General features: G+C 60.6%; 56 protein-coding genes (2 of these 56 running past the window's edge). 34 read left to right on the top strand and 22 right to left on the bottom strand.

The window, feature by feature from the left end:
* On the bottom strand, positions 1 to 349 hold the start of the coding sequence (locus tag CLU84_RS01355; RefSeq protein WP_199173665.1) for a class I SAM-dependent methyltransferase. The gene continues 767 nt to the left of window position 1, outside the view; the window shows 349 of its 1116 coding nt (coding positions 1-349); it begins with the start codon at positions 347 to 349; its stop codon lies beyond the left edge, outside the window.
* A 9-nt stretch (positions 350 to 358) separates the two neighbouring features.
* On the opposite strand from CLU84_RS01355, the gene CLU84_RS01350 reads away from it, so the two are divergent.
* The 5 genes from CLU84_RS01350 (at position 359) to CLU84_RS01330 (ending at position 3942) form a co-directional block, all read left to right on the top strand.
* Positions 359 to 1144: an SDR family oxidoreductase gene (locus CLU84_RS01350; protein ID WP_099735587.1), complete on the top strand. Its 786-nt coding sequence runs from the start codon at positions 359 to 361 to the stop codon at positions 1142 to 1144.
* A 30-nt stretch (positions 1145 to 1174) separates the two neighbouring features.
* Positions 1175 to 1546 (top strand): dihydroneopterin aldolase, encoded by a 372-nt coding sequence (locus CLU84_RS01345; RefSeq protein ID WP_099735586.1) that lies wholly within the window; start codon positions 1175 to 1177, stop codon positions 1544 to 1546.
* On the top strand, positions 1540 to 2532 hold the full coding sequence (gene ttcA / locus CLU84_RS01340) for a tRNA 2-thiocytidine(32) synthetase TtcA (protein ID WP_099735585.1): 993 nt from the start codon (positions 1540 to 1542) through the stop codon (positions 2530 to 2532). Before CLU84_RS01345 ends, ttcA begins: the two co-directional genes overlap by 7 nt.
* Before the next feature lie 86 nt (positions 2533 to 2618).
* On the top strand, positions 2619 to 3341 hold the full coding sequence (locus tag CLU84_RS01335; RefSeq protein WP_099735584.1) for a DUF4136 domain-containing protein: 723 nt from the start codon (positions 2619 to 2621) through the stop codon (positions 3339 to 3341).
* A 103-nt stretch (positions 3342 to 3444) separates the two neighbouring features.
* A complete protein-coding gene (locus tag CLU84_RS01330; protein WP_099735583.1) occupies positions 3445 to 3942 on the top strand; it encodes a DUF2501 domain-containing protein in 498 nt (165 codons plus the stop codon).
* 117 nt (positions 3943 to 4059) lie between these two features.
* Here the strand turns inward: CLU84_RS01330 and CLU84_RS01325 are convergent, their stop codons facing one another.
* Positions 4060 to 4851, bottom strand: a complete 792-nt coding sequence (locus CLU84_RS01325; RefSeq protein ID WP_099735582.1) for an anti-sigma factor domain-containing protein — start codon at positions 4849 to 4851, stop codon at positions 4060 to 4062.
* An 18-nt stretch (positions 4852 to 4869) separates the two neighbouring features.
* Positions 4870 to 5445: an RNA polymerase sigma factor gene (locus tag CLU84_RS01320; protein ID WP_099735581.1), complete on the bottom strand. Its 576-nt coding sequence runs from the start codon at positions 5443 to 5445 to the stop codon at positions 4870 to 4872.
* A 238-nt stretch (positions 5446 to 5683) separates the two neighbouring features.
* Between CLU84_RS01320 and CLU84_RS01315 the strand changes: the two genes are divergently transcribed.
* The 4 genes from CLU84_RS01315 (at position 5684) to CLU84_RS01300 (ending at position 8912) form a co-directional block, all read left to right on the top strand.
* Positions 5684 to 6277, top strand: a complete 594-nt coding sequence (locus tag CLU84_RS01315) for a ferritin-like domain-containing protein (RefSeq protein ID WP_099735580.1) — start codon at positions 5684 to 5686, stop codon at positions 6275 to 6277.
* A gap of 73 nt (positions 6278 to 6350) precedes the next feature.
* Complete coding sequence (locus CLU84_RS01310) at positions 6351 to 6908, top strand: DUF3455 domain-containing protein (RefSeq protein WP_099735579.1); 558 nt, start codon at positions 6351 to 6353, stop codon at positions 6906 to 6908.
* A 194-nt stretch (positions 6909 to 7102) separates the two neighbouring features.
* On the top strand, positions 7103 to 7744 hold the full coding sequence (locus tag CLU84_RS01305; protein ID WP_099735578.1) for a histidine phosphatase family protein: 642 nt from the start codon (positions 7103 to 7105) through the stop codon (positions 7742 to 7744).
* The gene (locus tag CLU84_RS01300) at positions 7728 to 8912 is read left to right on the top strand and encodes a DSD1 family PLP-dependent enzyme (RefSeq protein WP_099735577.1); all 1185 of its coding nucleotides are present in this window, start codon (positions 7728 to 7730) and stop codon (positions 8910 to 8912) included. Before CLU84_RS01305 ends, CLU84_RS01300 begins: the two co-directional genes overlap by 17 nt.
* 113 nt (positions 8913 to 9025) lie before the next feature.
* Here the strand turns inward: CLU84_RS01300 and CLU84_RS01295 are convergent, their stop codons facing one another.
* From CLU84_RS01295 to CLU84_RS01285, 3 genes are read right to left on the bottom strand one after another with little or no spacing between them, the layout of a single operon-like run.
* Positions 9026 to 9769, bottom strand: a complete 744-nt coding sequence (locus CLU84_RS01295; RefSeq protein ID WP_099735576.1) for a phosphoribosyltransferase — start codon at positions 9767 to 9769, stop codon at positions 9026 to 9028.
* A 7-nt stretch (positions 9770 to 9776) separates the two neighbouring features.
* The gene (locus CLU84_RS01290) at positions 9777 to 11006 is read right to left on the bottom strand and encodes a M20 aminoacylase family protein (protein WP_099735575.1); all 1230 of its coding nucleotides are present in this window, start codon (positions 11004 to 11006) and stop codon (positions 9777 to 9779) included.
* A gap of 3 nt (positions 11007 to 11009) precedes the next feature.
* Complete coding sequence (locus CLU84_RS01285) at positions 11010 to 11996, bottom strand: tripartite tricarboxylate transporter substrate binding protein (RefSeq protein ID WP_199173664.1); 987 nt, start codon at positions 11994 to 11996, stop codon at positions 11010 to 11012.
* Positions 11997 to 12250: 254 nt separating this feature from the next.
* Here CLU84_RS01285 and CLU84_RS01280 point away from each other — a divergent pair, with 254 nt between their 5' ends.
* The 4 genes from CLU84_RS01280 (at position 12251) to CLU84_RS01265 (ending at position 16187) form a co-directional block, all read left to right on the top strand.
* Positions 12251 to 14068, top strand: coding sequence for a lysoplasmalogenase family protein (locus tag CLU84_RS01280; protein ID WP_099737796.1), 1818 nt, complete (start codon positions 12251 to 12253; stop codon positions 14066 to 14068).
* 437 nt (positions 14069 to 14505) lie between these two features.
* Positions 14506 to 14691, top strand: coding sequence for a hypothetical protein (locus CLU84_RS01275; RefSeq protein ID WP_099735574.1), 186 nt, complete (start codon positions 14506 to 14508; stop codon positions 14689 to 14691).
* Positions 14692 to 14950: 259 nt separating this feature from the next.
* The gene (locus tag CLU84_RS01270) at positions 14951 to 15289 is read left to right on the top strand and encodes a hypothetical protein (RefSeq protein ID WP_099735573.1); all 339 of its coding nucleotides are present in this window, start codon (positions 14951 to 14953) and stop codon (positions 15287 to 15289) included.
* A 181-nt stretch (positions 15290 to 15470) separates the two neighbouring features.
* Positions 15471 to 16187, top strand: coding sequence for an MgtC/SapB family protein (locus tag CLU84_RS01265; RefSeq protein ID WP_099735572.1), 717 nt, complete (start codon positions 15471 to 15473; stop codon positions 16185 to 16187).
* A gap of 11 nt (positions 16188 to 16198) precedes the next feature.
* On the opposite strand, the gene ruvB is transcribed toward CLU84_RS01265, so the two are convergent.
* Positions 16199 to 17296, bottom strand: a complete 1098-nt coding sequence (ruvB, locus tag CLU84_RS01260; RefSeq protein WP_099735571.1) for a Holliday junction branch migration DNA helicase RuvB — start codon at positions 17294 to 17296, stop codon at positions 16199 to 16201.
* Positions 17297 to 17484: 188 nt separating this feature from the next.
* On the opposite strand from ruvB, the gene CLU84_RS01255 reads away from it, so the two are divergent.
* Positions 17485 to 19710, top strand: coding sequence for a ParB/Srx family N-terminal domain-containing protein (locus CLU84_RS01255; protein ID WP_158235156.1), 2226 nt, complete (start codon positions 17485 to 17487; stop codon positions 19708 to 19710).
* Between the two features lie 122 nt (positions 19711 to 19832).
* Complete coding sequence (locus CLU84_RS01250; RefSeq protein ID WP_099735569.1) at positions 19833 to 20369, top strand: peroxiredoxin; 537 nt, start codon at positions 19833 to 19835, stop codon at positions 20367 to 20369.
* 25 nt (positions 20370 to 20394) lie between these two features.
* Here the strand turns inward: CLU84_RS01250 and CLU84_RS01245 are convergent, their stop codons facing one another.
* Together CLU84_RS01245 and ruvA are read right to left on the bottom strand one after the other, a co-directional pair.
* A complete protein-coding gene (locus CLU84_RS01245) occupies positions 20395 to 21963 on the bottom strand; it encodes a serine protease (protein ID WP_099735568.1) in 1569 nt (522 codons plus the stop codon).
* A gap of 48 nt (positions 21964 to 22011) precedes the next feature.
* On the bottom strand, positions 22012 to 22587 hold the full coding sequence (gene ruvA / locus CLU84_RS01240) for a Holliday junction branch migration protein RuvA (RefSeq protein ID WP_099735567.1): 576 nt from the start codon (positions 22585 to 22587) through the stop codon (positions 22012 to 22014).
* A 48-nt stretch (positions 22588 to 22635) separates the two neighbouring features.
* Between ruvA and CLU84_RS01235 the strand changes: the two genes are divergently transcribed.
* The gene (locus CLU84_RS01235) at positions 22636 to 23649 is read left to right on the top strand and encodes a PhoH family protein (protein ID WP_099735566.1); all 1014 of its coding nucleotides are present in this window, start codon (positions 22636 to 22638) and stop codon (positions 23647 to 23649) included.
* A gap of 49 nt (positions 23650 to 23698) precedes the next feature.
* Positions 23699 to 24157: an rRNA maturation RNase YbeY gene (ybeY, locus tag CLU84_RS01230; protein ID WP_099735565.1), complete on the top strand. Its 459-nt coding sequence runs from the start codon at positions 23699 to 23701 to the stop codon at positions 24155 to 24157.
* A 93-nt stretch (positions 24158 to 24250) separates the two neighbouring features.
* On the opposite strand, the gene CLU84_RS01225 is transcribed toward ybeY, so the two are convergent.
* Positions 24251 to 25234 carry a tripartite tricarboxylate transporter substrate binding protein gene (locus CLU84_RS01225; protein ID WP_099735564.1) on the bottom strand — a complete coding sequence of 328 codons (984 nt, stop codon included), beginning with the start codon at positions 25232 to 25234 and terminating at the stop codon, positions 24251 to 24253.
* Positions 25235 to 25385: 151 nt separating this feature from the next.
* Here CLU84_RS01225 and CLU84_RS01220 point away from each other — a divergent pair, with 151 nt between their 5' ends.
* Positions 25386 to 26150, top strand: coding sequence for a sulfite exporter TauE/SafE family protein (locus CLU84_RS01220; RefSeq protein WP_099735563.1), 765 nt, complete (start codon positions 25386 to 25388; stop codon positions 26148 to 26150).
* A gap of 109 nt (positions 26151 to 26259) precedes the next feature.
* Here CLU84_RS01220 and dbpA read toward each other — a convergent pair whose 3' ends face one another.
* The 3 genes from dbpA to CLU84_RS01205 form a co-directional block, all read right to left on the bottom strand.
* The gene (gene dbpA, locus CLU84_RS01215; protein WP_099735562.1) at positions 26260 to 27669 is read right to left on the bottom strand and encodes an ATP-dependent RNA helicase DbpA; all 1410 of its coding nucleotides are present in this window, start codon (positions 27667 to 27669) and stop codon (positions 26260 to 26262) included.
* A 94-nt stretch (positions 27670 to 27763) separates the two neighbouring features.
* Positions 27764 to 28225 carry a D-aminoacyl-tRNA deacylase gene (gene dtd, locus CLU84_RS01210; protein WP_099735561.1) on the bottom strand — a complete coding sequence of 154 codons (462 nt, stop codon included), beginning with the start codon at positions 28223 to 28225 and terminating at the stop codon, positions 27764 to 27766.
* Positions 28222 to 29208, bottom strand: coding sequence for a cation diffusion facilitator family transporter (locus CLU84_RS01205; protein WP_099735560.1), 987 nt, complete (start codon positions 29206 to 29208; stop codon positions 28222 to 28224). The genes dtd and CLU84_RS01205 overlap by 4 nt, the downstream gene beginning before the upstream one ends.
* Before the next feature lie 150 nt (positions 29209 to 29358).
* Between CLU84_RS01205 and CLU84_RS01200 the strand changes: the two genes are divergently transcribed.
* From CLU84_RS01200 to CLU84_RS01190, 3 genes are read left to right on the top strand one after another with little or no spacing between them, the layout of a single operon-like run.
* A complete protein-coding gene (locus CLU84_RS01200) occupies positions 29359 to 31437 on the top strand; it encodes a bifunctional diguanylate cyclase/phosphodiesterase (RefSeq protein WP_099735559.1) in 2079 nt (692 codons plus the stop codon).
* Between the two features lie 47 nt (positions 31438 to 31484).
* Entirely contained in the window at positions 31485 to 32936 is a 1452-nt protein-coding gene (locus CLU84_RS01195; RefSeq protein WP_099735558.1) for an AMP nucleosidase, read from the top strand.
* An 8-nt stretch (positions 32937 to 32944) separates the two neighbouring features.
* Positions 32945 to 34198, top strand: coding sequence for a GGDEF domain-containing protein (locus tag CLU84_RS01190; RefSeq protein ID WP_099735557.1), 1254 nt, complete (start codon positions 32945 to 32947; stop codon positions 34196 to 34198).
* On the opposite strand, the gene CLU84_RS01185 is transcribed toward CLU84_RS01190, so the two are convergent.
* On the bottom strand, positions 34182 to 35771 hold the full coding sequence (locus CLU84_RS01185) for a GMC family oxidoreductase (RefSeq protein WP_099735556.1): 1590 nt from the start codon (positions 35769 to 35771) through the stop codon (positions 34182 to 34184). The two genes, CLU84_RS01190 and CLU84_RS01185, sit on opposite strands and share 17 nt — an antisense overlap.
* A 196-nt stretch (positions 35772 to 35967) precedes the next feature.
* On the opposite strand from CLU84_RS01185, the gene CLU84_RS01180 reads away from it, so the two are divergent.
* Positions 35968 to 36816, top strand: a complete 849-nt coding sequence (locus CLU84_RS01180; RefSeq protein ID WP_099735555.1) for a 3-hydroxybutyryl-CoA dehydrogenase — start codon at positions 35968 to 35970, stop codon at positions 36814 to 36816.
* A 54-nt stretch (positions 36817 to 36870) separates the two neighbouring features.
* Here the strand turns inward: CLU84_RS01180 and CLU84_RS01175 are convergent, their stop codons facing one another.
* Positions 36871 to 38991, bottom strand: coding sequence for a radical SAM protein (locus CLU84_RS01175; RefSeq protein WP_099735554.1), 2121 nt, complete (start codon positions 38989 to 38991; stop codon positions 36871 to 36873).
* Positions 38992 to 39138: 147 nt separating this feature from the next.
* On the opposite strand from CLU84_RS01175, the gene CLU84_RS01170 reads away from it, so the two are divergent.
* The 4 genes from CLU84_RS01170 (at position 39139) to CLU84_RS01155 (ending at position 42283) form a co-directional block, all read left to right on the top strand.
* Positions 39139 to 39954 carry a crotonase/enoyl-CoA hydratase family protein gene (locus CLU84_RS01170; protein ID WP_099735553.1) on the top strand — a complete coding sequence of 272 codons (816 nt, stop codon included), beginning with the start codon at positions 39139 to 39141 and terminating at the stop codon, positions 39952 to 39954.
* 20 nt (positions 39955 to 39974) lie between these two features.
* Entirely contained in the window at positions 39975 to 41300 is a 1326-nt protein-coding gene (locus CLU84_RS01165) for a serine hydrolase (protein ID WP_099735552.1), read from the top strand.
* A gap of 4 nt (positions 41301 to 41304) precedes the next feature.
* Positions 41305 to 41700 carry a hypothetical protein gene (locus CLU84_RS01160; protein ID WP_099735551.1) on the top strand — a complete coding sequence of 132 codons (396 nt, stop codon included), beginning with the start codon at positions 41305 to 41307 and terminating at the stop codon, positions 41698 to 41700.
* 166 nt (positions 41701 to 41866) lie between these two features.
* Entirely contained in the window at positions 41867 to 42283 is a 417-nt protein-coding gene (locus CLU84_RS01155) for an organic hydroperoxide resistance protein (RefSeq protein WP_099735550.1), read from the top strand.
* A gap of 6 nt (positions 42284 to 42289) precedes the next feature.
* Here CLU84_RS01155 and CLU84_RS01150 read toward each other — a convergent pair whose 3' ends face one another.
* Complete coding sequence (locus CLU84_RS01150) at positions 42290 to 42955, bottom strand: 2'-5' RNA ligase family protein (protein WP_099735549.1); 666 nt, start codon at positions 42953 to 42955, stop codon at positions 42290 to 42292.
* Positions 42956 to 43114: 159 nt separating this feature from the next.
* Between CLU84_RS01150 and CLU84_RS01145 the strand changes: the two genes are divergently transcribed.
* Positions 43115 to 44149, top strand: coding sequence for a serine/threonine protein kinase (locus CLU84_RS01145; RefSeq protein ID WP_099735548.1), 1035 nt, complete (start codon positions 43115 to 43117; stop codon positions 44147 to 44149).
* Positions 44150 to 44262: 113 nt separating this feature from the next.
* Positions 44263 to 44472 carry a hypothetical protein gene (locus CLU84_RS01140; protein WP_099735547.1) on the top strand — a complete coding sequence of 70 codons (210 nt, stop codon included), beginning with the start codon at positions 44263 to 44265 and terminating at the stop codon, positions 44470 to 44472.
* A gap of 75 nt (positions 44473 to 44547) precedes the next feature.
* Here CLU84_RS01140 and CLU84_RS01135 read toward each other — a convergent pair whose 3' ends face one another.
* Both CLU84_RS01135 and CLU84_RS01130 read right to left on the bottom strand, forming a co-directional pair.
* On the bottom strand, positions 44548 to 45012 hold the full coding sequence (locus CLU84_RS01135; RefSeq protein ID WP_099735546.1) for a hypothetical protein: 465 nt from the start codon (positions 45010 to 45012) through the stop codon (positions 44548 to 44550).
* Positions 45013 to 45022: 10 nt separating this feature from the next.
* Positions 45023 to 45757 carry a TetR/AcrR family transcriptional regulator gene (locus tag CLU84_RS01130; RefSeq protein WP_233209898.1) on the bottom strand — a complete coding sequence of 245 codons (735 nt, stop codon included), beginning with the start codon at positions 45755 to 45757 and terminating at the stop codon, positions 45023 to 45025.
* Between the two features lie 95 nt (positions 45758 to 45852).
* Between CLU84_RS01130 and CLU84_RS01125 the strand changes: the two genes are divergently transcribed.
* A complete protein-coding gene (locus CLU84_RS01125) occupies positions 45853 to 47064 on the top strand; it encodes an MFS transporter (protein ID WP_099735544.1) in 1212 nt (403 codons plus the stop codon).
* Positions 47065 to 47082: 18 nt separating this feature from the next.
* Here the strand turns inward: CLU84_RS01125 and soxR are convergent, their stop codons facing one another.
* A complete protein-coding gene (soxR, locus tag CLU84_RS01120) occupies positions 47083 to 47586 on the bottom strand; it encodes a redox-sensitive transcriptional activator SoxR (RefSeq protein WP_099735543.1) in 504 nt (167 codons plus the stop codon).
* Positions 47587 to 47753: 167 nt separating this feature from the next.
* Here soxR and CLU84_RS01115 point away from each other — a divergent pair, with 167 nt between their 5' ends.
* Entirely contained in the window at positions 47754 to 48281 is a 528-nt protein-coding gene (locus CLU84_RS01115) for a RidA family protein (RefSeq protein ID WP_233209897.1), read from the top strand.
* 25 nt (positions 48282 to 48306) lie between these two features.
* A complete protein-coding gene (locus tag CLU84_RS01110) occupies positions 48307 to 49527 on the top strand; it encodes an MFS transporter (protein ID WP_099735542.1) in 1221 nt (406 codons plus the stop codon).
* 207 nt (positions 49528 to 49734) lie between these two features.
* Here CLU84_RS01110 and CLU84_RS01105 read toward each other — a convergent pair whose 3' ends face one another.
* Positions 49735 to 50226, bottom strand: coding sequence for a hypothetical protein (locus tag CLU84_RS01105; RefSeq protein WP_099735541.1), 492 nt, complete (start codon positions 50224 to 50226; stop codon positions 49735 to 49737).
* Between the two features lie 207 nt (positions 50227 to 50433).
* A complete protein-coding gene (locus tag CLU84_RS01100; protein WP_099735540.1) occupies positions 50434 to 51324 on the bottom strand; it encodes a LysR family transcriptional regulator in 891 nt (296 codons plus the stop codon).
* Positions 51325 to 51446: 122 nt separating this feature from the next.
* On the opposite strand from CLU84_RS01100, the gene CLU84_RS01095 reads away from it, so the two are divergent.
* The 3 genes from CLU84_RS01095 (at position 51447) to CLU84_RS01085 (ending at position 54099) form a co-directional block, all read left to right on the top strand.
* A complete protein-coding gene (locus tag CLU84_RS01095) occupies positions 51447 to 52418 on the top strand; it encodes a tripartite tricarboxylate transporter substrate binding protein (RefSeq protein ID WP_099735539.1) in 972 nt (323 codons plus the stop codon).
* Positions 52419 to 52483: 65 nt separating this feature from the next.
* On the top strand, positions 52484 to 53182 hold the full coding sequence (locus CLU84_RS01090) for an RraA family protein (RefSeq protein ID WP_099735538.1): 699 nt from the start codon (positions 52484 to 52486) through the stop codon (positions 53180 to 53182).
* The gene (locus CLU84_RS01085; protein ID WP_255409102.1) at positions 53179 to 54099 is read left to right on the top strand and encodes an NAD(P)-dependent oxidoreductase; all 921 of its coding nucleotides are present in this window, start codon (positions 53179 to 53181) and stop codon (positions 54097 to 54099) included. The genes CLU84_RS01090 and CLU84_RS01085 overlap by 4 nt, the downstream gene beginning before the upstream one ends.
* A 164-nt stretch (positions 54100 to 54263) precedes the next feature.
* Here CLU84_RS01085 and htpG read toward each other — a convergent pair whose 3' ends face one another.
* Positions 54264 to 55778, bottom strand: the 3' portion of a protein-coding gene (htpG, locus tag CLU84_RS01080; protein ID WP_099735536.1) for a molecular chaperone HtpG. It continues 426 nt past the right edge of the window; only the last 1515 of its 1941 coding nucleotides appear in the window; the start codon falls outside the window, past its right edge; its stop codon occupies positions 54264 to 54266.

Genomic DNA, 55778 nt, shown 5'->3' with positions numbered 1-55778 from the left:
CCAGCAAAGCCATTTCATCGAGAATCTGCAAAGCCAGCGCGCCGGTGCCGGCACCGAACTCCCAGATCTCGTTGGTATTCGTTTTTTGTAGCGCCTCCCGCAATTGGGACGCCACTAACTGGCCAAAAATAGGGGAAATTTCAGGGGCGGTCACAAAGTCGCTTCCCGACTCTGGCATGGCCCCGAATTTCGCCGTCTCATTGGCGTAATAGCCCAGTCCCGGCGCATAGAGCGCAAGCTCCATGAATCGGTCAAAAGGCAGCCAGCCGCCCACGGCGGCAATTTCCTTGGCAATGCGAGATTGCAAGGCGCTCGTTAAACTGGTGGATTCTGTCGTCACAACACGCATTTTCCACGAATGTCCTCAACCGCCCGAACACGCACAGTATTGGTGACCGGTTCTGCCCGTCGCCTTGGTCGCGACATGGCCCTGGCTTTGGCCCGCGCGGGCTGGCAAGTGGCTGTGCATTACCGCGATTCACACGAAAACGCTATGCAAACCGTAGCAGCTTGCGCAGAACTGTCGGGCAAAAGCGCGGCTTTTGATGCAGATTTCTTTGACGAGGAATCTGTGCGCTCGCTGGTGCCTCGTGTGGTGGAGCGCTTTGGCCGCCTTGATGCGGTGGTCAATAACGCCTCGCTGTTCGAGCATGACGATGCCCAGAGCTTCAGCTATGTGGCGCTCGAAGCACATCTGCGCAGCAACACGGCCGCACCGATTCTGCTGTCTCAGGCCTTGCATGCCCATATCCAGCAGCGTATCGCTGCCGGGGACGAGGCGGCCCATGGCGCCGTGGTCAATGTGCTGGACCAGAAGCTCTGGAACCAGAACCCCGACTTCTTGAGCTACACGCTCTCCAAGGCGGCTCTGGAAGCAGCCAACACCATTCTGGCACTGGCGCTTGCGCCCCAGGTGCGGGTGGTAGGCGTGGCACCCGGTCTGACCCTGACCAGCCATATGCTGAGCCAGGAAAAGTTCGAAGCCCTGCACTCCATGAGCCCGCTGGGCCGCTCTTCCTCGCCCGAGGACATTGCGGCTGCCGTGTGCTTTGCGCTGGAAAACCGTTCGATGACGGGCACGACCATGCTGGTCGATGGCGGCCAGCATTTACAGCGCTTTGAGCGCGATTTTTCGATGATGTGAGGCCTTCCGGCCGCACTCCTCCCTCTTTCCATGACTTCCTCTTCCGGACAACAGATTCTCACGCTCTCCGGGCTGCGCTTTGACGCCAGCCTCGGCATTCTTGCGCATGAGAAAAAAGAGCCTCAGCCGATTCAGGTCGATGCCGAACTCAACCTCGGCCCCCAGCCCCTGACGCCGCGTGACGACGATATTCTTCACGTGCTGGACTACCGCAAGGTGCGCCAGATCATCATCGACGAGTGCACCTCCGAGCATGTGAACCTGCTCGAAAGCCTGATCGGCAAGCTGGCCCAGCGCCTGCTGCAGTTGCCCGGCGTACGCGGCGTACGTGTAAAAATTGCGAAGCTGGAAATTTTTGACGACTGCGAAGTAGCCATTCGCATCGAAACCGGACAATGGTGAACCCCATGAATGCAGTAAACGACAACCCCTGGATTGCCGAAGAGGCCGAAGCCGCTGACGCAGCCGCCACGCAAAATGCTGGCGAAGAAGCTGGCAAGCCCGGCAAGATCAAGATCGAGCGCGAACAGATCAAACTGGAAAAGCGCCTGTGCCGCGAAGTAGGCAAGGCCATCGTCGACTTCAACATGATTGAAGAAGGCGACAAGATCATGGTCTGCATGTCCGGCGGCAAGGACAGCTACACCATGCTCGACATCCTGCGCAAGCTGCAAAAGCGTGCGCCCGTGAAGTTCGATCTGGTCGCAGTGAACCTGGACCAGAAGCAGCCCGGCTTCCCCGACCACATCCTGCCCGAGTACTTCAAGAGCCTGGGCGTGGACTACCACATCGAAACACAGGACACGTACAGCGTCGTCAAGCGCGTCGTCCCCGAAGGCAAGACCACCTGCGGCCTGTGCTCGCGCCTGCGCCGTGCCATTTTGTACAAGGTGGCTGACGAGCTGGGTTGCACCAAGGTTGCACTGGGCCACCACCGCGATGACATCGTGCAGACCATGATGCTCAACATGTTCTACGGTGGCCGCATGAAGGGCATGCCGCCAAAGCTGGTGTCCGACAACGGCAAGCATGTGGTGATCCGTCCTCTGGCCTATGTGCCCGAGAAGGACACCGCACGCTGGGCGCAGTACCAGAACTTTCCCATCATCCCTTGCAACCTCTGCGGCAGCCAGGACGGCCTGCAGCGCGTGGTCATCGGCGAGATGCTGCGCGAATGGGAAAAGAAGTTCCCCGGTCGTATCGAGAGCATGTTCCGCGCCATGGGCAACATCGTGACCACACACATGATGGACCCCCTGCTGCACGACTTCAAGGGTGCAAAGGCCACCGGCATTGCCGACCCGAACGGCGACATGGCGTTTGACCATGAAGAGCTGCCAACTATGGCTGCCCTGCCCGGCGGCTTGCAGGTGGTACAACTGTCCTGATTGGACTTTTGAACTAAAACGGGACGCACAAGTCCAAACAAAGGCCCATTCGATGGGCCTTTGTCGTATCAGAGAGAGATATCACCATGAACCTGCGCAACACTTCATACCGCTGGCTTGGCATCGCCGCCCTGACGGCAACCGCTCTGCTGACAGGCTGCAGCACCGTGCGTGAAGTCAACAGCACGGTACAGAGTTTTTCCTCGCTGCCCGGCATTCCCGTGCCGCCCACCTACCGTCTGGAAACCCTGCCCTCGCAGCAGGGCCAAGTGCACTTTCCCGCCGTCGAGGCCCAGGCCCAGCATGCGCTGGCCCGCGTGGGCATGATCCGCGATGACTCGCGCCCCAGCCTTGTGGTTCAGATCAGCGCCGTGGCACGTTATGCGCGCGACTACGCCAGCTGGCCCTATTACGACCCTTACTGGGGCCCACGCTGGGGCTGGGGCATGAGCTACGGTCGCGGCTGGGGTATGGGCTTTGGCGGCAGCATGATGATGATGGATGGCCCGCCGCTGGAGTACTACCGCGCCGTGAGCATCGTCATGCGCGACATCAAGACCCAGCAGATCGTCTATGAAACATCGGCCCAGCGCCAGGATGTGTGGACGGATGACCCCGCCATCTTCGGCATTCTGTTCGATGCCGCACTGACGGGCTTCCCCAAGCCGCCAGAAGGACCGCGCAATGTGCGCACCGTGATTCAGCCACAGCCCTCTGCGGGCGCTCCACAGGCACCGGCGAATACCCCTGCAGCAGCCCCCATGCCAGCCGCACCGCAAGCGCCCGCTGCGGCCAGCCCTGTACGTTGAACAGTTTGCAATCTTCAACACTTTGCCCCCTGTCACACGTGCTAACGTGCAGCTCGGTTTGAACCGGGGCCTTACCGGCCCCGCCTTGAAAAGGATGACAGTCATGAAGAAATTTGCCCTCTCGACTCTGGTCTGCGCTGCGCTGGCAACTGGTGCGTTCAGCGCCCATGCAAGCGGCCTTGGTGACGCCCTTCGCGGCCAGCTGAGTGGCGCGACTGAAAGCAGCTCATCGTCTTCTTCGGGCCTGGGCAGCATGCTCGGCGGCGGCAGCAGCGCGGGTGCAGGTGGCTCTGCGCTGTCGGCTCTGGGACTGGGTGGTTTGACCGGCTCTGGCACGGCCAGCAACGCGGCAGGCGTCATCACCTACTGCATGAAGAACAACTACCTGAATGCCGACAAGGCTGCGCAGGTCAAGGATCAGCTGCTGGGCAAGCTGGGACTAGGTCAGAAAGAAGAGCCCAAGGACACCGGTTACCAGAACGGCCTGATGGGCATGGTCACCGGCTCGGACGGCAAGAGCTTCAATCTGGACAAGGTCAAGAGCAGCGTGAAGGAAAAGGCATGCGACTTTGTTCTGAACAATGCTAAATCGCTGATCTGATCGCTATCACATCAATAGCTTCTAGCGCCTTACGAATAAGCGCTACAACCATAAAAGGCTTGCATTTCCGCAAGCCTTTTTGCTGGGGTGAGAAAGCCGCTCAAGAGCCGCACTGATTCATAAATCACGCCGAATCAAGGCACCCTTGAACAGCACCGGACCTGTAGGCCCTGTTTCACTGGGCACGCCGCCCTTGGGCTCCAGACTGATGGCCAGGGCAGGCACGGCTTTGACATCACTCTCATGTGCTTCAAACTGATCCAGCTTGCCATGCCCCATCACCCCCAAAGAGCGCGGTGTGCCTTGCGGAGGCAAGGCCCAGAGCTGCAGGGACTGGTTGGAGGGTTCCTTGAAGCCACCGACACGCTGCAGCACCAGCTGATTGTTTCGAGGATCGAACGTTACCAGCATGGAGGCATCGGCCTTGCCATCGGCCAGTACCGCCACGTATTGAATCTGAGGCGCGGCCTGCAACGCAGCTTGCGTGGTCTGTAGCTGGGTTTGCAGCGAAGACATTTGCTGCTGCGCCGTGTCTGTGAGCCAAAGCCCCACTGAGACAGCCGCCACCGTCGACAGGCTACCTGCCAGGGCCAGCCCACGCCACCATGCCAGCGCCCGGTTGGACGGTTTCGTTGTCGCAAGCTCTCGCTGCTGGGCCAGCTTTGCATTGGTTTTTTCAGCCTGCAGCAGGTTGTCAATACGCGTCCATACCGCTGCATCGGGTTGCACCGGCTCCTGCACTTCTGAAAAAGCCGACCAGCGGCCTTGCCACAGCAGGGCAACGGCGCGCACCTGCGCATATTCGCGCGCCAGCTGCTCAAAGCGCCGCCTCGCGCCGCCTCGCAAAGTGCCCAGCGCGTAGGCAGCAGCCAGGCGATCGAGCAGCTCTGGTTTTTGGGTCAGGTTCATGATGACTGCTCCTGCCACTCAAACATGACGGGCCATGCACTTGCGCAACTGCTCCAGACTGCGGCGCATCCATGTCTTGACGGTGCCCAGCGGCAGCTTCAGGGAGCTGGCCAGCTCACTCTGGCTCAGGTCCTTGAGGTAGGCCAGACTCACCACCTGCCGCTGAGCCTGCTCAAGGCGCTGCAGGCATTGGTGCAATGCAGCGGCCTGCTCGCTGGCCTGCGCCCATTGCAGGGGGCTTTTCCCATCGTTGTCTGGCAGCAGCTCCTCCATGTCCTCAATCGGCACATTGAGGTGTAGGCGCTCTGCGCGGCGGCGGCGCAAAAAATCCAGCGCCCGGCTTCTCACCACCATGCCCATCCATGCCATCGGCGGGCTGAGGGAGTCGCGGTAAGTACCTGCATTGCGCCAGATTCCCAGAAAGCTCTCTTGCAGCACATCCTCGGCCCACTCTTTGTTGCTGACGATGCGCAGCGCCAGACCATAGAGCCGCGAGGCGCTCTGGTCGTACAACTGTTTGAGAGCAGCCTCATCCCGGGCTGCTACGCGGTCTAGTAAGTCCATCAGGTCGTTATCCGGTGTATTGGCGCTCATGCTCCCATTGTGATCAGGCGCACCTGCTTGCGGCGGTGCTGTTGCATTGCTGCCAAGGTATATTGCGTGCCCCCTTGCTTCTGTATACGCAGCAGAGAGGTTGATGGATTCACCCTATGCGGGAAATTACTTGAAAAATAATTTGAAAAACTTGAATCCAGTGACTCTGGGGCTGCGTATTCCAAATGTCCGACAGCGCAATTTGTCGACACAGCCCCACAGCTAATCAGGAGTCATCATGAGCATCAATCTGTTTGAAGGCCGTTCCTCCACCATGGCCTCGCGTCGCGGGTTTCTGGGCACTACGGGCACCTTGTCAGCTGTGGCGGTCGCCATGCTGGCCGGCAAGGAGTCACTGGCTCAGGGTATGGGCAATGACCCTGCCAAAGACGTTTCCATCCTGAATATTGCGCTGGGGCTTGAGCATGAAGCCATCAACGCCTACCAGCTCGGTGCCGGTAGCGGACTGCTGCAAAAGCCGCTGCTCGATGTGGCCCTGCTGTTCCAGAGCCATCACAAGGGCCACCGTGATGCCTTGATTGCGACCATCCAGAAAATGGGCGGCAAACCTGTCGCTGAAGCCTCTATGCAGGCCTATGCCGAATCACTGAAGGCTGGCAGCCTTAAAAACCAGAACGATGTGCTGGCACTCGCAGCCCGGCTGGAGCTGGGCGCGACCAATGCCTATCTGGGTGTCATCCCGGCCTTTGAGAGCCGCGACCTTGCCAAGGTTGCCGGGCGCCTTGCCGCTGACGAAACCATGCACTACACCGCGCTGACCTCGGCTCTGGGCCGTTCTCTGCCAACCAATGCCCTGTCTTTTGGTGCCTGACACACCGTAGTTCCCTCGTACCGAGCAGATGGGCTCGGTGCATTCCTTCACCACCTTGTTCGAGGAAATACTCATGAAGCATCTACGTATCGCCCCACTGGCCGCTGTTTGCCTGTCCGTGCTGGGCCTGAGCGCCTGTTCATCCATGGGCATGCACCCCATGATGTATTCGCAAGCGGAGCTCCCGGCCGCCGTGCAGGTGCCCGCAGGTCACAAAGTCGCCATGGAAACGGTGGGCGTTGGCCAGATCACCTACGAGTGCAAGGCCAAGAAGGACATGGCCGCCGAACATGAATGGGTCTTCATCGGCCCCGATGCCAAGCTGCAGACACGCAGCGGTGCGGTCATTGGCAAATACTGGGGTCCACCCGCCACCTGGGAGAACAATGATGGCTCCAAGGTCACCGCAACTCAGGTAGCAGTTGCACCGGCCGGTGCAGGCAACATCCCTCTGCAACTGGTCAAGGCCAACCCGGCCAACGGCATGGGTGCCATGCAAGGTGTGAGCTATATCCAGCGCGTAGCCACCAAGGGCGGCGTTGCGCCAGCCATGGCGTGCGGGGCCGCCAATATGGGCAGCAAGCAAGTTGTTCAGTACCAGGCTGACTACATTTTCTGGAAAGCGTCCTGAGCGCGGCCCCGGCACATCACCAGGGACCTGCCCCAATCCCAAAGGCTTGCCTGCTTCAAGGCAGGCCTTTTTTCATGCTTGCGCTGAGCCCCTCAATGCAAGGCTTGGCATCGATCTCCCACGCTCTCTCTGGCACATCTTGTTTGCAAGACAATGACAGTCTAAAAACCACTCACGCAGTACGAGCTTTCGCCATGCACGCCACGCGCATCATTGCCATCCGCCACGGAGAGACAACCTGGAACGTCGACGGACGCATTCAGGGGCATCTGGACATTCCCCTCAACGACACCGGCCTCTGGCAGGCCGAGCAAGCCGGTCGCGCGCTGGAGGGCGAGAGCATTGCCGCCATCTACAGCAGCGACCTGCAGCGTGCCCATGTCACGGCGCAGGCCGTAGCCAAGGTATCCGGCGCACCCCTGTACACCCATCAAGGTCTGCGCGAGCGCTGCTTTGGCGACTTTCAGGGCCGCACCTTCAAGGATGTGGAGGCCAGCCAGCCCGAAGACGCCCAGCTCTGGCGCACGCGCAACCCCGCCTATGCGCCCCCGGGCGGCGGCGACTCGCTGATTGCACTGCGCGACCGCATTGCCAGCACCGTCGATGAAATCGCCCGCCAGCATGAGGGCGAGCAGATTGTGCTGGTCGCCCACGGCGGCGTGCTGGATGTTTTGTACCGGCTGGCTACGCGCCAGGACTTTCAGGCACCGCGCACCTGGGAGCTGGCCAACGCCGCCATCAACCGCCTGCTGTGGACGCCCGAGGGCCTTTCTTTGGTAGGCTGGGCCGATACCGCACACCTTCAGCAAGGCAGTCAAGATGAAGCACATTCCTGAACATTTGCAGGCCCTGGTCGGCCAGGCCATCAAACGCATAGACACTCCGGCGCTGGTCATTGACCTGGATGCCATGGACCGCAATATCGAGCGCATGGCCCGCTTTGCCCAGCAGCACGGCGTGCTGTGGCGCCCTCACGCCAAGCTGCACAAAAGCGCGCTCATTGCGCACCTGCTGGAGCATGCCGGGGCCAGCGGCCACTGCGTGCAGAAAATCAGCGAAGCCGAGGCTTTGGCCGAAGGCGGCATTCGCAACATCTTCATCAGCAACGAAGTCGTCGCCCCCACCAAGCTCGAACGCGTGGCCAAACTGGCCAAGGCCTTGAATACCGAGGGCGGACGCCTGGCCATTGCCGTGGACTGCGAAGCGGGCGTTAGCCGCCTGGCGCAAGCCCTGCAACTGGCTCAGGCGGGCGATAAGGCCATGGATGTACTGGTGGAAATCAATGTGGGCCAGAACCGCTGCGGGGTCGAGCCCGGCGAAGCTGCCGTGGCCCTGGCGCAGGCCATTCAAGCCCATCCCAGCCTACGCTTTGGGGGTCTGCAGGCCTATCACGGCGGTGCCCAGCATCTGCGCACCGCAGCCGAACGCAAGGCGGCCATTGAGCAGGTGCTCAAGCATGTCAACCGCACCCGCCATGAATTTGACCGCGCCCGCATCGCCATTCCGCTGATTACCGGTGCAGGCACCGGCACCATGGTCAATGAAGCGGCCAGCGGCGTGTATGGCGAGATTCAGCCCGGCTCGTTTCTGTTCATGGACGCCGACTACGCCGCCAACCAGCGCGATGCGGCCCAGCCCATGTTCGAGCATGCGCTCTATATCAAAACCCAGGTCATGTCGCTGAGCGCCGATCACGCCGTCTGCGACGCGGGCCACAAGGCCCACGCCATTGATTCAGGTCTGCCGCGCCTGCATGCCCTGCCCGCTGAAAACGCGCTGCGTTTTGCCAATGGCGGCGACGAACACGGCGTGCTGCACCCCGATGCCGAAGCCGGTAACACCAGCGGCTGGCTGCCCGCCTTGGGCGAGACGCTGTGGCTGATTCCCGGGCATTGCGACCCTACGGTCAACCTTCATGACTACCTGATCGGCGTGCGCGGCGGACGACTCAAAGGCGTGGTTGAGCGCATCTTTACCGTCGATGGGCGTGGTGCGCTGACCTGAAGACCGCTATCAAAAGAAAAGCTGCTAGCGCTTTTTACATATAGATTTCAAGCAGTTAATGCATTGAAACCCATATTAATCAAGCGCGAGCAGCTATCAATTGATGCAGTAGATCAGACGCTCTCCGGCCACCAGCCGTCGGCACGGCGCTCCATGCGCGGGCAATCGTAAGCGCCGACCACAGGAATGGGCGAACCATCAGCGCGCACCAGCTTCTCCTGCCACTGCGTGCCCTGGCGCATGGCCACGGCAATGGCGGCCACCTCTGCACCGCAACGCGCCAGCAGATTCAGGCCCGACACCATGGTGGTACCTGAACTCACCGCATCGTCCACCACCAGCACGCGCTTACCCGCAATCAAGCTCAGCTGGTTGGGGTCCACATAAAGCAGCTTGCCCTTGCCCGGGGTGGTGATGGAGCTGACAGGTTCGCTCAGCTCGTCGCGATACCAGTATTTTCGCGAGTAGCCCAGCGGCACATAGCGGCTGTGGCCCAGATGCCTGGCGACCAGCGGCGCAAACGCCAGGCCCAGAGTGGGCAGGCCAATCACCACATCAAAGTCATGCACCTTGGCGGCGTTGGCCATGTGCAGCGCCAGTTGCTCCGTCACATCCATCGATGCCTGATTGGCAATCAGCGAAGCCACGCAACGGTCAGGGGCCGATCCATCGGTGGTCGGCATGCCACGCAGCGGCAGCAGCAGATAGCGGCCGTCAGGCAACTTGGCCGGATAGCTGCTGGCATAGGGCGGCAGGGGCGACTGGGCCAGCTCGGCCTCGGTCACCGTGGTTTGCCAGTAGTCAGTCGTGGCATCAAAGCCAGGCAGGTTCTGGCCGGTCAAATCAATAGGGTTCATATCAAAATCAGTCGCGGCGCAAATAGGCCTCTGCAAGCTTGACCCAGTAGCTGGCCGTCACCGGCAGCAGGTTGTCGTTGAAGTCATAGGCCGCGTTGTGCACCATGCAGCCGCCCTCACCCATGCCGTTGCCGACGATGAAGTAGTTACCGGGCACGGCATTGAGCATGATGGCGAAGTCATCGCTGGCCTGCAGGGGCTGCAGGTTCGGGATCAGCCATTCGTCACCCAGAAAATCGCGCGCCACGCCCACTGCAAAATCCGTAGCAGCCACGTCATTCATGACGGGCGGATAACGCCATTTGTACTCAACCTCGGCGATAGCGCGGTACACCGCCGCTTGCGCATGGGCCATGGCCGTAATGCGCTCGCGCAGCAGTTGGCGCACACCGGGGTCGCGGGCGCGAATGGTGATGCGCAACTCGCAGGTTTCGGGAATCACATTGGGCGCATCGCCCGCATGGATGGCACCAATGCTGACCACGGCCATGTCGTTGGGGTCGATCTCGCGCGAGCGTATGGTCTGCAGCGCCAGCACCAGATGCGAGGCCACCACGATGGGGTCCACCGCCACATGGGGCATGGCACCATGGCCGCCCTTGCCGTGGATGGTGATGATGGCCGTGTCCGAGCTGGAATACATCACGCCCGAACGAAAGCCGAACTGGCCTGCCGGGTAGCCGGGCTCGTTGTGAAAGGCGTAGAGCGCATCGCAGGGGAAGAGGTCAAACAGACCTTGATCAACCATCTTCTGCGCGCCGCCATGGCCTTCTTCGGCGGGCTGAAAAATCAGGTTGATGGTGCCATTCAGCTGGTCTTTGCGCTCAGCGATCACCTTGGCCGCAGCCAGCAGGGTTGCCGTGTGGCCGTCATGGCCGCAGGCGTGCATCTTGCCCTCATGCCGGCTGGCGTAAGACAGGCCCGTGGTCTCACGGATAGGCAGCGCATCCATATCGGCGCGCAGACCCAGGCGTTTGCCACCGGCCTCCCCTTTCTCATGATCGCCACAGCGCAAAGTACCGACCACGCCGGTATCGCCCAGACCGCGGTGCACCTCGTAGCCCCATTCGGCTAATTTGGCCGCCACGATGTCACCCGTGCGGTGCTCTTCGTAGGCCAGCTCGGGGTGGGCGTGCAGGTCATGGCGCAGGGCCAGCATGTCGGATTCAATAGCGGCCACTTCGGGCAGCACGGGCGGGTGAATTTCAGCGTGTATCTTATTCAGCGGCGCAACCATGGCTTATTCCGCCTGAATGTTGGCGGATTTCACGATCTGTGCATAACCCACTTTTTCCTTTTTCAGGAACTGGGTAAAGCTGGCGGGCGTGCCCGTGCCGGGTGTCGCGCCACCGTCTTCAAGGCGCTTGCGCACATCGGGCATCTTGAGCACGGCGTCCAGCTCGGTAGCCAGGCGGGTGACCACGGCTTGCGGGGTCTTGGCAGGCACAAACAGACCGGTCCAGGTATTGAGGTCAAAGCCCTTGAGCTCAGGCGTTTCGCCAAAGGTCGGAACTCCGGCAATGGCGTCGATGCGCTTGGCCGATGTCACGCCCAGACCTTCGAGCTTTTTCTGCTGAATCATGGGCGTGGCGCTGGTCGTCGTCAGCATGCCGATATCGACCTGGCCGCCCATCACATCGCTGGTGATCTGGGCACCGCCACGATAGGGCACGTGCACCAGCTTGATCTTGGCACGCTCTTGCAGCACTTCCATGGCCAGGTGCAGCATGGTTCCCACGCCCGATGTGGCATAGGTGAGCGATCCGGGCTTGGAGCGGACCAGTGCTATCAGCTCGTTCAGGTTATGCGCTGGCAGGCCGGGGCGGGCCACGGCCACCACAGGCGCAATCGTGACCAGACCCACGGGGGTCAGATCTTTTTCAGCGTCGTACTTGACGGCAGAGTTGACCAGCTGGGCGATGCTGATGGGGCCATCAAAGCCCATGAGCAGGGTGTAACCGTCAGCGGGCGCTTTGACGGCCTTGCTCACGCCCAGCACTCCACCCGCACCGGGCACGTTGTCGATGACGACAGGCTGCTTGAGGCGCTCGCCCAGCTTCTGGCCGATCAGGCGGGCCGTGGTGTCCACATTGCCACCGGCGCTAAAGGGCACGATCAAGGTGATGGGCTTGACCGTGGGCCAGTCACCAGAAGCCAAGGCAGGAACAGACAGACCAGCCGCCATCAAGGCAGCGGCCGCAACAAGAGAGCGACGGAGTGTGGACATGGGCAGGCAAGCAGTTGGACGGCGATGCAGTCCCAGAGCAATCTGTGGCGCAGCATGACCGCAAAACCGGAGGCGACGACTGAGCGCCCCCTTCGGCAGATGGACTAGGCTGTCGATTATCCCAGAGCTCAAAAATTGCTGCCACAACAGGATTTTCTTAGCAATACTGGTTCACCCTAGACACCTTGGCATACCCTGCTTTTCAGGGTTCACGCCAGCCCGCAATCACAGGCCAGCGCCCCAGAATTGCCGCCATGCTCACCCCCAGCCAAGTCATTGTTCTGGCCACCCCGGTCTTTTTCGCACTGATTGCCGTGGAATGGGTCATCAGCCTCAAACGCGGGCGCAACGCCTACGCGCTGGCCGATGCCCTCAGCTCGCTGAACCTGGGCGTGCTGAGCCAGACCAGCGCGGTCTTTACCAAGCTCTTGACGCTGGGCATCTACACCTTTATCGCCAGCCATGTAGCGCTGATCGAGGCTGACGCCTTCTGGCTCAGCCTGCCGGGCTGGGTGCTGGCCCTGCTGTTCTACGATTTTTGCTACTACTGGCTGCACCGCATGGGCCACGAGGTGGGCCTACTCTGGGCAGCACACGCCGTGCACCACCAGAGTCAGGCCTACAATCTCTCTACCGCGCTGCGCCAGACCAGCTCGGGCGCGTTGCTGGGCTGGCTTTTCTATCTGCCCATGGCGCTGGCGGGCGTGCCGCCCCTGGTGTTTGCCGTGGTGGGCTTGATTGATCTGCTCTACCAGTTCTGGGTGCATACCGAGCAGGTCAAGAAGCTGGGCTGGTTTGACCGCTGGTTTTGTTCGCCCAGCAATCACCGGGTACACCATGCCGTCAACGACCAGTATCTGGACAAAAACTACGGCGGCATTCTCATCATCTGGGACCGCCTCTTTGGCACCTTCAAAGAGGAAGATGACAAAGAGCCCTGCGTCTACGGCACGCGCGGGCTGCTGCAAAGCTGGGACCCGCTGTGGGCCAATGCCACCGTCTACCGCCAACTGGCGCATGACAGCTGGCATGCCCGCAACTGGCTGGACAAGGCCCGCGTCTGGCTCAAGCCACCCGGCTGGCGGCCTGCCGATGTAGTGCAGCGCTTTCCCAAGCCAGCCTTTGACCTGGATGCCCACCGCGCCATTTACGCGCCGCCCATGAGCCGGCCACTGCGCTGGTTTGCCGGCCTGCAGTTCTTGGCACTGGTGACGGGCACAGCGGTCTTTCTCTGGCAAGCCGACCAGTCGCCGCTAGCCACCAATCTGATCTGGTTTGGCGTGCTGCTGACCGGACAATGGGCTCTGGGCGCTGCCATGCAGGGACGCATCAGCCCATGGATGGCGCTGATGCTGCAAAGCGGTGCACTGGCCACGACCACCGCAGCCCTAGGGCTGCGTGAATGGCACTGGCTGTTCAAGCCAGCGACCATGGTTTTTGCTCTTTTATGCATAGCGGCTTGCGCCAGCCCTGCATGGATTTCAATACAAAGAACATCCAAAAAACACGTCTACCTGCTACTGGTAGCTATTGTTTTCTCACTTGCTGGCGATGTCTTTTTGATGCTGGACGGACAGTTCAGGCTGGGCCTGTTCATTCCCGGCCTGATCAGCTTTTTACTGGCCCATGCCTGCTACATCGCCCTGTTTAAAACCGATGCACCATGGTTTGCCAGCCGCCACGCGCTGTGGCTGATTGCAGCCATTGGCGCAGGCATGTACGCCTACCTCTTCACGCATGGACTGCCAGCGGCCATGCGCATTCCCGTGGCGGTATATGTCAGCGTCATTGCGCTGATGGCGGCTCAGGCCTGGGGCCGTTATCAGGTGCAGCAAGACCGCTCAGCATTGCTGATTGCGCTGGGTGCCAGCGCTTTCATGGTCAGTGACAGCATTCTGGCCATCAACCGATTTGTGCAACCCCTGCCGTGGGCGGCCATCTGGGTGCTTGCCAGCTATTACGTCGCGCAGGCGCTGATTGTGCAAGGCAGCCTGCGCTGGCAAGCCCAGGCGCACACGGCGACCGATTTTTCTGCACGATCTGAACAATTGCCAGCAGCAGAGCCCACGTAAGCTCGCCACCATACAAGCCCGCTGGCGGGCTAGCCCCTGCACCGCCCGATACAGTCGCCGATCAAGACAAGGGTTGACCCTAGTCCACACTCTGCGGATAATGGGAGGATTGCAATTTCAGGAGTCCCTACGTGGACAGTGCCAGTTCAACCAGTGATTTATCGCACGCCGCAACGGCTGCGCAGCTGGTCGCCTGACAGACTCCCCGGATCGGGAGTCGTCATCGACCTACCCGCTCCTTGCATCGCGCCTTCGCCAAAACCTGTTTCTTCGGGCCACCCTTGTGTGGCAGCTTGTTTGCGCTTTCGCAAACCCGAAGCAGCACTGGTGCATCACTGAAAATTCGATGTGCGTCGCTGCGGCCATTTCCGGTCGGCTGGCGACCATGCCGCAGAACTTGTGCGTTCCGTTCCTGCTCGACGAGAAAGGAGTACGCCATGCGCCAACAACTCACCCGCTTCATCTGCCGGTTTAGCCGCAAGAGCAGTTTGCTGCCCGTTCGCCGTGATGCAACGACAGCACATACCCAGCTGACGACCCCCAAGGCTCTGCAGCAAACTGCGGAGCTCGATGCCCGGACCGACTGGCCCACACATCGCATTCGCCGCTTTTGGCTGATGTAGCACTACTGCGAAGACGCTGACTCAAGCGCAGCAGGCCGTTTTCAAACCCTCATAAAGGAATACGCATGGATCCCGACCCAAGTCGATCTTGCTGCACACCTGCCGCCTGCATGCAGGTGTCAATCATTGCTGCGTGCGTGTCCGCCGGCCTAGGCCGTGACATGCCTTTGTTTTGCCATTTGCCATCGAGGCCGGGTCGCGCATGACTTTCTGAAGTCTGGCGCTAGCTCCGGCCCACAGGCCATCAAGGAGTTAGCCCATGCAACGCCTTCTGCAGCTCAGCCTGCGCCCCTTTCACACCACCACGGCCTCACAAGGCCTGCAAAAAGCCGTCGTTCGCGCCCTGGAGCTGCGCCATGCCGATGTGCTTCGCCATCTGGGCTCAAACCCGCATCACGCTGAATTCGCCTCGGTGCTTACCGCGCTCCCGGCCCGCCAGCGTGCGGATGCACTGTCTCTGCTGGAGCCCAGGCAACGCGAAGTCGTGCTGAACCAGCTCCCCCTGTATGCGCAAAGGCAATGGCAGAGCCTGAGCACTCCTTCCGCCAAACGCCGCAGCTGGTTTCGCAGTCTGCGCCGGTCTTTGCGGCAGGCGTGAAGCACTGCTTCAGGTGCAAGCCTTCTCAAATGAGATTGACGATCTGCACCTGATGAGCTGAAGCCCGACCCGCAGCTCCGACCTCACCGAATGTCATCTGGCTGGCCTATGCTGTACGCAGCACCTGCCAATCTCCACCCCAACCGCAGCGACCACAGGCGCGCCAACAGAAACCCAACGCATGCAAGCTCTGCAAAATTTCAATCTCCTGGCAACGCTCAACACCGTGCTGTGCCTACTCGTGGCCTTTGTCTGCGGCAGCATCATCGGGCTGGAGCGGCAGATACGCCAGCGCACGGCCGGTTTGCGCACCAACACGTTAGTGGCCGTAGGTGCCGCCGTATTCGTGGACCTGGCCATGCGCATCTCGGGGGCTGACGGCTCCACCCGGGTGATCTCCTATGTGGTCTCGGGCGTTGGCTTTCTGGGCGCTGGTGCCATCATGAAGGAAGGGGCCAATATCACGGGTCTGAACACAGCCGCCACGCTCTGGGGATCGGCTGCAGTCGGTGCCTGCGCTGGGGCGGGGATGCTGCCAGAAGCCGGAATCGCCACCCTGTTCGTGCTGGCCAGCAATACCTTGCTGCGCCCCATAGTCAACTACATCAACCGCCACCCGGTGGCCGAGCATGCCAGCGAGGCGACCTACTACGTCTATGCCATCTGCCAGCAAGCCGTACAGGCCGATGTCCGCGAGCAGATGCAGGAGCTACTGGAGGCGGCCAACTACCCGGTGCGTACGATCGAGAAACACGACATTCCACCCCACAACAGCGAAATCGAGGCCGAGCTGTTTGCCACTGCTGTGCATGCCGAAGAACTGGATCAGGTGCTGGCACAGATCGAAGCCATGCCCGGTGTCATTCAGGCTTTCTGGAATGCCGGACCGCAGAACTGATCCGCAGTCCTTCAGGCTTCACCACCTGCATCGGGCACTTTGAGGCCCAGATGCAGGTACGCAGCCTTGGTCGCCATGCGCCCACGCGGGGTACGCTGCAAAAAGCCTTGCTGAATCAGATAGGGCTCAATCACATCCTCAATGGTGCCGGACTCCTCGCCAATACTGGCAGCGATATTGTCCAGCCCGACCGGGCCACCATCAAAGCGGTGCACCACGGCTTCGAGCAGCTTGCGGTCCATGATGTCAAAGCCCTGAGGATCCACATCCAGCATGGCCAGCGCCTTATCGGCAATCTCGCGGGTGATTCGGCCATCACCCTTCACATCGGCATAGTCACGCACGCGGCGCAACAGACGGTTGGCGATACGTGGCGTTCCACGTGAGCGACGGGCGATCTCGAAGCAACCCTCGTCGTCAATCGGCGCCTTGAGCAAGCCTGCGCTGCGGCGCACGATACGGGTCAGCTCCTCCGAAGAATAAAACTCCAGCCGCGCCACGATGCCAAAGCGATCGCGCAGCGGGTTGGTCAGCATGCCTGCCCGCGTGGTGGCACCCACCAGCGTGAAGGGCTGGAGATCGAGCTTGATGGAACGGGCTGCCGGGCCTTCGCCAATCATGATGTCGATCTGATAATCCTCCAGCGCCGGGTAGAGAATTTCTTCGACCACCGGGCTTAGCCGGTGAATCTCGTCAATGAAGAGCACATCGTTGGGCTCAAGATTCGTCAGCAGCGCCGCCAGGTCTTTGGGCTTTTCCAGCACCGGGCCGCTGGTCTGACGCAGATTCACACCCAGTTCGGCCGCGATGATATGGCTCAGCGTGGTCTTGCCCAGACCGGGCGGACCGAACAGCAGCACATGGTCGAGCGCCTCGCCACGCTTCTTGGCCGCGCCAATAAAGATTTCCAGCTGCTCACGCGCCTTGGCCTGCCCCACATATTCGTCGAGCAGCTTGGGACGCAGAGCACGCTCCTGCGCTTCCTCGCCAATAAAGGCACTGCCCGCTGACACCACGCGCGTCACCGGCTCGCGCAATGCGTCACGCGATGAATCACGCGCTGGCTTGGGGGCGGGGGTTGCCGCAAATTCGTCCACATGAATCGTCATAGAGCTCAATTGTGCCGCGCATTAGCACCGGACTGTTGCGCCCAGGCTGTTCGCGCCGCATTCATGTCACAGCTTCGTCATGGATGTTTCACAGAATGCAGCCCAAACGCCCCGCGCAATTCTGTGCGGTTGATACGTCGGTGCGCTTGCACCGATCTCCTCATCACCTCTTCTTGAAGACCTCCTCCATGCGCCTCAACCCTCCTGCGCCAACTGGCGCTGCACTCCGCAGCCTCGCCCAAGTCTCCGTTCTTGTGGCGGCCTCGGCAACCCTCGCGGCCTGCGGTGGTGGCGACGGATCACCAGCCCCGGCCCCCGCTCCTGCGCCCGCACCCGCTCCAGCACTGGCGCCTCTTGCAGGCAGCAGCAGCTACCTGGGCACGCTGAGTTTTGGCGATACCGTGGCACTGAGCCTGGACAGCACCGCCAAGCAGATCACACTGCGCTTTGTGGATTCGCGCTTTGGTCTGGCCGGAGCCATCACCAGCGTCTACAGCGTGGATGCCAACGGCCAATTCTTGGCCCAGAAGTTCCAGCCCGTGGCGGCTAGCAATCTTCCTGCTGCTCTGGTGAGTCGCCTGAGCGAAGTCACTCTGCGCTTTGCCGCGGAAACCGGACTGGTCGCCGGCAACATTGACGGCTTGCCCAATTTGCTGGATACCTCGGCCACATCGACCGCATCGCTGCAGGGCGTGCTCACCGCCTCCAACCAGGGTGCGGCACAGATCAGTGCTCTGGCCGGCACCTACAACTATCTGCGCAATGAGGCGGTGTATTCCGCCTCGGGCAAGTCCGGCCCCCCCAGCGCCAGCGCGGGCCAGCTGCGCATTGCCAATGATGGCGTTGTGCGCGTCTGCCCCGGCCAGGGCGCAAGCGACAGCTGCAGCAACGGCATCACCGGTCGCGTGACGGTAGATCCCGACCAGACCACCTACCCCGGTGCCCTGGTGCTGGAGCTGGGCGGCCAACGTATCGGCCGCGCCGTGGTGGGCAAGCGTAGCGACGGCGCGGCCATATCCGTCGACGTCTACAGCGCCGCTTCGGGTGGCAGCTTCACCTCGGGTAACTGGACCTTGCAGTCTGCCGCCACGGCCCCCGTGGCCGCCACGGCGCTGGATGGCGAATGGCTGTGCACACATCCCGAGCAGGGAGGCACAGGCCGCAGCATGCGCCACTATGTCTCCATCGGCAACGGCCTGCTGCAGACCGACACCATCGACATCGACCTGAAGCTCAGTGCCAACACAGCGTCCGGCTCAGGCAGCGCGGCCAACGGTTTGTTCGGCGGCCAATGGGCCAGCGGCAACAGTGCGACGCGCACGCTGCTGCCGGTCTCGGCCAACAGTTTCTACTACGCGGGCAGCAGCGGCCCTGCTGACGCCGACACCAGCGCGCTGGGCGCGTGCCAGCGGTTGCCCGAGCAAGCAGTGCTGCCCAAGCACCTGGACAAGAGCCCAGCCAGCACCGACCCGGTCATGATCACGCTGGCAGACGCCCTGCCCACGCAACCTGCCATCGGCTACGACCAGATCTACTACAAGCAGGGTCGCTATACCCACACCGCGACCGGCAGCGTGGCCTCCACGCAATGGCAAAAAGCCTTTGACGATTTGTGCGAAGACAGCGGCCAGGACTCCACGGCCAAGAACGGCATCACGGCCAGCTCCAAGCTCAACGACCGCAGCAGCTTCACCTGCAAGGCCCAGGTCGCCAACTACCAGAGCCTGCTGAAGACCGCCGTGGTCGGCCCCAAAGGCCAGCTCTTCCTGACCGACGGACACCACAGCTTCACCAGCCTTTGGGAAGCACCCAACAGCAACGGCAATGTGACCACCGGTCTGGCCGGTGGTCAGGTGCAAATGCCGGTGATGATCAAGGGCAATTACAAGGACTCGAACAACGCCAGCTTCTGGCGCACCATGCGCGCCAACAAGTTTGTCTGGCTCAAGCTGCCTGACGGTTCGTCCATCACCCCCGTCGATCTGCCGCGCCAGCTGGGCCTGTCCAATGGTCTCAAGGACGACCCCTTCCGCTCGCTGGTCTACTTCACCCGCGAAGTGGGCTACAACAAGCCGGTCAATCCTTCCGAGTTTCTGGAGTTTTACTGGAGCGAATGGCTGCAAGCCGCGCCGCGTAACTTCAAACTTAGCCAGTACGGCCTGAATCTGGCGGGCAACGGCTCCGACGGCGGCTATATGCAAGCTATCAAGGACGCATCCAACCTGATGCTGGCCGCCAACCCTACGGAGATGATCGGAGCTTCGGGCTACAACGCAGTGCAGATGGGCCAGATGGCGGCCTTTGGCACGGCCACCTACACCGACCTATCCACACCCAAGCCTGCGGATGGCAAAAAGGCCGGCAAACTGGCCTATGCGCTGGAATACCGCGCCTCACTGAGCGGCGCGAAGTAAGCACGCAAGCAAAAAGGGGGCTAGCAAGAGTGCAGTAGGCTGGACAACAGCAAGGCGAATGAAGGATGGCGAACAATCCATGGCATCGTAGAGACCGTTCACACGTTCTTAAAGGCTTTGCCATGTTCAAGATCCATCAGCTCGCCCCCTGGCTGCTCGCCTCCCTGATTGCCCCCGCTGCCCAGGCTGCGCTCAAAGTCGGCGATGCTGCGCCCAACTTCAAGACACCGGCGGCAGTGGCCGGCAAGGCGTTTGACTTTGACATGGCCGCCGCGCTGAAAAAGGGGCCGGTGGTGCTGTACTTCTTCCCCAAGGCATTCACACAGGGCTGCACTTTGGAAGCCCATGCATTTGCCGAAGCCACGCCTCAGTTCACTGCCATGGGTGCCACGGTGGTGGGCATGTCACATGACGATATCGACACGCTCAAGAAGTTTTCCACCGAAGCCTGCCGCGACCAGTTTGCCGTAGCGTCCGACCCAAAGGCCCAGACCATCAAGGCCTATGACGCGGCAATCGCTGCCAACCTAGCCATGGCCAGTCGTATTTCCTATGTCATCGGGCAGGATGGCAAGGTGAAGTTTGCACTCGTCAGCAGCGACCCTCTGGCCCATGTGCAGCAGACCGAAGCCGCCGTCAAAAAATTGACCGGCAAATAACGCCCTCGCGAGTCCTTCCGGACTGCTACTGCGCTAGCCAGTTACCTATCGGGCTATTGAAAGCCCGGTCGAAGCGGCTATAGACATCGGAGCCACCGCTGGCCGTGCATGAGCTGCTGCCGCCAGACAGCGTTCCCACTACGCGGCCGCCTACAAAAATGGAGGATCCGCTGCTGCCGCCTTCGGTGATGCCCTTGCTCCAGCTGATGTTCAGATAATCGCTTTGGGCATTGCCGGGGCTGCAGGTGACGCCACCATTGCCAACCGTACAGTTGCTCAGACGCTGTACCTGGCCTTCGCTGTATTTGAGCCAGTCGCCCTGCGGGTGATGCAGGCCGTAAATGGCCGTACCGGCCACCGCCGTGCCACGAGCATCCCAGCCGGTCAGCGTGACACCAGCTGGTGGCGCTTCATTGAGCCGCATCAGCGTGGTATCAGTGGCTGCCGCCGCATAAAGCAAGGTGGCGCCGCGCTGCAGTGCTGCGGTCTGGGCATTGGGCTCAAAGCTGTTGCAGCTGGCCGAACGGAAGAACCAGTCCGTGCGCAGCGAAGTGGCCGAGGCCTGTGTAGAGATGCAGTGGTTGGCCGACAAAAAGTATGGCGTGTAATCAAGCTTGGTGTTGTTCAGCAAAGAGCCTGTGCAGTAGTAATAACGATTGTCTGGACCCACATACGTCATGCGCGCCACGGCATTGCGCTCGGTCGCATATTGGTTGGCACAGCTGGCATCCTGCTCGCAGTCACCTGCATCGCCCACATTCCTGCTCACGAAGTTCTCACGCAAATCGGCCTGCGTGGGCAAAGCCAGATTGATATAGGCGTGAGTGAGCGCGGGAAGGGCAATCCGCACCTGCGAAGTGGGCACCCCTGCGGGCAGGCCGATTTCCAGCGTGACCTCTTCGGCCCCCTGATCAGGCGTCCACCAGATGCTGGCCGCCGGAGTATTGCCATCGACGCGGCGATTTCGAGCAATGGCCTCGTTGATGGCTTGGCCCGTGGTTTCAAATCCGGTCTTGTTGCGGTCCTGCCGATACAAACGAATCTGGGCCACATCCGGCAAGGCATCCACGACCAGCCCCAGTCGCACCCCATAGGCACCGGTGGATGTAATGCTGATCGCCGCGACCAGCCCGCCATCTGGTGCCGGGGTCCACTTCAGCGTTCGGGCCATGTCTCCTGCAGACTGCAACGAAGACAACTCTCGCGGCGCACCGATCTGCATGGGCAGGCCCGGAATGGGCATTACCGGCAGCGGGGCATTGCTCCACTGCGGTAACGCCAGACTGATGGCCTGAGGCCGCACGGCGGCAGTGGCCAGCGCCACGCCTTTGGTCGCCGCCGCTGATGCCGCAGCGGGAACGACCAGCGAATCCAGCACATAGGCTTTGGGCGGGCCTGACGGAGGGTTGATATCTCCAACACCTGCAACACCGGCAACAACACCATTGCCACCGCCACCGCTACCACCAGCGCCACCGCCCGGCCCTGGATCAGGAGCACTGCCCCCGCCTCCGCCGCCACAAGCGGTCAGCACGACCAGCACCACACTTGCGCATCGAGGGGCGATGCGCCTGCCCTGTCTCCACCAACTCATATCGTGTCCTCCTGCAGTTCACGACCGGACCGGCACAGGGCCAGCAAGCTATTTCGTCAAAGCCTTGAGCGCGAGCTTAATGCCCTCGCTCACCCCTACATCGGGTGGGAGTTTCTTGAGGGCGGCAGACGCTTCCTTGTCCGAGTAGCCCAGCGCCATCAGCGCCTGCTGAATATCGCTCTGGTCATTGTTATTGGCAAACAGCGACTGCGCGCCGGTATCTGCCCCGATCTTGCCCTTGAGCTCCAGCAGTAGACGCTCGGCCGTCTTTTTGCCAATGCCCGGCACTTTGACCAATCGCCCTGCTTCTTGCTGCGATACCGCATCCGCGAGATCATCAATGCTCAGACCACTGAGCACGGCCAGCGCCATGCGCGGGCCAACGCCGGTGATCTTGATGAGTTCGCGAAATGTCTGGCGCTCGCGGGCCGTGGCAAAGCCGAACAGCAGCTGGGCATCTTCGCGCACCACAAAATGGGTCAGCAAGGCCACCTTGGCACCGTTGGCGGGCAGGTTGTAGAAGGTGCTCATGGGCACTTGCACCTCGTAGCCCACACCGCCGCAGTCCACCAATACCTCGGGCGGGTTTTTTTCCAGCAGCGTTCCAGTCAATTTGCCTATCATTGAAGTCCTTTGCCGCACTGTGCGGCCATCTTTTGAGAAATTATCCGCGTGATCCTGCGCCACTCTTTCACTCCCCACCACAACTCACGCCTGTCCCATCTCTGCGGACCGACGGACGCGCACCTGCGCACCATTGAAATTGCGCTGGGCGTCAAGATCGCTCACCGCCACGAGCAGTTCAAGATCGACGGCCCCAAGGCCAAGGCCAATGAAGCGCTGGAACTGCTGCAAGCCCTGTATGAGCTGGCTGACGATGTCATCGCCGACGATACCCTGCAACTGATGCTGGCTGGCGATGCCGAAATGCTGGAAGCCGACCTGACCGCGCCCCAGCTGACCACACGCCGCGCCGACCTGCGCGCGCGCACGCCCAATCAGGCGCTGTACCTGGAAAACATTGCCAAGCATGACATCACCTTCGGCATTGGCCCCGCAGGTACCGGCAAGACCTATCTGGCCGTGGCCTGCGCCGTCGATGCGCTGGAGCGCAGCGCCGTGCAGCGCATTGTGCTGACGCGCCCTGCTGTCGAGGCTGGCGAGCGTCTGGGCTTTCTGCCCGGCGATCTGGCGCAGAAGGTAGACCCCTATCTGCGTCCGCTGTACGACGCGCTCTACGACCTGATGGGCTACGAGAAAGTGCAAAAGGCTTTTGAGCGCAATGTGCTTGAAATCGCGCCGCTGGCCTTTATGCGCGGGCGCACGCTGAACAATGCCTTTGTGATTCTGGACGAAGCCCAGAACACCACGCCCGAGCAGATGAAGATGTTTCTCACCCGCATCGGCTTTGGTGCCAAGGCCGTGGTGACAGGCGACGTGAGCCAGGTGGACTTGCCCAAGGGCGCGCCCAGCGGCCTGGTCGATGCCGAACGCGTGCTGCGCCGCGTCAAGGGCATCTCCGTCAATCACTTCACCAGTGTGGACGTGGTGCGCCACCCGCTGGTCGCCCGCATTGTGGATGCTTACGACGCCCATGGCCGTGTGACCCAAGGCACCTCAGCTCCCAAGACCCGGGTGCCAGCCAGCCGCAGTGCCCGACCGCTGCCTACGGCGGATGAGCTTTAATCAAAATTCATAGCTACCAGCACTTACCAGATAAGCGCTACAAGCCAAAATGTCTTTAAATCAACTGCAACTGTCTCTGCAATTTGGCCCCTCTGCCGAGGCCACAGCCCACCGCGAGCTGCTGACCCGCAGCAAGGTCACGACCTGGATTCGCCATGCGCTGGCGGTGGATGCCGAGATCACCGTGCGCATCGTCGACACCGAAGAAGGCCAAAAGCTCAACCGCGAGTTCCGTCAAAAGGATTACGCGACCAATGTGCTGACCTTTGACTACCAGCAAGAACCCACCGTAATGGCCGACCTGGTTCTCTGCGCCCCCGTGGTGGAGCGCGAAGCCAAAGAGCAGAACAAGACGCTGGAAGAGCATTACGCACACCTGCTGGTGCACGGCACGCTGCATGCCCAAGGCTGGGACCATGAGACCAGCGAGGAAGACGCTGAAGAGATGGAAGCCTACGAGACCGACATCATGAAAGAGATGGGGTTTGAGGACCCCTACGCTCAGTAACTGCCATAGCGCCTTGGCATATGGCGCTACCAAAAACAAAGCGGCCTGCCCAAGCTAGTACTTGGACAGGCCGTTTTTTAATGCTGGAACTGTTTATTCAACGCTCAGGCCAATGGTGCGCACCAGTTGCGCAACGCGCACAACTTCGGTCTTGATCTGCTTGGCAAAGACCTGCTGGCCTTCACCCACGGGCGTAATGCCTTGCTGCAGCAAGCTCTTGCGCAGCTCTGGGTCTTTCAGGGCACGGTCCGTATCCTGCGCAATGGCTTGCACCAAGGCGGCGGGCGTGCCCTTAGGGGCAAACAGGCCAAACCAGGCTCCGGCTTCAAAACCCTTGTAACTCTCAGCCAGCGTCTGCACCTGGGGCAGCAAGGCATGGCGTTGCAGGCCCGACACCGCCAGCGCGGTCAGTTTGCCGCTTTGAATCTGCGTGATGGCGGGTGCCACGGCAATCAGCATCACATCGACCTGACCCGCCAGCACATCCTGCAGACCTTGTGGGCCACCGCGATAGGGAATATGCGTGGCGAAGAAGCCTGCGCGCTGCTTGAACTGCTCCATCGCCAGATGCTGGGCACCACCTGTGCCTGACGATGCGTAGTTGATCTTGCCGGGGTGAGCCTTGGCATAGCTCACAAAGTCCTGCACGGTCTTGAAGCCCTTCTTCGGGTTGGCCACCAGCACAAAGTCGGACTGGCCGAGCTTGGTCACCGGCACCAGATCGTTCTTGACGTCATATGGCAGGTTGCGCTGCACATTGGGCATGATGGTGATGGCGCTGTCGCCGCCCACCAGCAGGGTGTAGCCATCGGGCTGGGCCTTGACCACGGCATCCACAGCCGAAACACCACCTGCTGCGCCCTTGTTCTCCACAACAACGGCCTGCTTCCATTCCTTGCCCACCACATTGCCCACCTGACGCGCCAGCAAATCAGGCGCGCTGCCCGCGCCGTTCGCCACCACCAGCTTGACGGAGCGCGCCGGAAAGTCCGGCTGCTGAGCCATGGCTGCACCCTGCACACAGGTTGCAGCCAGCAAGGCCCAAGCGGTGCGAGAGAAGAAACGGGGCAGATTCACGGCAAAACTCCTTAACGTAGGAAGTGATTGTCAAAACATTGGTTTATTTCTCAAAATACTGTTTTTACATTTTTTTATTTCTAAAAATAATTAAACAGCTCGACCTCATCGGATCGGCGCACCACAAGATTCCCAATCAGGAGACAAATCCATGGACAACCTGGGCCACCTCGCCCTGCTGCTGGCCGCCGCCTTTGCCGCTGGCGCGCTCAACGCCGTGGCTGGCGGCGGCAGCTTTCTGACCCTGCCCGCGCTGGTCTTTACCGGCGTGCCCCCTGTGGTGGCGAACGCCACCGGCACCGTTGCCTTGCTGCCTGGATATATGGCGGGCGCATGGGGCTTCAAGGACGATATGCAGTCGCCGCCCGGCCTGTCCATGAAGCAGGTGATCGCGCTGTCGCTGATGGGCGGCTCGGCGGGGGCCGCACTGCTGCTGTTCACGCCCGATGCGACCTTCCGCAAAGTCGTTCCCTGGCTGCTGCTGGCGGCCACCGCCATGTTTGCCTTTGGCCCGCAGCTGCGTGTCTGGGCCTCGGGCAAGAATGCAAGCAACGCCGCACCCAATGCCACCAAGGCCGCTATCGGCATGCTGATCGTGGCGGTGTACGGCGGCTACTTCAACGGCGGTCTGGGCATCTTGCTGCTGGCCCTGTTCTGCCTGCTGGGCCAGACCCAGCTGAATGCCATGAACGGCATGAAAAACCTGGTCTCAGCCCTGCTCACAGTCATTGCCGTCGCCATCTACGCCGTGGGCGGGATTGTGCAATGGGAACAAGCGCTGGTGATGATGGTGGCTGCCACGCTGGGCGGCTATCTCGGCGCACGCGTGGCGCGCAAAATTCCGGCCCACATCCTGCGCTGGTGCATTGTGGCCACGGGGCTGGTGATGGCGGGACTGTTCTTCGCCAAAGGCTGACACGTCCGTCAACCCCAAAGCAAAAAGCCTTCTCCGTAACGAGAAGGCTTTTTTTGTGAGCACTCAGCGCTTGATACACAAGCGCCTGAGGCCAATTTGACTGCTATTTTTACAGCAGACGTGCACGCACCGTCTTGCCCTTGACCTTGCCACCGTTGAGCTTGGCACAGGCTGCCGAGGCAATCTTGCGGTCCACCGCCACATAGGTAGAAAAGTCGTTGACGCTGATCTTGCCAATCTGGTCGCGGCTGTAGCCAAAGTCGGCGCACATGGCACCCATCACATCGCCCGCGCGAATTTTCTCTTTGCGACCGCCAATGATCTGAATGGTCATCATGGGGGGCAGCAGCTCGCCACCAGCGGCCGGGCTCAGCTCATCCACGGGGAAGAACTGCGAAGCACGGCCTTGCAGTTGCTCGATTTTGCCCACGCTGCCCATCTCGTCCATGCTGACCAGATTCAGCGCCAGACCTTCCGCATCGCCACGGCCTGTGCGGCCAATGCGGTGGATGTGCACTTCCGAATCCGGCGTCACGTCCACATTGATGACGGCGGACAGATCAGCAATATCTAGGCCGCGCGCAGCCACATCGGTCGCCACCAGCACGCTGCAGCTCTTGTTGGCGAACTGCACCAGCACTTCGTCGCGCTCGCGCTGCTCCAGCTCACCGAACAGCGCCAATGCGCTAAAGCCTTCGGCCTGCAGCGCCGTCACAACGTCACGGCATTGCTGCTTGGTGTTGCAAAAGGCAATGGTCGATTCTGGGCGGAAGTGGGCGAGCAGCTTGGCCACAGTAGCCACCTTGTCGCGGGCGGCCACCTCGTACCAGCGCTGCTCGATCTTGCCGGCGCTGTGCTGGGCGGCCACCTTCACGGTCTGAGGGTCGCGCATGAAGCGGTTGGCCAGATTGGCAATGCCTTCGGGGTAAGTGGCCGAGAACAGCAGGGTCTGGCGATCTGCCGGGCACTGCTCTGCGACGGTGACGATGTCGCCGAAAAAGCCCATGTCGAGCATGCGATCGGCTTCGTCCAGCACCAGAGTCTTGAGGTTGCTGATGTCGAGCTTGCCGCGCTCCATCAGGTCCATTACGCGGCCGGGTGTGCCGACAACGATGTGGGCACCGTTTTCCAGCGATGCGATCTGGTTGCGCGAGGGCACGCCGCCGTAGACGGTCACGACCTTGATGTTTTCCTGCGCGCGAGCCAGACGGCGGATTTCGGTGGCAACCTGATCGGCCAGCTCACGCGTGGGGCACAGCACCAGCGCCTGCACGGCAAACCAGCGAGGGTTGAGGCGATCCACCATGGGCAGGCCAAAGGCGGCGGTCTTGCCGCTGCCGGTACTGGCCTGAGCGATCAGGTCCTTGCCCTGCAGGGTCAGCGGCAGGCTGGCGGCCTGAATGGGCGTCATCTGCGTGTATCCCAATTGCTGGAGGTTGGCCAGCATTTCAGGGGACAGAGGCAGCGCCGAGAAAGCGGAGGAATCAGTGGCCTTGGCGGCGCTGGTGGAGGTATTCATAGGGCTGAATTATCCGGGGCCAGCCCATCCGAGCCCCTTCAGGCTCCGGGTTGGCCCCTGACCGCCATGGGGCATGCGCCCGCCGTGCCCCGATTTACGACTGGGGCTGTACAGCTGGCTCTATGCGCAGGGGAATAGTCACCGGCCCGTCGTTCACCAGATGCACCTGCATGTCGGCGGCAAATTCGCCGGTCTGCACCACGGGGTGGGCTACGCGGGCCTTGTCCACAAAGTAGTTGTAAAGGCGACGGCCTTCATCGGGTGCTGCGGCAGCGGTAAAGCTGGGGCGGTTGCCGCCCCTGGTATCCGCTGCCAGCGTGAACTGGCTGACGATGAGCAGGCCACCACCCACATCCTGCACGCTTTTGTTCATCTTTCCGGCCTCATCGCTGAAGATGCGCAGCTTGAGCATCTTGGCCAGAAGCTTGTCGGCCTCAGCCTCGGTATCGCCGCGCTCGGCACAGACCAGCACCAGCAGGCCTTGTCCGATCTCACCGGTCATGCGGCCATCGACTTCCACACGCGCCTGTTTGACGCGCTGAATCACACTCATCATCCTCGGGAACCTTCCTGTGCCGCGCCTGTTGCTTCTTGCCCAGCTTCAAAGCCAGCGTCACCATCCGCCACTTCACTGACGGTGTTCATGCCCATGGGCAGCACTTCAATCCGGGCGTACAGGCCCGGAATGGCCTGCAGCAGCGCAGCTTCAATTTCAGTGCGCAATTGTGCCGCGCGCTGCACGCTCCACTGGCCGGGAACATGCATGTGAAAGTCCACAAAGCTGCGCTCGCCCGCCTGGCGGCTGTAAATATTGTCAAAGCTCACCCCCTCGCTGCGCTTGGCGTAGCCGTCCAGAAGTGCATCGATCTTGAGGCGCTGAGGCGCATTCAGCGCCTGATCCATCAAGCCTTGCGAGGACTGCCAGACCAGTTGCATGCCTTGAATACAGATATGGATGGCGACAGCCAATGCGACCAACGCATCGACCCACAGCCACCCCGTCCATGCGGCCGCCAGCAGTCCAATGACCACGCCCACCGAGGTCCAGACATCGGTCAGCAGATGCTTGGCATCCCCCGCCAGCGCCATGGAGCGAAATTTTCGCGACGAGCGCAGCATGACCCAGGCCAGCAGGCCGTTAAAGAGCGTGCTGAGCAGCGAAAGCAGCAAACCCCAACTCAGCTGCTCCAATGGCTGTGGATTCCACAGCCGCGACAACGCGGCCCAGGCAATCGCCAGGCTGGCGCCTATGACCAGCACGCCCTCAAAGCCGGCCGAGAAATACTCGGCCTTGTGATGACCATAGGGGTGTTCGGTATCCGCCGGACGCTTGGCAACCGTGACCATGGTCAGGGCGAACATGGCTCCTGCCAGGTTCACAAAGGATTCCAGAGCATCCGACAGCAAACCGACAGAGCCGGTCAGCCACCAAGCCAGCGTTTTCAAAACAATGGTCAGCAGCGCGACCACCACAGAGATTTTCAGCAGGTTTTGCGGCTGCAGCCATTGGGACGTTGTGGATGCTTTGGAGTTGTTCATGTTCTTAAGCTGCTAGCAGGAGGTGTGACTTAAACCAAAAGACCTAAGCAATGGTGTTGGCAAAATCAAGAATCGTTGCCTATGGGAAACCAAAATCCACCGGGGCCGAAGCGATTCCTATATAAACACTCCCAAAAACGAGGGAGGCGCATGCCTGACGAATTCATAGCTCAGCCATCGAGAGATGTGGATGCCATTGTGAGGCTGGTCGCAGATACGGCACCGGCCATGCTGGCTTATTTCGACGCCGACACCCGCACCTGCCGCTTTGCCAATACCCACTATGCCGAACACTTTGGCCACACGCCGCAAAGCATTGTCGGTCTTGATGTGCAGGAGATTATGGGAGAGCTGGTCTGGGCGCAGATAGAACCGTATCTCGACCCTGTCTCAGTGGACAACGCTCAGACCATGCGCTACACACGCCAGTTCAAGAATGAAATCGGCAAGGTTCAGCATATTGAGGCTGTGCTTCGCCCTCATGAAGAAAATGGCGTGCTCAAGGGGCTGGTGGCACTGATGACCGATGTGAGTCACCACCATCAGGTAACCCAGCAAATACGTGACAACGAAGAACGGATGCGCAAGTTTGCCGCCATCACCACCGAAGCCATCGTGCTGCACCGCGACGGCATCATCATAGATGGCAATGACGCCCTGTCGCGCCTGGTCGGCTACACCATCAACGAACTGCGCGGCACCGCCATTCTTGATTACGTGAGCCCGGAAGTCCGCCTGCGCGCCCTGAAAAACTTGCGCAGCGAGAGCGAAGACCGCCACGAATCCGTTGCCGTGCACAAAAGCGGCCTGCATATTCCCGTAGAGGTCGAGGCCAAGACCATGCCTGGCGAGAACGACAGCCACCGCATCGTCGTTCTGCGCGATATGACCGACAGGCTGCAAACCCGCCAGCGCCTTGATTTTCTGGCCCAGCATGATTTGCTGACGCATCTGCCCAACCGGGCACGCCTGAACCATTTGCTGAGCGATGCGATTGCCAAGGCCGCAGGTCAGCAATCACGGCTGGCCGTACTGTCGCTGGATCTGGATCAGTTCAAATTCGTCAACGACTCACTCAGCCATCGCGCGGGCGACTTGCTGCTGTGCGAAATGGCTCAGCGCATTCAATCAGCCCTGCGCCCACAGGATATCGTGGCCCGCGTCGGCGGCGATGACTTTGTCATCGTGCTGCCCAACAACCCCAGTCTGCTGGAGACCGAGGCGCTGGTGGCTCAGCTGCGAACGCCGGTGGAGGCTCCCTATCAGGTCGAAGGCACGCAACTGAACGTCTCGCTGAGCGTAGGTATTGCCATGTACCCCAATGACGGCCAATGCCCAGAGGCACTGCTGAGCAATGCCGAAGCCGCTCTGCAAATGGCCAAGACCCGTGGCCGTAGCTTCACGCAGTTCTACACCCCCGCGCTGGAAGGGCGAGCAACGCGCATGCTGATGCAGGAGCAAATGCTGCGCAATGCCGTTGAGAGAGGCGAGTTTGAGCTGCACTACCAGCCGCAAACCTTGATACACAGTGGCAAGCTGGCGGGCTTTGAAGCGCTGGTGCGCTGGAAGCACCCGCACCGAGGTCTGGTTTCGCCCAATGAATTCATTGGCTTTGCCGAGAACCGGGGCCTGATTGCGGCGGTTGACCGCTGGGTACTCAACCAGGCTTGCCGTCAGGCCAAGACTTGGCAGAATGACGGCTATCCACCCGTTCCTGTGGCGGTCAACCTGTCCGCTCAAGAGTTCCGCCAGCGTGATGTGGTGCAGGAGGTGGCACAGGTGCTGGACGATACGGGACTGGACGCTCGCTATTTGCATATCGAGATCACCGAGACCACGCTCATGCTGTCGGGCACGCATATGCAGCAGACTCTGCATGCGCTCAAGTCACTGGGCGTGGGGCTGGCGATTGATGACTTTGGCACTGGCTACTCATCGCTGGCCTATCTGCGCAAGCACCCCATAGACCGGCTCAAGATCGACCGATCCTTCGTCTCCGACCTGCCCCACAACCCCGATGCAGCCGCCATCGTCAACGCCATCGTGCAGATGGGCCAAAGCCTGCATCTCGAAATTCTGGCAGAAGGCGTAGAAAGCCCCGAACAATTGCACATGCTCCGTCAGATGGGCTGTGCCATGATGCAGGGGTTTCTGGTGTCTGCGCCAATGCCTGCTGATCGTGCAGCCGCATGGATGTCGCAGCAGTGTCAAATGCTACAAAGACAATAGCACCCATGGCCATCAATACATCGACTCCCTCCCATAAAAGCAGCAGCATGTTTCATACCGATGCACCCCAGGCTCTGGCTCATGTGCAGCAGTTGTACCGAGAGCAAATCGATCATCTGCGCGCCGCCATGCAGCGCTTTGTGGCGGGTGAAACGCCTGCAGCGCCGGTCCACGCCTATTACCCGTTTGTGCGCATCAAGACCACCACCGTGGCCCACGCCGACACCAAACTGACCTATGGCTTTGTGGAAGGCCCCGGCACCTATGAAGCCACGCTGACCCGACCCGATCTCTTCGCCAGCTACTTCGGCGAGCAGCTGCGTCTGCTCATCCTGCATCACCAGGTAGCTATCGAGGTTGGCCTGAGCGACAAGCCCATCCCGATTCATTTCTCGTTTGCCGATAACGACCATATCGAAGGCTCCCTCTCACCCGAGCGCCGCATGCTGATGCGCGATGTGTTTGATCTGCCTGATCTGGAATCGATGGATGACGGCATTGCCAACGGCACCTGGCGCCCCCATCCGGGCGAGGCCCTGCCGCTATCGCTGTTTACCGCTCCGCGTGTGGATTACTCGTTGCACCGCCTGCGCCACTACACAGGTACGGCACCCGAGTGGTTCCAGAACTTTGTGCTGTTCACCAACTACCAGTTCTATATCGACGAATTCATCCGTCTGGGCCATGCCGAGATGGCCAATGAGGACAGCGACTACATCGCCTTTGTCGAGCCCGGCAACGTCATCACGCGCCGCAAAGGCCTGCCTGCCGAAGCCGTGGACGAGCTGGGAACCGCACCGCCCCGCCTGCCGCAAATGCCCGGCTACCACTTGGTGCGCGCCGACAACAGCGGCATCACCATGGTCAACATCGGCGTAGGCCCGGCCAATGCCAAAACCATTACCGATCACATCGCCGTGCTGCGCCCCCATGCATGGATGATGCTGGGCCACTGCGCAGGCCTGCGCAACAGCCAGCAACTGGGCGACTATGTGTTAGCCCACGCCTATGTGCGCGAGGACCATGTGCTGGACGAAGAGCTGCCGCTGTGGGTACCGATTCCGGCTCTGGCCGAAATTCAGGTCGCCCTGCAGCAGGCCGTGGCGGATGTCACACAGATGGAGCGCCCCGACCTCAAGCGCATCATGCGCACCGGCACCGTGGCCAGCACCGACAACCGCAACTGGGAGCTGCTGCCTGACAACCTGCCCCAGCGCCGCTTCAGCCAGAGCCGCGCCGTGGCGCTGGACATGGAGTCGGCCACCATTGCCGCCAATGGTTTCCGCTTCCGCGTGCCCTACGGTACCTTGCTGTGCGTGAGCGACAAGCCGCTGCATGGCGAAATCAAGCTGCCCGGCATGGCCAATCATTTTTACCGCGAACGCGTTGATCAGCACCTGCGCATCGGCATGCGTGCAGTAGAGATTCTGCGAGAAGGTGGCTCCGATCGACTGCATAGTCGCAAACTACGCAGCTTTGACGAAGTGGCCTTCCAATAATCGCCTTCATGCACGATGTAGATCAGTTTTCCATGGCTCTCATGGTGGCCGTGAATCTCATGACGATCGCCTTTGCCCTGCCATGGTTCATGGGCCAAAGCCAGAAAATGAGCCGCCCCGCCCGCAATGCTCAACAATTTCTGTTGCTGCAGGGGCTCTCTTGGCTGCTCATATTCGGCGCGGGGCAAGTCGCTACCTTTGGCTGGAATGCACTGCTGTCTACATCCGCAACGGCCGCCTCACTGGGTGCTCTATGGCAATTGCACAAGGCAATGAAAGGCTGGTTAGGACAACGCTGCAAAGCACTCACCATGGCTTTGCCTGTCTTGTGCATCCTGACGCTGGCAGGTGTCATGGCGCTGATTCAAAGCAAGCCTTACCAGGTGGTATGGTTCGACATCGGTTATGGCCTGAGTCTCATTGCCGTGATCAGCATGGCTCTCTACCCCCGTACCAAGGTTGCCAAAGCGTGGCGCTATCTTTTCTTTGGTGCTGGTCTGTGCATTGCACTGAACCTGATAACCAATGCTTACTCCGCACTGCATGCCTCGTGGCTGATCAGCTTTGCGACGGAACCCAGTACACACAGCACGCTGTATTGGTTAATGCCAGTCTTCAGCGGCCTGTGTTTCGTGTCGATACTGATGGCCTGCCGTGATGAAGAACTGCGCCTGCAGCAGGCCGATGCACCCGAAGACAATTTGACAGGCTTGCCGTTGCGCCAGGCGATCAAGGGCCAGGCACGCTTCATGCTCCACCGCTCACTGCGCGAAAATCTGCCTCTGGCGGTGATTCTGATCGACATGGATCATTTCTCCCGCGTCAACAAGCGTCATGGGTATCAAACTGGTGATGAAGCCCTGCAGTTGATGTCTCGCGCACTGAAAAAACAGATGCGTGGCGACGAGGTAGTCGCTCGCTGGCAAGGCGAGTCTTTCTGCCTGATGGTTCATGCAGACCTGATAGGGGCACGCGCACTGCTCACCCGTATCAAGTCAGCCATTCAGATGGGTGCTCAGTATGAGCTGCAGGTCGATCTAGACTTCAGTGCCGGCTGCGCACTTGCCCCCAGCGCATGGGAAGGTCTGAAGCTGGAAGAGCTAACCAAGCAGGCAGACATCGCCTTGCAGCAGGCCAAAAAACTGGGGCGCGGACGCACTGAATTCATCACCCTGCCCCCCCGTCTCAAGACGGGGAAGAGTCAACTCTGTCCTCCGGGGCTTGAACGTCCGTTTAAATCGCCCACTACGCCGTCAATTTGATCAAGTCCGCCGCCTTCTCGGCAATCATGATGGTGGGCGCATTGGTATTACCGCTCACAATACGCGGCATGATGGAGGCATCGATCACTCGCAGCCCCTGGACGCCATGCACGCGCAACTGGGCATCCACGACATCCAGCGGCCCCGGCCCCATGCGACAGCTTCCTACGGGGTGGTAGATGGTGTCGCCGTAGCTGCGGATGAACTGCTCAATCTCCGCATCGCTGCGCGCCTGCGCTGAATGCTCCAGCTCATTCCCACCCAGCCCAGCCAGCGCCGGCTGACTCAGAATATCACGCATGCGATGCACGCCGCGCACCATGCGCTGCATGTCGTCGGCATTGGCAAAGAAGGCGGGGTCTATCAACGGCAAGGTCCGCGCCTCATTCGCCGCCAGCCTCACCCGCCCTCGGCTCTTGGGTTGCAAGATACAAACATGACAGGAGTAGCCGTGACCCAGCACCGTCTTGCGCCCGTGGTCCAGCAGCTTGCCGACCACAAAATGCAGCTGCAGATCAGGGGTCACCGCTTGTGGCTGACTGCGGATAAAACCGCCCGCCTCCGCAAAATTGCTGGTCAGCATGCCTCTGCGCTCATTGCGCCAGCGGCTCACGCCCTGCCAGACGTTTTTGAGACCTGTCAGCGAGATACCAAAGCTGTCCGTCAGCTGCGAGCCATTCACCACCTGTACCACATCCGGGTGATCATGCAGATGCTCGCCCACGCCAGGCAGATCATGTGCCACCTCAATTCCCATCTGCTGCAAATGCTCGCCCGGCCCAATGCCAGAAAGCATGAGCAGCTGCGGTGACTGCAGCGCGCCAGCGCACAGCAAGACCTCGCGGTTGCAACGCAGCTGCTGCACCTGTCCGCCCTGCACATACTCCACGCCTACCGCCTTGCGCCCCTCCATCAGCACCCGCAGCACCTGCGCACCGGTGATGACTTGCAGATTGGGCCTGCCGCGCACCGGCGTCAGATACGCCTTGGCCGCGCTGCAGCGCTCGCCGTTGTGGTGCGTGACCTGATACAGGCCTACGCCTTCCTGATTGAGCCCGTTGAAATCGCTGTTGTGCGCATGGCCTGCCTGCACGCCTGCGCGCACAAAGGCCTGCGCCAGCGGATTGGGGTCACGCAGGTCGGACACATGCAGTGGGCCGCTGCCGCCATGCAGCGCATCCGCGCCACGCGTGTTGCATTCGGACTTCTGAAAATAAGGCAAAACATCGCTCCAGCCCCAGCCGGTATTACCCTGAGTGCTCCAATATTCATAGTCCGCAGGCTGGCCACGCGAATAAATCATGGCATTGACGGAGCTGGAGCCCCCCAGCACCTTGCCGCGCGGCTGGTAGCCCTTGCGACCATTCAGTCCGGGCTGAGGCACGGTCTCCATGGCCCAGTTCAGCGTTTTTTGCTTGGCGACCAGCGCCAGCCCGGCAGGACAGTGAATCAGCACACTTTTGTCTTCGCCCCCAGCCTCCAGCAGCGTAACGCTGACAGCCGGATTTTCACTCAGGCGTGCCGCCAGTACCGAACCTGCCGAGCCGCCGCCGATCACCACATAGTCGCGCATAGAGCCTCCCGCTTTGAGCGCTCATTCTGGAGAATCTGCCCCAGCGCTGGAATGCGCAATAACACGGTCGTGCGGAAATTTTTCAGCCCCTGCAGGTGCATATCACGCCACAGATGCCCGACTAGGGCCAAACCCGCTCAGAACCGGGATACCATTTTCCCGTTCAATCGCACTTATCCGAATGGAGACAAAAATTATGGCAATCCAAACTGTAGGCATCATCGGCGCAGGCACCATGGGCAACGGCATCGCACAGGCGTGCGCCGTGTCGGGCATCAATGTGGTGATGGTCGACATCTCTGACGCCGCCGTGCAAAAAGGTCTGGCTACCGTTGCAGGCAGCCTGGACCGCCTGATCAAGAAAGAAAAGATCAGTGAAGCTGACAAGGCCGCAGCGCTGTCCCGCATCAAAGTCTCGACCAGCTACGACGACCTGAAGTCCGCCCAGCTGGTGATCGAAGCCGCCACCGAGAACTACGAGCTCAAGGTCAAGATCCTCAAGCAGGTCGATGCGCTGGTCGCCCCCGAAGTCATCGTGGCCACCAACACCTCGTCCATCTCCATCACCCAGCTGGCCGCCGCCACGCAGCGCGCCGACCGCTTCATCGGCATGCACTTCTTCAACCCCGTGCCCATGATGGCGCTGGTGGAGATCATTCGCGGCCTGCAGACCTCTGACGCAACGCACGACGCGGTCAAGGCCATGGCTGAAGCACTGGGCAAGTCACCGATCACCGTCAAGAACGCGCCCGGCTTTGTGGTCAACCGCATTTTGGTGCCCATGATCAACGAAGCCTTCCAGGTGCTGAGCGAAGGCACGGCCAGCGCCGAAGACATAGACGCAGGCATGAAGCTGGGCTGCAACCAGCCCATCGGCCCGCTGGCTCTGGCCGACATGATTGGTCTGGACGTGTGCCTGGCCGTGATGGAGGTCTACCTCAAGGAATTCGGCGACAGCAAGTACCGCCCCTGCTTCCTGCTGCGCGAAATGGTGGCCGCCGGCCGTCTGGGCCGCAAGACCGGTCAGGGCGTCTACACCTACTGATCTGCGATCACTGGCACGCTCAGGAGGTCGAGGGGCCAGCAAGGCCCGCTCACACTACTTCCGAACCTCTGCCAGCAGGCGGCGCACCGACATCGCCAGAGCCTGAGGCTCACTGACCCAGAAATGGGTTGTGGCCCCCAGTCTTTGCGCCGCTTGCTTCAAAGTCTCCAGTACCCGCTCAGGCTGAGTGCTGGTCACACGCACCTGGGCTGCGCCTCGGTAGCCCTGCTCCACCTGCAGCGGCACACCGGGCCACAAACTTAGTCGCAGTTCATCCTGCAATAGCTCAATGTCAATTAAGGGCTGCACCGCACGCTTGCCCTTTTGCTTGGGCAGCTCAGGCAACACGAGCCGCGCACTCACCTGCAACTCGGCAGCATCCAGAGCCCCGACAGTCGCCCCCTGGCGATACGCCAGCACCGCAAGCCGCTTGCGCCGGCTCAGGCCTGAGATCAGCACACAGGCAGCAGCCACCGTCACTTCAGCCTCAGTCACCCTCTGGGCAAAATGTGCGGCTTTTTTCTGAGCCACAGCAGGGTCTCCGCCCCAGAACTGCAGCACCAGTCTCGGCGTCTGGTGGATTTGCGCGCCCAATCGCTTCATCACCTCCAGCATGCTCTCGCTGCTGACAATGTCAGAGTGCACTTCAACGGCCAGCGGGCGCCCATCCGCCAAGGCTTCCAGACTGCGTTTGCAGGCCTCCAGCTCGCCCTCTTGCCCCATCAGCCCCATGACCAGCAACAGCGTATCGCCATAAATAAACGGCCGAGCCTGAAATTCATCCGCCCATTCAACGGCGGCGAGCTTGCGGGCCTCATCGGCACTGGCGGTGCGCACCGCCGCCAGCAGCGTCACCTCATGGCTGTGTATGCCACCGGACATCGACGCTGCACCCTGCTTCCAGGCCAGCGCCCGCAGCTCGGGGAACTGATCTTCCAGACCGTAACCCATTGCCAGCACCGATCGGCCAATGGCCAGCAAGTCACGCGGCATCTCGCCATAGGCCAGCCCCGGCCCGGCCACGGCCTGCGCCTGAAAGAGTTGCTGCCATTCAGGTGCATAGTCTGCTTCCGGCTTCCAGGCTGGCAGCAGCTGCGCCAGATAGCTGTTGGCGTCGCTAATGGTGTCGAACTTAGCCACCATCACGCATTCGCCACTGTTATTGCCAGAAAACGCCTGCCACACCCGTATGGATGGCTCGGAGTGGGCGCGCTGCGCGTGCAGCAAGCCAGCCCGTTTGCGGCCCGCGCAGCCATGGCGCAGGCTGGGCTGCGCCAGACGCGAGCGCTGATGCTGCCAGCCCGCCAAAATCTCTTGCGCATTGCGCGCGGGCAGACCTCCGTCGTGAAACGAGCAGCCCTGCATACGCTGATCGGGGGTGATGGATACAAAATCCACGCCCGCCCCGCAGTCCCCGCTGCCGTCCGCTCCATCAAACAAACGGGGCAAAGGCACGGTATTGCCAAAGCACACCGACAGGCGGCAGGGCAGCGGCGCATCCTGCACGATGGCCGCCAGTTGCAGCCGCCCCTGCGCCGTCAGATGCCTGTGCATATCGGCGCCGATATACGACAGCAGCGACACATCGTGGCAACCCAGTGCTGTCAGCTCCGCCAGCAGACTGGGCAGCGTCTTCAGCGCTGCCGCATCTACCAGCAGATTGGCACCCCATCTCTGCCCATAGCTAGACAAAACCTGCGCCGTATCGCGCCAGCGCGGGTCCTCATAAAGAGAGATGCGCACCTGCCCCAGGCAGCCCGCATATGCCGCAAATGTTCCGGGTCGAATCAGCAGACCATTGGTGGTGACATTCAGCGCCAGCGGCGTGGTTTCATGCAATTGCTGCACCAGATCGGCAAAGCCGCGAAAGGCAAATGGCTCGCCGCCGCCAAACGCCACCTCCAGCACACCGGCAGCACTCAGATCTTGCAGCACCTGCGCAGCGGAATCGAGTGTCCATGCGCTCTCGCGCTGCACATCGCGTGAGCAGAAATCGCAGCTCAGATTGCATTTATTGGTAATGCCAAACATGGCCACCCGGGGCGCAACGCGCTGCAGATGCCGGGTTTGCGCATTTTCAATGCGGATGCTGGTTCCGCTTGCCGGGTGGAAACGCAGCAGCGCGCCATCCAGCGGATAGTCTCTGAACAGTTGGCGGTGCGGCGCTTCTGGCATCTTTTTTCCAATTCGTGGGATCACGCCCAAAGCATAGCTGCGTGCAAGGCGCTGGCGTTAACACCTAGCACTGCAGGCGATGAATCGTCCTGTACGCGACTGCTGCCGCAAGCGCTGCGGTCTATCGTTTTGCGCAGGAGATTCACCATGCAAATCGACATTCCCAGCCCACCGCCAGAGGGCTGTATTTCCTGTGAAGTTCGTGGCCATGTGCTGCTGATCGGCATCAACCGCCCAGCCAAGCGCAATGGCTGGACGCCGGCCATGTTCCAGCAACTGGCCCAGGCTTACACCCGGCTGGACGATGACCCCGAGCTGCGCGTAGGCCTGCTCCACGCCTTTGGCGAACATTTCACGGCGGGGCTTGATCTGCCCCTTATCGCCGAGTTCATGAAAACCGGCCAGAAAGTCATCCCACCCGGGCTGGTGGAGCCGCATGACTACGGCCTTCCCGGCTACCGCCGCCGTGCCAAACCCATGGTGGCTGCCGTCAAAGGCATCTGCTTTACCGTCGGCATCGAGCTGATGCTGGGCGCGGATATTGTGGTCGCCGCTGACGACTGCCGCTTCGCGCAGATGGAAGTGCAGCGCTGCATCATGCCCACCGGCGGTGCCACCCTGCGCATGGCCGAGCGCGCAGGCGTGGGCAATGCCATGCTGCACCTGCTGACGGGCGACCCCTTTGATGCGGCAGAAGCCTATCGCTGCAATTTCGTACAAAAGGTCGTGCCCACTGGGCAAGAGTTGGACGAAGCCTTTCGCATTGCAGAACGTATCTCCCTGCAAGCTCCGCAAGCCGTGGTGGCCACACGCCTCAATGTGCTCAAGGCCATCGAGCTGGGTCAGGCCGCCGCCGTAGCCGACTTCATTCCCGTGCAGCAGCGCCTGTCCCACAGCGAAGATGCGGCCGAAGGCGTGCGCTCCTTCATTGAAAAACGCCCCGCACGTTTTACGGGCAGATAAACCCAGCCGAAGAGGTTTTCATGAATTTCAAGAAATATTCCCGTCAAGCGCTTATTCCATTTGCGCTGACAGCTATTGTTTCTGCAGCATCTGCACAGACTGCAGCCCCCGCGCTGCCTGACCCGGCCAGCACCACGGTGCAGGCTCTGGGCTGGATGCAGGGCTTTCCGCCTGCGGCAGACAAGCTCATCACCTTCGACAACCCTGTTGGCAACACCTTTCCACGCATCCGCTGGACGTTCTCCCATATCCGCGAAATCGTGCCCACCAGCAATGTCTGGCGCGGCCCGGGCGCGCCCAGCGCCTTGCGTGCAGCCCCGGTGAATCTGGATAACGTGCGCTTCAAGGTCATGGGCACAGGCGAGGAGCTGACCTTCGCCCAGTCGCTTGACCGCAACTACACCGACGGCATTCTGGTGATGCACAAGGGCAAGGTCGTCTATGAGAAATACCTGGGCGCACTGGAGCCGCAGCGCCCGCACCTGGCCATGTCAGTCACCAAATCTTTTGTGGGCACGCTGGCTACGCTTCTGGCGCATGACGGCAGCATCAAACCTGAAGCGCTGGTCACCGACTATCTGCCCGAGCTGAAGAACACCGCCTATGGCGATGCCACGGTACGGGAAGTCATGGACATGACGATTGGCGTGAAGTACTCCGAAAACTACGCCGACCCCAAGGCCGAAGTCTGGGACTACGCCCGTGCGGGCGGCATGATGCCGCAGGGCAAGGATTACGCGGGGCCCAAGAGCTTTTATGACTTTCTGCAGACCCTGCAGAAAGAGGGCGAGCACAAGCAGGCCTTTGCCTATAAGACCGTCAATGCCGAAGTACTGGCATGGATTGTTCGCCGCGCCAGCGGCAAGTCGCTGGCCCAGTTGCTGTCCGAGCGCATCTGGAGCCGCATCGGGGCCGAGCAGGACGCCTATTTCATGGTCGACCGCATTGGCACCGAGTCGGGTGGCGGCGGGCTGAACACTACGCTGCGCGACCTGGCCAGATTTGGCGAGATGATGCGCAACAACGGCCGCACCGCCAACGGCCAGCAGGTGCTGCCCAAGGCCGTGGTGGACGATATACGCCGCGGTGCCGATCCGGCCCAGTTCGTCAAGGCAGGCTACACCACGCTGCCCGGCTGGTCCTACCGCAATATGTGGTGGGTCTCGCACAACCCCAACGGTGCCTATATGGCACGCGGCATTCATGGCCAGGCCATCTATATCGACCCCAAGGCCCAGATGGTGGTGGTGCGCTATGCGTCGCACCCGATTGCTGGCAACGCCGGCATAGACCCGACCAGCCTGCCCATGTACCAGGCACTGGCCGATACGCTCATGAAACAATGAGGGCGTGAATCTACGCCCCCAATACCACCTTCGCCCCAGCCCGCAAGGGCTGCTGGCCTGGGATGTGCGCAAGCTCATCGCTCTGGCCGCCCAGCAACAAGTACAGCCGCGCTGGATTGCGCTGTCTGAGATTGCCGAGCTGGATCAGCGCTACTGGTTCAGCGAGCCGGGCGACGAGCCCACACCCCGCGCGATTGCCGAGCACCTAAAGCTGGTCGAGGCGGCCGACACCGCCTACCCCATCCTGCTCGACGCCGAAGGCCGGCTGATGGACGGCATGCACCGCGCCGTCAAGCGGCTGGCACAGGGCCACACGGATATCTGGGCGTTGCAACTGCACAGCACGCCAGCGCCGGATTTTGTGGACGCAGACCCCGAAAATCTTCCCTACGATGACTGAGGTCGAATTAACAGAAATGATAGCTACATGCGCTTGATATAAAAGCGCTAGCGGCAGATTTGATGCAGATTCATGCATTCTCCGCACAAGCGCCCTCACCCCTGCAGACGGCTGGCGTCATCAACATGGGTTAGCGTATGCCTTTCACCAACCCAAGGAGATCAACATGGCCCAACTCGACAAGGTTCTGTACACCGCACACGCACACACTACCGGCGGCCGCGAAGGCGCTTCGCGCACGGATGATGGCCGTCTGGACATCCAGCTGACCTCCCCCGGCGGCGCTGGCAAGGGCACCAACCCCGAGCAGCTGTTTGCTGCCGGCTACTCCGCCTGCTTTATCGGTGCCATGAAGGCTGTGGCTCCTCGCCAGAACGTGACTCTGCCCGCCGACCTGTCTGTGGACGCTGAAGTGGATCTGGGCCCCGTGGGTGAAGTGTTCGGCATCGCCGTGCGCATGAAGATCAGCCTGCCCGGTATGGACAAGGCCGCTGCCCAGCAACTGGTGGACGCTGCTCACAAGGTCTGCCCCTACTCCAACGCCACACGCGGCAACATCGACGTGACGCTGACTCTCGCCTAAAACCCGCTAGGCAAAGTCACGCCACAGGGCATCGGGGGCTGCAACGTAGCGCCCGGTGCCCAGCTCAAAGACACCTTCCAGCGTCAGCGGGCCGGCAATATCTGCGCTCGCATAGCGAGCCAGCGCCAGCTGCGTGACCGTGATTTCGGGCAAGCCCTGCCCCAACGCCTCCAAATGCTTCAGCATCTCGCGCAAAGGCCGTTGCTTGGCATAGTGGCCAATGGTCACATGGGGCAGATAGCGCCAGTCTGGCGCAGGCTCCTGGGGCACCAGCGCTGCATGCAGGCGCTGCAAAGCGGGCACGTCACCCTTCACTCTCAGATACGGCACGGTGGTAAAGCTATGCGGCTCAGCTATTTGCACAGCAAAGGGTTGCTGCTTCAATTTTTGCAGCAAAGCCACATCAGCCCGCAACGCCTGTGCGTCATATTCCTGCGCTATATGTGCAGCGCCGCCCTGGCATAGCCCGCGATAGGCCAGCGTGATATGCGGCTGGCGCGCATAGCGCGGCAACAAGGCATCACCCAGTCCGGCTCTGGCCTGCTGCAGCACTTGCGCAAGCGCCGCATCTTCCAGCATCACCACCCAGACGGCGCACCACGGGCAGCCCTGATGCCATTCGGCAAAATCTCTATCCTCACAGGGCTCTGACAGTTCTGGGCTCGTATCCATGACAGCGAGTGTGCCAGCTTCAGTGCAAAGCAAGAGTCTTTTGATCAGCTAGACCAGTGCAGACAAGCGCCAGCCGCTAGCAAAACAAAAGCAGCACTGAGCGTATGAAGGCAATCCCATCCAGCCAAAACGGGCCGGTTTGCGCATGACAATGCTGGCATGAGCGATACCCAAGACCCCTCTCACCCCTATGCAGACCTCACGCCGGATTGCGTGATGGATGCGCTGTGCAGCACGGGCCTTGTGCCGGATGGACGCTTCACGGCCCTCAGCTCCTATGAAAACCGCGTCTATCTCGCGCATCTGGATGATGGCGACAAGGTCGTGGCCAAGTTCTACCGTCCAGCCCGCTGGAGCCGCGCGCAGATTGAGGAGGAGCATGCCTTCTCGCAAGAGCTGGCTGACAAGGAAGTGCCCGTGGTCGCCCCGCTGGTTTTGCAAGGCCAGACCGTACACGAGCACAGCGGCTTTCTGTTCAGCGTCAGCCCCTGGCGCGGCGGCCGCAGGCCAGAGCTGGATGACTGGGAGGTGCTGGAGTGGATTGGCCGCTTTCTGGCCCGCATTCACACCGTGGGTGCCACCCAGCCCTTTGCCCATCGCCCGGCGCTCAATCTGAAAAGCTTTGGCTACGAATCCATGAACTACCTGCTGGAGCAGGAAGTCGTGGCGCTGGAAGTGCGCAACCGCTGGCAACAGGCCTGCGAGAAAGCTTTGTCTTTAATAGCACCTGCCGCTGATGGATTAAGCGCTGCAGGCCGTTTTGGCTTGCAATCTGCCACCGCCATTCGCCTGCATGGTGACTGCCACCCCGGCAATATTCTCTGGACGCCACTGGACGACGAGGGTCACGGCGGCCCGCACTTTGTCGATCTGGACGACGCCCGCAGCGGCCCCGCCGTGCAGGACCTGTGGATGCTGCTTTCGGGCGACCGAGGCCAGCAGACCCAGCAGCTCTCAGCCCTGCTGGAAGGCTATGAACAGTTCCGCAGCTTTGACCGGCGCGAGCTGGCCCTGATCGAGCCACTGCGCACCCTGCGCCTGCTGCACTACAGTGCCTGGCTGGCGCGCCGCTGGCAAGACCCGATCTTCGCCATCAACTTCCCATGGTTTGGCACGCTGGATTACTGGCAGGGTCAGGTCGGCATGCTCAACGAGCAGATCGAAGCCATGCAGCAAGAGCCGCTATACGCCTGAACCCATCGCTCAACCCAATGCAATCCATGCCTTTCAAGCCCAGTCTGTGACCCACGGACTGGGCTTTTTTGATGGCCGGCGTCGTTACAGCCGCAATGTCAGCAAATCCATCAATGGGCTCCAACAGCATCCTGAACGACCATGACGACTGCGCCGGTCTGGTGATCAGATCGCGCCACAATGCCAATGCCAACAACAGCGGCATGGCAAGCCGCTCCAGGCCTGCACCCAGCATTCGCGCGTTTGACCCGGTTGCCACGCCATTTCAGCATTTCATTGCAGAAGAGGCTCCCTTCATCGCACACATGAAGCACCAGCACTAAGCAGCATCAATTTTGCAAAGTCAGCAGCAAAAGAAACGGGCCTCAGTGGCCCGTTTCTTTTTGCTTTAGATAGTTTTAGCAGCGCCCCTGCACACGGCATTCGGGCACAAGCTGCCCTCTCGCATCACGCCATTGCACGGCCTCACCGCCCTGTACAGGAGCGGAAACAGGTGCTGAAACTGGTGCAGCCTGCACATCGGCCGCTTGAGGTCTATTCGGGTCATGCAGCACCGTCGAAGTACCAACGCCGACACCTACGCTGGCACCGCCCACGCCTGTGGATGCGCCCACACCGGCACTGCCCAGAACCTGCCCGCTCTGATTGACTCCAACACCTACGCCCACCGGGCCAAGGCCTGTGCCTACGCCTGCGCTAAGGCCTCCACTCCCCAGACCCACACCAACGGAGAAAGGCCCAACCGGAATACCAACGCCAATGCCAGCACCCACGGAGCTGCAACCGGGCAGCGCCATCAGCAGCAGCGCAGCCAGAGTGGCGCTCAGGCCTGCTTTCCCGGTGATCTTCAAGGCAGTTTTCATAACAGCTCGCTCATTGGCTTTTAACGTTTGCATTGTCGCCCGCCGATCTGGAAAAAAGGTTATCAATCAGTAGCTCGACCAGTGGCTTGAGCGCCAGCTTCTGCGGTGCATCAGGGGCCAGCAGACTGTTGTGCACCAGCGCCATCCAGAACGGGCTGGCCAGCAACTGTGCGCTGCGACTGACGGAACGGGTCTTGAGTTCCCCCTCCTTCACCGCCAGCGTCAGCAAGTCCTGCACATAGGTTTGCCATGCATCAAAAGCCAGCTCTTTGTAGAGCCGAGCCAGCTCGGGAGCGTGACTGGCTTCGCTGAGCACCAGCCGCGCCAGAAGGCCGCGCTCGCTGTTTTCCACCGCATCCATCGTAGGCAGCAAGCTGCGGCGCAAAAAGGCGCGCACGGTCTCACCCTTTTTTCGTTGGAGCGCCGTATAGACGGCCGAGTGCCTGAGCGCATGCTCAACCACCCCGCGCAGCAATTCGTCCTTAGACGGGTAGTACAGGTACAGCGTGCCCTTGGCTACCTGGGCGCGGCGCGCAATGCGATCCATGGTGCAGCGGGCTACGCCAACCTCGACAAACTCAGCCAGCGCAGCCTCGGCAATTTGCTGGCGGGTCTGCGCCGTCTTGTCGAGACTGGGGCCGCGCGTGCGACGTCTGGCCTGCGCGACATTGCCAATATCCGGGTCTGTGCAAGGGGCAGATGCATCAGCCTCGACCATGTGCTGAAATCCTTTTCTAGAATTCATAAAGTTGACCAAAAAGTCATTTTTAATAATTTTAGGTCAAGCTGATTTCCCCATGCAGGGTACGCAAAACGCCTGTCTTACCAAGTAGTTCCAAAATGCAATCTCGTCTGAGCCCCTATGCTTGGGTGTGCTTTTCCATGTGCGTAGGCGTCATGGGCACCGCCCTTGCCAGCCCGCTCTACCCCCTCTACCAGCAGGCCTGGGGGCTGCAGCCCAGCCACATCACACAGATCTTCGTGACCTATATGCTGGGCGCGCTGATCAGCCTGCTGTTTCTGGGACGCCTGACGAACCGCTTTGGTTTTCTGAAGGTGCTGCGCATGGGGCTGATCATCATGACGGTGGGCGTCATGGGCTCGGCCATGGCCTGGAATGCCATCAGCCTGGGCGTATGCCGCTTCATCATTGGTCTGGCGTCCGGGCTGATCACAACATCAGCCTCGGTGGGCATGACCCAGCTCAACAACAAAGGCGACTTGCAGCGCGCTGCCGCAACTACCAGCCTGACGATTGCCTTTGGCTTTGGCCTCGGCCCCGTGGTTGGCGGCTTGATGGCGCAATGGGTGCCACATCCACTGCTCACCAGCTATCTGCCCCCCATTGCGCTGAGCTTTCTGGGCATCTACGCCCTGTTTCAGATCAAGCTGCCAGCAGCTTCAGAGCCTTCTTTCAGCGATGTAGCCCGCCTGTCTCTCAAAGATGTTCTGCCCAGCATCTCCCAGCCGCGCAAGCCCTTTCTTTATCACTACGCTCTGGGCTGCATGGCTGCGTTTTCCGCCTTTGGCATGTTCAGTCTGTTTGCCGCCATGGCCCCCAGTTTCATGGCAAAAATGGTGCCCTGGCATGGCCCGGCCGTTTCTGGCCTCTCGATCGGTATCATCCTGTTTCTGTCTGCCGGCATTCAGTTGATTGCACGCCCGTACGCCACCAAAAGCGTGGCCATCGTCGGCTTTTTCGCGCTGACGGCCACCAATGCATTACTCATCGTCAACAGCTTTGCGGGCTCGACGGCGCTGTTTGTTCTCTGCGTGATGAGCATGGCCTGCGGCCATGCGCTGTGCAATCTGGCGGGCATGTCCATCGTCAACAAAGTCTCCAAACCGGCCAACCGTACCGGCCTGCTGTCCACCTATCTGGTCATGGGCTATGTGGGCACGATTGTTCCCATTCTGGGCATGGGCTGGCTGTCAGACCATATCGGCCTGACGGGAGCCCTGATCGGCTTTTGCACCTGCCTGGGCCTGCTGACCGCCTTGTTAGGCCTGCTTTGCCTGCGCGCCCGCGTTCTGCCTATTCCACGCAACTAAGAGCCACTCTAAAGCCGCTTACCGGAAATGCGGACCGGCCCCCTGCCCGGCCAGGCAATCCTGCTCATTGCGCAGCGGGCAGACCTTGAGGGAAAGACAACCACAGCCTATGCAGGAGTCGAGCTGGTCCCTGAGCTGGGTCAGCGTGGCAATGCGCTCATCAAGCTGGCCCTTCCAGTGCGACGACAAGCTAGCCCAATCCCTTTTGCCGGGCACGCGGTTGCCGGGCAGATGCGCCAGCGCCTGTGCAATCTCGGCCAGCGGAATGCCCATGCGCTGTGCCACCTTGATCACCGCCACCCGTCGCAGCACCGCGCGGGCATAGCGGCGCTGATTGCCAGCAGTGCGCGCACTCGCAATCAATCCCTGCTTCTCATAAAAGTGCAAAGCAGATACCGCCACGCCGCTGCGGCTGGCCACTTCGCCCACGCTCAGCTCCTGCAACCCATCGGCCTCCGGCAGATGGCGGCTGTTGCACTCCGCCGAATCAGCCCCCTCTTCACATTGCACTGTCGGTCCCATATTTCTCCTTGCTGTTCATGACTGGCGTGCTATCGCCGCAATCCGAAGTGGTCTTACAAAACACTTGACCTCAAGCTTAGTTGAGGTTGAACAATGCAAAACATCTTCCGGCCAAAAGCCCGCTCTTTGCAGGGCTTCGCCGGAGCAGGTTTTCCCGAAGGACTTCCATGGACTCCATGCCCAGCATCACCCCCCAGCTCCGCACACAAGCGCAATACCTGCAACCCGCCGGTCTTTATGACTGCAGCCCAAACGGCTACACCCATGTAGTCACAGTCCAGGAACCTCTGCGCTGGCTGTTCGTCTCCGGACAGGGCGGAGAAGACGCACAGTCCGAACTGCCCGACAGCTTTGCCCAACAAGCCGCGCAGGCTCTGGCCAACATCAAGATCGCCCTGGCTGCCGGTGGCGCGGACATGGGCCATGTGCTCAAACTCACAGTGCTGATCGTCGATCATTCGCTGGAGCGTTTCGAACATTGGCAACGCAGCGTGCGTCAGCACTGGGGCAGTGGCGAACCCGGCGACGAGCGACCGCGTTTTCCTGCCTGTACGCTGATCCCCGTACCCAAGCTGGCTCTGCCCGGCATGCTGATCGAAGTGGAAGCCACGGCAGCGGCCCCCGTCGCAGCGCCCACGCAGCCAGCCCTTGCGATGCCACCGGCTCAGACTCTCAGAGCGGCCACCACGGCCTAAATTGCAACATCCATCCGCGCGCCTCATGAAACCAAACAACACGACCACGGCTCCGACGGTTCTCTCGAAAACAACCCTGCTGCTCATGGCCACTGCTTGCGGCCTGTGTGCGGGAGCAAATTACTTCAACCAGCCGCTGCTCAACTCCATGGTGCAGCATCTGCACATCAGCGATGCCCAGGCCTCCAGCACCGTGACCATGGCGCAGGTGTCCTATGGCCTGGGCCTGCTGTTTTTGGTGCCGCTGGGCGACATGCTGGAACGCCGTCGCCTGGTGCTCATCCTCATGCTGCTGGCAGCCTGCGGCATGCTGCTCTCCGGCATCAGCGGCCTTGCAGGCAGTTTTGCCCTGCTTGCCGCAGGCACTTTGATGGCTGGCGTGTTCTCCGTCGCCGCACAGGTTCTGGTGCCCATGGCCGCCACCTTTGCGGCCCCCGGCACCAGCGGCCGCGCAGTGGGGCTGGTCATGAGCGGGCTGCTGATCGGCATCCTCGCCTCGCGCAGCGTGGCGGGCATTCTGTCCGATCTGGGCGGCTGGAGCACGGTGTACTGGGTCGGTGCCGTCAGCACCGCCCTCATGGCCGTACTGCTGGCGCGCGCCCTGCCCTCGGCCGCTCCAGCCACCCCGGTGAGCTATGGCGCAGTCATGAAGTCGCTGGGCGAGTTGCTGCGCCAGCACCCACGTCTGCGCAGCCGGGCGCTGATTGGCGGCACCGGCTTTGCCACCGTGAGCGTGTTGTTTTCCACCATGGCGCTGCTGCTGGCCGGGCCGGGCTTTCAGCTTTCGGACTTGATGATCGGCCTGATTGGCATCGTCGGCATTGCCGGTGCGCTGATGGCCAATGTGGCCGGGCGACTGGCCGACAAGGGGCTGGAGCAACCCACCACCATGGCGGGGGCTCTGCTCATGCTGCTGGGCTGGCTGTGTCTGTGGCTGGGCGGCACCAGCATCTGGTGGTTCATGCTGGGTCTGCTGGTGGTCGATGGCGCGCTGCAGGCGCTGCACATCAGCAACCAGAACGTGGTCTACGCGCTCGCACCCGAGGCGCGCTCGCGCATCAATGCCGTCTACATGACGACGTATTTTCTGGGTGCCTCCATTGGCTCGGCTTTGGGCTCCTGGGCCTGGCTCAACCATGGCTGGAGCGGCACCAGCCTCATGGGCGGATTACTGGGCCTGATCTCGCTGGGCGTGGTGCTTTGGGATCGCCGTTTGCTGGCCCAGCAAACGCAAAAAAACTCTTGAATTGATAGCTGCTAGCGCTTTATGGATAAGCGCTAGCGGCAATTTTCATGTGTTTTTCGACTGAAAAAACCAGAGGCTTGAAGATCGCGCCAGTCGACCGGGAAGGATGAGTTGCGACCCGTTGCAGTCGTTCAGTACTACGAGCAATGAAAGCCTCTTTATTTCCAAACCGCACGTGAGGCTAAAGCCAGAGCCTTGCTTCGAGGTTTAGTCCTCACTCGCGCGCGGGTAGCCCGCGTCTGCCCAGCGCTGCGCAGATGCACGGGTGAGACCTTGGTCGGGGCGGACTCGCACTTTAGCTAACTGGCAGCCGTCCGCAGCAGTGGCCGTGAGCGTCGCAGTGGGGTTCTCTTCATCGGGTTCAATATCGAGAGCCACCACCACGCGCAATCCACGAACCTCAATATCTATCGTTTTGTGCAACATCGCTGCCTGGTGCTGCTCATGCCTGCGTATTATTTCACTGGCAGTCTTCACCAGCGTGTTGAAGGCCGACACGTCCAATGGCTTAGGATTTTTCTTGTCACGGCCCATGGTCCATGGGCCGACAAGAGCGGGTTCCGCCTGGCCGTCTTGAGTCATCGATACCGCCCAGCCATCGTCGTCTTCATTCTTGATCACACAGGCCTCCCAGCCCTTGTGATGCCACAGGCGGTCTTCAAAGATGGAGACGTCTTCTTGTTCTAGTTCTGTTGACATGTTTGGCCTTTTTTGTGGAGCTATCAAGCCACAATTTTACTGTTTATTTATACAGTTTAAAGACTGGGTATATGCCAAGGGCTGGAGTCTTGAGCTGGGCATGTCAGGGTTAGATAGATGCAGGCATCGTTCATCCATCAGCTCAGGTGCTTTGCGTCAGTAGCTAATGCTCCAGGCAAGTGCCCGTTCTGGCTGAGTCGGGCATTCTTAATCGCTGGCTGCCGCACTGGACAGTAAATCGATCAATAGTCTGGCTGCAGGCGCTACATAGCTTTTCTCACGGTAGGTGACCACGAGCCGCCGGGTCATCGTTGTTTCCTTGATGGGTACTTCACGCAGGCGGGATGCAGCATGAGCACTCTCCAGGTGATGACGTGAGATGAAGCTAAGCAGCTTGGTCTCTGCGATCAATGCTGGCAGCATCAATAGCATGGTGCTTTCTACCTGCACCCTGGGGCGCGGCAGGCGTTTACGGTCAAATGTGTGATCCAGCCAATCCCGGGTGGGGGCCCCCGGAGGTTGCAGCACCCAGCGGTATGCCGTTAAATCCCGCAAAACCGGTTGTATGCGGTGTATTTCATGCTCAGCACTGGCCGCCACGACGATGGTGTCCGATGTTAGTACCTGTGAGATATAGCCGGGCTCATCTGGGCCTTCAGTACCCACCAGCAAATCAATCGCTCCCGATTGCAGTTGCGGGCGCAGCGTGTCGACCAGCCCCACCACGGTTCGCAACGTGACTTCCGGCGCCTGGGCCATGAGTTGGCGTGCAGCCTGTGGCAACAGAAATTGTGCAGCGGTCGGCACGATGCCCAGGCGAATGTGGCCAGACAGGCCGAGGGCCATGTCTGCGATTTCTCGTTTTGCATCTTCAGCGTCGAAGCGCAGGCGTTGCGCCCATTTGAGCAAGACCTGACCAGCCGCTGTCAGCCGAATACCGCGGCCTGACTTTTCGAACAAGGGCGCTCCGCACTCTGCTTCCAACCGGCGTATGCAGCTCGTCAATGCCGGCTGGGTCCGGTGCAGGCGCTCTGTTGCTTGCCCAATATGTTCGAGCTCCGCAATGGTTTCAAAGTAGCGAAGATCACGCAGGTCCATAGCAAAAGTCTTATTGATGTATTTGAAATAATTATCGATTGGACTGTATCTTTTGCAGACCTAATACTCAAGCACATCACAAAAAATTCGGCGCTGTGGCCGATCCTAAATTGGAGACAAACATGTTGCTGAACCGTCGTACCTTGGTCACGTTCTGTGTTTTCGCTGCTGCAGCAGCGACGTCGCACGCACAGACCTATCCCAATCGCCCCATCCGAGTCGTTGTGCCCTTCCCTGCTGGCGGCGGAACCGACATCATTGCGCGCGAAGTCACACAAAAAGTGACCAGCACCACAGGCTGGGTCTTTGTGGTGGAGAACAAGCCCGGTGCTGCTGGCAATATGGGGGTAGATATGGCCGTCAAGGCAGCTGCGGATGGCTACACCATCGTGCTAGGACAGTCCAGCAACCTCGCGATCAGTCCGTCGCTGTACGCCAAGATGCCCTATGACTCGGTGAAAGATTTGATGCCCATCGTGCAGGTTGCTAACGCGCCCTTTGTGCTGGTAACAGGTACCAATGGGCCGTACAAGACACTTGCTGATGTGGTGAAAGCGGCCAAAGCCAAACCCAAGCATCTCAACTTTGCCTCCCCTGGCAACGGCACGGTGGCGCATCTGACCGGCGAGCTGCTGCAGTCGGCAGCAGGAATCAAGATGCAGCATGTCCCCTACAAAGGTGCAGCTCAGGCATTGACCGATGTCGTCAGCGGAAATGTGGATCTGTACCTAGGCTCTGTACCCACGTTGATTGGACAGATCCGGCAAGGCAAGATGCGCTCGCTGGCCGTGACCTCTGCCAAGCGAGTGGATGACCTGCCTGACGTACCGAGCATCAACGAATCTGGCTACAAAGGCTTTGACGCCGTGACATGGTTTGGATTGCTTGCGCCTACCGGAACGCCCAAAGAAGTGATTGCCAAGCTCAACAGCGAATTCAATAAAGCCCTGGGTCAGGCGGATCTGCGGAAAAAACTCGGCGATCAAGGTGCCATTCCTGTCGGCGGCACTCCTGAGCAGTTTGCCGCTTTGATCAAAGAAGACATCGTGCGCTGGGGGCAGGTGGTCAAGCAGTCCGGCGCGCGCATCGACTGATCCGGCCTCCTCTTTCTTTTCACCCCTTAATCGGCCGGAATGCTCCGGCCCTCCTGGAGATTCTTATGAGTCAAGCCGCTGCATTGCCTGATGTGGTTCGCGATATTGCGCGCGTCGATGCGCAAGTGGTTGAACAAGCTGCCCAATTTCCTTCGTCCATCCTGGCCGATGTGGCCGGCCGCCGTGGCGGGCTGCATGGTCGCATTGCGCCGCTGGCTTCCAGCATGCGTTTTGCGGGGCCAGCCATCACCGTCGAGGTGCGCCCAGGCGACAACCTGATGATTCATGCCGCCATGGCCGTGGCACAGCCCGGTGATGTCATCGTGGTGGATGGCAAGGGTGACCTCTCCAGTGCTCTGATGGGGGAAATCATGTCCCAGCAATGTGTAGCCCTTGGCATTGCCGCCGTGGTGATTGATGGCGCGGTGCGTGATAGTGAAGCCATCCGCGAACTGGGCTTTCCCATGTATGCCGCAGGCCTGAACCCGAATGGGCCGACCAAATTTGTTCCCGGTCGTTTGAATCACCCCATCTCCATTGGCGGCGTGACCGTCAACCCAGGTGACCTGGTGGTGGGTGATGCCGATGGTGTGACTGTCATTGAGCGCGCCAAGGCTGCGGCGATGCTGCCGCTGGCTGCTGACAAAGTGGCGGCTGAAACCAAGCGCATTGCCGACATTCAAAATCGCCTAGCGCTGGCTCCCGCATGGCTGGACGGTGCGCTGCGCGCTGCAGGAGTGATCCGCGAAGGGGAAAAGCTGTGAGCAAGCGCCCCATTTTTTTGGTGACAGGCGCAGACCTGGCGCCCCAGGCCCTGGCATTGTTGACCGACTTCGACATGGTCTATGCGGGCAAGACACCCTCTGAAGACGACGTGGTACGCCTTTGCCAACAGCATGACCCGGTGGGCATCATCGTTCGCTACAGCAAGGTGGGGAAGCAGGCCATGGATGCAGCGCCCAGCCTGCGGGTGATTTCCAAGCATGGCAGCGGCACGGACACCATAGACAAACAGGCGGCTGAGGAGCGTGGAATTAGGGTCGTCGCTGCCGTAGGTGCCAATGCAGCAGCCGTCGCGGAGCAGGCCCTGGCTCTGATGCTGGCATGTGCCAAATCAGTGGTCCAGTTGGACCAACGCATGCGCGCAGGCCATTGGGACAAGGCTACGCACAAAAATGTGGAGCTCGAAGGGCGCACAGTCGGCGTCGTGGGCTTAGGTGCCATCGGTTTGCGTTTTGCCAAAGTGGCGGATGCCATGGGCATGCGGGTGCTGGGCTTTGATCCCTATGCCAAAGAGCTGCCGGCTTTTGTGCAGCGGGCAGATTGGAGCGCAATTCTGAGTGAATCGGACGTCATCTCTTTGCACTGCCCTTTGACGAATGAAAACGCTCACTTGCTCAATGCAAGCACTTTGGCTGAATGCAAATCTGGCGTGCTCATCGTGAATACAGCCAGAGGTGGCTTGATTGATGAGCAAGCTCTACTGGACGCGGTGAAGAGTGGTCAAGTCGGCGCTGCAGGTTTGGACAGCTTTGCGATAGAACCCATGGTCCATCCCCATCGATTTCATGCAGAGCCGCGCATCGTATTAAGTCCACATATCGGCGGGATCACGGCCGATGCCTATGTAAAGATGGGTGTCGCATCCGCACACAATGCGCTGCAGGTTTTAAAAGCCTGAGTGGATTGGCCAGCATTCCGGCTATCGAGTGGAGCCAGCAGCCATGGATGTCTGTCCGAATCGCGCTGACTGGCTGCTGCTGGCCGACTGCCACCTACCGCAAGCCATAAAAAAATCCCCGCAGAGCCACCACTCTGCGGGGATTTTTATTGAGCTAATGCTGTTTAAGCCAGCAGCGCGTTCACACGTTTGACGTAGGCGGCTGGGTCTTCGGGCAGACCGCCTTCGGCCAGCACGGCCTGGTCAAACAGAATCTGCGCCAGGTCATGGAAGTGCACGGAGCCGTCCAGCTTCTTGACCAGCGGGTGGTCGGGGTTCACTTCCAGCACGGGCTTGGATTCAGGCGCTGCCTGACCGGCCTGCTTGAGCAAGCGAGCCAGCTGCAGGCTCATGCCGTCATCGCTGACGACCAGGCAAGCGGGCGAATCCACCAGACGGCTGGTAGCACGCACGTCATCCGCCTTGTCCTTCAGGGCATCTTTCAGCTTGGCCAGCACGGGCTTGAAGACTTCAGCCGCTTCTTCAGCCGCCTTCTTCTCTTCTTCATTTTGCAGCTTGCCCAGGTCCACAGCACCCTTGGCCACGGATTGCAGCGGCGTGCCGTCAAACTCTTGCACAAAGTTCAGCGCCCATTCGTCCACGCGGTCCGTCATCAAGAGCACTTCAATGCCCTTTTTCTTGAAGACTTCCAGCTGTGGGCTGTTCTTGGCAGCGGCCAGCGTATCGGCGGTGATGTAGTAAATGGCGTCCTGGCCATCCTGCATGCGGGCCTTGTAATCGGCAAACGAGGTGTTCAGGCCGTCATGTGTGGTCGATGCAAAGCGCAGCAACTTGGCAATGCGATCCTTGTTGGCTTGGTCTTCGCCCAGGCCTTCCTTGAGCACGGCACCGAACTCGTTGTAGAACTGAGTGAACTTGCCTTCCTTGGCCTTGTCGTCAGCATCCACCACATCGGTCACGCCGTCAGCACCGGCTTCATGCTTGTCGTGGCGGGCCAGATCTTCCAGCATGGACAGCACGCGCTTGGCCGAGCCTTCGCGGATCAGCTTCACATCGCGGCTTTCCTGCAGCAGCTCGCGGCTGACGTTCAGCGGCAGATTGGCCGAGTCGATCACACCCTTCACAAAGCGCAGATACTGGGGCATCAGCGCTTCGGCGTCGTCCATGATGAAGACGCGCTTCACATAGAGCTTAATACCGGCATGCTTGTCGCGCTGGTACAGATCAAACGGGGCCTTGCCAGGAATGTAGAGCAGCTGCGTGTACTCGGTATTGCCTTCAACGCGGTTGTGGCTCCAGGTCAGCGGGTCTTCAAAGTCATGGCTGATGGCCTTGTAGAACTCCTTGTACTGCTCTTCGGTAATGTCCTTCTTGGCGCGGGTCCACAGGGCGCTGGCCTTGTTCACGGTTTCCCATTCGCCGGTCTTGACCATCTCGCCGGGCTGATCGTTCTCGCCTTCCTTCCACTCTTCCTTTTCCATCAAGATGGGCAGGCTGATGTGGTCGGAGTACTTGGCAATGACTTGCTTGAGCTTGTAGCCATTGAGGAATTCTTCAGCGTCATCACGCAGGTGCAAGGTGATGCTGGTGCCACGCTCGGCGCGCTCGATTTTCTCGATCTCGAAGTCGCCCGTGCCGCCGCTGATCCAGCGCACGCCTTCAGAAGCAGGAGCACCGGC

Source organism: Comamonas sp. 26, from assembly GCF_002754475.1.
Taxonomy (GTDB): domain Bacteria; phylum Pseudomonadota; class Gammaproteobacteria; order Burkholderiales; family Burkholderiaceae_C; genus Comamonas.
Note: the sequence above shows the minus strand (reverse complement) of the source record. Positions and strands in the feature narration are given on the sequence as shown.

Bases quoted from the DNA above. Each gene is read 5' to 3' on its own strand.
- CLU84_RS01320 (WP_099735581.1), bottom strand. From the start codon at position 5,445: ATGAGCGCCAATACACCGGATAACGACCTGATGGACTTACTAGACCGC.
- CLU84_RS01150 (WP_099735549.1), bottom strand. From the start codon at position 42,955: ATGGATACGAGCCCAGAACTGTCAGAGCCCTGTGAGGATAGAGATTTT.
- CLU84_RS01100 (WP_099735540.1), bottom strand. From the start codon at position 51,324: ATGGACCTGCGTGATCTTCGCTACTTTGAAACCATTGCGGAGCTCGAA.
- CLU84_RS01165 (WP_099735552.1), top strand. From the start codon at position 39,975: ATGAATTTCAAGAAATATTCCCGTCAAGCGCTTATTCCATTTGCGCTG.
- CLU84_RS01195 (WP_099735558.1), top strand. From the start codon at position 31,485: ATGTTTCATACCGATGCACCCCAGGCTCTGGCTCATGTGCAGCAGTTG.
- ttcA (WP_099735585.1), top strand. From the start codon at position 1,540: ATGGTGAACCCCATGAATGCAGTAAACGACAACCCCTGGATTGCCGAA.
- CLU84_RS01185 (WP_099735556.1), bottom strand. From the start codon at position 35,771: ATGCGCGACTATGTGGTGATCGGCGGCGGCTCGGCAGGTTCGGTACTG.
- ruvA (WP_099735567.1), bottom strand. From the start codon at position 22,587: ATGATAGGCAAATTGACTGGAACGCTGCTGGAAAAAAACCCGCCCGAG.
- CLU84_RS01125 (WP_099735544.1), top strand. From the start codon at position 45,853: ATGCAATCTCGTCTGAGCCCCTATGCTTGGGTGTGCTTTTCCATGTGC.
- CLU84_RS01310 (WP_099735579.1), top strand. From the start codon at position 6,351: ATGAAGCATCTACGTATCGCCCCACTGGCCGCTGTTTGCCTGTCCGTG.
- CLU84_RS01245 (WP_099735568.1), bottom strand. From the start codon at position 21,963: ATGAGTTGGTGGAGACAGGGCAGGCGCATCGCCCCTCGATGCGCAAGT.
- CLU84_RS01190 (WP_099735557.1), top strand. From the start codon at position 32,945: ATGCACGATGTAGATCAGTTTTCCATGGCTCTCATGGTGGCCGTGAAT.
- CLU84_RS01305 (WP_099735578.1), top strand. From the start codon at position 7,103: ATGCACGCCACGCGCATCATTGCCATCCGCCACGGAGAGACAACCTGG.
- CLU84_RS01275 (WP_099735574.1), top strand. From the start codon at position 14,506: ATGCGCCAACAACTCACCCGCTTCATCTGCCGGTTTAGCCGCAAGAGC.
- CLU84_RS01295 (WP_099735576.1), bottom strand. From the start codon at position 9,769: ATGAACCCTATTGATTTGACCGGCCAGAACCTGCCTGGCTTTGATGCC.
- CLU84_RS01090 (WP_099735538.1), top strand. From the start codon at position 52,484: ATGAGTCAAGCCGCTGCATTGCCTGATGTGGTTCGCGATATTGCGCGC.
- ruvB (WP_099735571.1), bottom strand. From the start codon at position 17,296: ATGACGATTCATGTGGACGAATTTGCGGCAACCCCCGCCCCCAAGCCA.
- CLU84_RS01325 (WP_099735582.1), bottom strand. From the start codon at position 4,851: ATGAACCTGACCCAAAAACCAGAGCTGCTCGATCGCCTGGCTGCTGCC.
- CLU84_RS01200 (WP_099735559.1), top strand. From the start codon at position 29,359: ATGCCTGACGAATTCATAGCTCAGCCATCGAGAGATGTGGATGCCATT.
- dtd (WP_099735561.1), bottom strand. From the start codon at position 28,225: ATGATGAGTGTGATTCAGCGCGTCAAACAGGCGCGTGTGGAAGTCGAT.
- soxR (WP_099735543.1), bottom strand. From the start codon at position 47,586: ATGGGACCGACAGTGCAATGTGAAGAGGGGGCTGATTCGGCGGAGTGC.
- CLU84_RS01335 (WP_099735584.1), top strand. From the start codon at position 2,619: ATGAACCTGCGCAACACTTCATACCGCTGGCTTGGCATCGCCGCCCTG.
- CLU84_RS01265 (WP_099735572.1), top strand. From the start codon at position 15,471: ATGCAAGCTCTGCAAAATTTCAATCTCCTGGCAACGCTCAACACCGTG.
- CLU84_RS01135 (WP_099735546.1), bottom strand. From the start codon at position 45,012: ATGAAAACTGCCTTGAAGATCACCGGGAAAGCAGGCCTGAGCGCCACT.
- CLU84_RS01255 (WP_158235156.1), top strand. From the start codon at position 17,485: ATGCGCCTCAACCCTCCTGCGCCAACTGGCGCTGCACTCCGCAGCCTC.
- dbpA (WP_099735562.1), bottom strand. From the start codon at position 27,669: ATGAATACCTCCACCAGCGCCGCCAAGGCCACTGATTCCTCCGCTTTC.
- CLU84_RS01130 (WP_233209898.1), bottom strand. From the start codon at position 45,757: ATGAATTCTAGAAAAGGATTTCAGCACATGGTCGAGGCTGATGCATCT.
- CLU84_RS01155 (WP_099735550.1), top strand. From the start codon at position 41,867: ATGGCCCAACTCGACAAGGTTCTGTACACCGCACACGCACACACTACC.
- CLU84_RS01140 (WP_099735547.1), top strand. From the start codon at position 44,263: ATGGGCTCCAACAGCATCCTGAACGACCATGACGACTGCGCCGGTCTG.
- CLU84_RS01270 (WP_099735573.1), top strand. From the start codon at position 14,951: ATGCAACGCCTTCTGCAGCTCAGCCTGCGCCCCTTTCACACCACCACG.
- CLU84_RS01330 (WP_099735583.1), top strand. From the start codon at position 3,445: ATGAAGAAATTTGCCCTCTCGACTCTGGTCTGCGCTGCGCTGGCAACT.
- CLU84_RS01180 (WP_099735555.1), top strand. From the start codon at position 35,968: ATGGCAATCCAAACTGTAGGCATCATCGGCGCAGGCACCATGGGCAAC.
- CLU84_RS01110 (WP_099735542.1), top strand. From the start codon at position 48,307: ATGAAACCAAACAACACGACCACGGCTCCGACGGTTCTCTCGAAAACA.
- CLU84_RS01280 (WP_099737796.1), top strand. From the start codon at position 12,251: ATGCTCACCCCCAGCCAAGTCATTGTTCTGGCCACCCCGGTCTTTTTC.
- CLU84_RS01315 (WP_099735580.1), top strand. From the start codon at position 5,684: ATGAGCATCAATCTGTTTGAAGGCCGTTCCTCCACCATGGCCTCGCGT.
- CLU84_RS01145 (WP_099735548.1), top strand. From the start codon at position 43,115: ATGAGCGATACCCAAGACCCCTCTCACCCCTATGCAGACCTCACGCCG.
- CLU84_RS01115 (WP_233209897.1), top strand. From the start codon at position 47,754: ATGGACTCCATGCCCAGCATCACCCCCCAGCTCCGCACACAAGCGCAA.
- CLU84_RS01300 (WP_099735577.1), top strand. From the start codon at position 7,728: ATGAAGCACATTCCTGAACATTTGCAGGCCCTGGTCGGCCAGGCCATC.
- CLU84_RS01220 (WP_099735563.1), top strand. From the start codon at position 25,386: ATGGACAACCTGGGCCACCTCGCCCTGCTGCTGGCCGCCGCCTTTGCC.
- CLU84_RS01250 (WP_099735569.1), top strand. From the start codon at position 19,833: ATGTTCAAGATCCATCAGCTCGCCCCCTGGCTGCTCGCCTCCCTGATT.
- CLU84_RS01105 (WP_099735541.1), bottom strand. From the start codon at position 50,226: ATGTCAACAGAACTAGAACAAGAAGACGTCTCCATCTTTGAAGACCGC.
- CLU84_RS01290 (WP_099735575.1), bottom strand. From the start codon at position 11,006: ATGGTTGCGCCGCTGAATAAGATACACGCTGAAATTCACCCGCCCGTG.
- CLU84_RS01175 (WP_099735554.1), bottom strand. From the start codon at position 38,991: ATGCCAGAAGCGCCGCACCGCCAACTGTTCAGAGACTATCCGCTGGAT.
- CLU84_RS01205 (WP_099735560.1), bottom strand. From the start codon at position 29,208: ATGAACAACTCCAAAGCATCCACAACGTCCCAATGGCTGCAGCCGCAA.
- CLU84_RS01170 (WP_099735553.1), top strand. From the start codon at position 39,139: ATGCAAATCGACATTCCCAGCCCACCGCCAGAGGGCTGTATTTCCTGT.
- CLU84_RS01095 (WP_099735539.1), top strand. From the start codon at position 51,447: ATGTTGCTGAACCGTCGTACCTTGGTCACGTTCTGTGTTTTCGCTGCT.
- CLU84_RS01285 (WP_199173664.1), bottom strand. From the start codon at position 11,996: ATGTCCACACTCCGTCGCTCTCTTGTTGCGGCCGCTGCCTTGATGGCG.
- CLU84_RS01345 (WP_099735586.1), top strand. From the start codon at position 1,175: ATGACTTCCTCTTCCGGACAACAGATTCTCACGCTCTCCGGGCTGCGC.
- CLU84_RS01350 (WP_099735587.1), top strand. From the start codon at position 359: ATGTCCTCAACCGCCCGAACACGCACAGTATTGGTGACCGGTTCTGCC.
- ybeY (WP_099735565.1), top strand. From the start codon at position 23,699: ATGTCTTTAAATCAACTGCAACTGTCTCTGCAATTTGGCCCCTCTGCC.